The sequence below is a fragment of the Rhodococcus sp. 06-470-2 genome (assembly GCF_002258235.1).
Classification (GTDB): Bacteria; Actinomycetota; Actinomycetes; order Mycobacteriales; family Mycobacteriaceae; genus Rhodococcoides.
On record NZ_NOYB01000011.1, the window covers coordinates 226,551 to 274,390 of the forward strand.

General features: G+C 64.9%; 44 protein-coding genes and 2 tRNA genes (1 of these 46 only partly in view). 26 read left to right on the plus strand and 20 right to left on the minus strand.

The features are described 5' to 3' along the window. The 3 genes from CH276_RS08005 to CH276_RS08015 form a co-directional block, all read left to right on the plus strand. Window positions 1-1,152, plus strand: partial view of an ABC-F family ATP-binding cassette domain-containing protein gene (locus CH276_RS08005; protein WP_032395716.1) — the 3' portion only. The gene continues 645 nt to the left of window position 1, outside the view; the window shows 1,152 of its 1,797 coding nt (coding positions 646-1,797); its start codon lies off the left edge, out of view; its stop codon occupies window positions 1,150-1,152. Window positions 1,153-1,228: 76 nt separating this feature from the next. After that, window positions 1,229-1,912, plus strand: coding sequence for a DUF4166 domain-containing protein (locus CH276_RS08010; protein ID WP_094631245.1), 684 nt, complete (start codon window positions 1,229-1,231; stop codon window positions 1,910-1,912). Window positions 1,913-1,957: 45 nt separating this feature from the next. Then, complete coding sequence (locus CH276_RS08015) at window positions 1,958-2,956, plus strand: enoyl-CoA hydratase/isomerase family protein (protein ID WP_032395714.1); 999 nt, start codon at window positions 1,958-1,960, stop codon at window positions 2,954-2,956. Between the two features lie 10 nt (window positions 2,957-2,966). Here the strand turns inward: CH276_RS08015 and CH276_RS28915 are convergent, their stop codons facing one another. Further along, entirely contained in the window at window positions 2,967-3,314 is a 348-nt protein-coding gene (locus CH276_RS28915; RefSeq protein ID WP_230596808.1) for a hypothetical protein, read from the minus strand. A 70-nt stretch (window positions 3,315-3,384) separates the two neighbouring features. On the opposite strand from CH276_RS28915, the gene CH276_RS28920 reads away from it, so the two are divergent. After that, window positions 3,385-3,609: a hypothetical protein gene (locus tag CH276_RS28920; RefSeq protein WP_230596806.1), complete on the plus strand. Its 225-nt coding sequence runs from the start codon at window positions 3,385-3,387 to the stop codon at window positions 3,607-3,609. Window positions 3,610-3,772: 163 nt separating this feature from the next. Here CH276_RS28920 and pnuC read toward each other — a convergent pair whose 3' ends face one another. Together pnuC and CH276_RS08030 are read right to left on the minus strand one after the other, a co-directional pair. After that, window positions 3,773-4,426, minus strand: coding sequence for a nicotinamide riboside transporter PnuC (pnuC, locus tag CH276_RS08025; RefSeq protein ID WP_094631296.1), 654 nt, complete (start codon window positions 4,424-4,426; stop codon window positions 3,773-3,775). 7 nt (window positions 4,427-4,433) lie between these two features. Further along, window positions 4,434-6,089, minus strand: coding sequence for a peptide chain release factor 3 (locus tag CH276_RS08030; RefSeq protein ID WP_032396226.1), 1,656 nt, complete (start codon window positions 6,087-6,089; stop codon window positions 4,434-4,436). A 184-nt stretch (window positions 6,090-6,273) separates the two neighbouring features. On the opposite strand from CH276_RS08030, the gene CH276_RS08035 reads away from it, so the two are divergent. Continuing rightward, complete coding sequence (locus CH276_RS08035) at window positions 6,274-7,908, plus strand: fatty acyl-AMP ligase (protein ID WP_094631247.1); 1,635 nt, start codon at window positions 6,274-6,276, stop codon at window positions 7,906-7,908. Window positions 7,909-7,998: 90 nt separating this feature from the next. On the opposite strand, the gene pth is transcribed toward CH276_RS08035, so the two are convergent. The 3 genes from pth to CH276_RS08050 all read right to left on the minus strand — a co-directional run bounded on the left by pth (window position 7,999) and on the right by CH276_RS08050 (window position 10,124). Continuing rightward, on the minus strand, window positions 7,999-8,586 hold the full coding sequence (gene pth, locus CH276_RS08040; protein ID WP_230596804.1) for an aminoacyl-tRNA hydrolase: 588 nt from the start codon (window positions 8,584-8,586) through the stop codon (window positions 7,999-8,001). An 87-nt stretch (window positions 8,587-8,673) separates the two neighbouring features. Next, on the minus strand, window positions 8,674-9,336 hold the full coding sequence (locus tag CH276_RS08045) for a 50S ribosomal protein L25/general stress protein Ctc (RefSeq protein ID WP_094631248.1): 663 nt from the start codon (window positions 9,334-9,336) through the stop codon (window positions 8,674-8,676). Window positions 9,337-9,527: 191 nt separating this feature from the next. Beyond that, window positions 9,528-10,124, minus strand: a complete 597-nt coding sequence (locus CH276_RS08050; protein WP_045196400.1) for a TetR/AcrR family transcriptional regulator — start codon at window positions 10,122-10,124, stop codon at window positions 9,528-9,530. Window positions 10,125-10,197: 73 nt separating this feature from the next. On the opposite strand from CH276_RS08050, the gene CH276_RS08055 reads away from it, so the two are divergent. Then, complete coding sequence (locus CH276_RS08055) at window positions 10,198-11,178, plus strand: DMT family transporter (protein ID WP_094631249.1); 981 nt, start codon at window positions 10,198-10,200, stop codon at window positions 11,176-11,178. On the opposite strand, the gene CH276_RS08060 is transcribed toward CH276_RS08055, so the two are convergent. Further along, window positions 11,121-12,290 (minus strand): aminotransferase class V-fold PLP-dependent enzyme, encoded by a 1,170-nt coding sequence (locus CH276_RS08060; RefSeq protein WP_094631250.1) that lies wholly within the window; start codon window positions 12,288-12,290, stop codon window positions 11,121-11,123. The two genes, CH276_RS08055 and CH276_RS08060, sit on opposite strands and share 58 nt — an antisense overlap. A 147-nt stretch (window positions 12,291-12,437) precedes the next feature. On the opposite strand from CH276_RS08060, the gene egtA reads away from it, so the two are divergent. From egtA to egtD, 4 genes are read left to right on the plus strand one after another with little or no spacing between them, the layout of a single operon-like run. Then, window positions 12,438-13,694: an ergothioneine biosynthesis glutamate--cysteine ligase EgtA gene (egtA, locus tag CH276_RS08065; protein ID WP_094631251.1), complete on the plus strand. Its 1,257-nt coding sequence runs from the start codon at window positions 12,438-12,440 to the stop codon at window positions 13,692-13,694. Further along, window positions 13,691-14,995 (plus strand): ergothioneine biosynthesis protein EgtB, encoded by a 1,305-nt coding sequence (egtB, locus tag CH276_RS08070; RefSeq protein WP_176459158.1) that lies wholly within the window; start codon window positions 13,691-13,693, stop codon window positions 14,993-14,995. Before egtA ends, egtB begins: the two co-directional genes overlap by 4 nt. Continuing rightward, a complete protein-coding gene (egtC, locus tag CH276_RS08075; RefSeq protein ID WP_094631253.1) occupies window positions 14,996-15,745 on the plus strand; it encodes an ergothioneine biosynthesis protein EgtC in 750 nt (249 codons plus the stop codon). Then, a complete protein-coding gene (gene egtD / locus CH276_RS08080) occupies window positions 15,742-16,707 on the plus strand; it encodes an L-histidine N(alpha)-methyltransferase (RefSeq protein ID WP_094631254.1) in 966 nt (321 codons plus the stop codon). Before egtC ends, egtD begins: the two co-directional genes overlap by 4 nt. 12 nt (window positions 16,708-16,719) lie before the next feature. Here egtD and CH276_RS08085 read toward each other — a convergent pair whose 3' ends face one another. Beyond that, window positions 16,720-17,571: a helix-turn-helix transcriptional regulator gene (locus CH276_RS08085; protein WP_094631255.1), complete on the minus strand. Its 852-nt coding sequence runs from the start codon at window positions 17,569-17,571 to the stop codon at window positions 16,720-16,722. 102 nt (window positions 17,572-17,673) lie between these two features. Here CH276_RS08085 and CH276_RS08090 point away from each other — a divergent pair, with 102 nt between their 5' ends. Then, the gene (locus CH276_RS08090) at window positions 17,674-18,669 is read left to right on the plus strand and encodes an aldo/keto reductase (protein ID WP_094631297.1); all 996 of its coding nucleotides are present in this window, start codon (window positions 17,674-17,676) and stop codon (window positions 18,667-18,669) included. Between the two features lie 73 nt (window positions 18,670-18,742). Here the strand turns inward: CH276_RS08090 and CH276_RS08095 are convergent, their stop codons facing one another. The 8 genes from CH276_RS08095 to CH276_RS08130 form a co-directional block, all read right to left on the minus strand. Next, window positions 18,743-20,122, minus strand: coding sequence for an ABC transporter permease (locus CH276_RS08095; protein ID WP_094631256.1), 1,380 nt, complete (start codon window positions 20,120-20,122; stop codon window positions 18,743-18,745). Continuing rightward, window positions 20,119-20,871 (minus strand): ABC transporter ATP-binding protein, encoded by a 753-nt coding sequence (locus tag CH276_RS08100; protein WP_094631257.1) that lies wholly within the window; start codon window positions 20,869-20,871, stop codon window positions 20,119-20,121. Before CH276_RS08100 ends, CH276_RS08095 begins: the two co-directional genes overlap by 4 nt. A gap of 81 nt (window positions 20,872-20,952) precedes the next feature. Then, window positions 20,953-21,612 (minus strand): response regulator, encoded by a 660-nt coding sequence (locus CH276_RS08105; protein WP_094631258.1) that lies wholly within the window; start codon window positions 21,610-21,612, stop codon window positions 20,953-20,955. After that, entirely contained in the window at window positions 21,612-22,808 is a 1,197-nt protein-coding gene (locus CH276_RS08110) for a sensor histidine kinase (protein ID WP_094631259.1), read from the minus strand. The genes CH276_RS08105 and CH276_RS08110 overlap by 1 nt, the downstream gene beginning before the upstream one ends. 18 nt (window positions 22,809-22,826) lie before the next feature. Continuing rightward, window positions 22,827-23,456, minus strand: a complete 630-nt coding sequence (locus CH276_RS08115) for a hypothetical protein (RefSeq protein ID WP_254924305.1) — start codon at window positions 23,454-23,456, stop codon at window positions 22,827-22,829. A gap of 137 nt (window positions 23,457-23,593) precedes the next feature. Continuing rightward, entirely contained in the window at window positions 23,594-24,577 is a 984-nt protein-coding gene (locus tag CH276_RS08120) for a ribose-phosphate diphosphokinase (RefSeq protein ID WP_032395699.1), read from the minus strand. Further along, window positions 24,574-26,046 (minus strand): bifunctional UDP-N-acetylglucosamine diphosphorylase/glucosamine-1-phosphate N-acetyltransferase GlmU, encoded by a 1,473-nt coding sequence (gene glmU / locus CH276_RS08125; protein ID WP_032395698.1) that lies wholly within the window; start codon window positions 26,044-26,046, stop codon window positions 24,574-24,576. Before glmU ends, CH276_RS08120 begins: the two co-directional genes overlap by 4 nt. 53 nt (window positions 26,047-26,099) lie before the next feature. Next, a tRNA-Gln gene (locus tag CH276_RS08130) sits at window positions 26,100-26,170 on the minus strand. A 257-nt stretch (window positions 26,171-26,427) separates the two neighbouring features. Here CH276_RS08130 and CH276_RS08135 point away from each other — a divergent pair. The 4 genes from CH276_RS08135 (at window position 26,428) to CH276_RS08155 (ending at window position 32,757) form a co-directional block, all read left to right on the plus strand. Then, window positions 26,428-27,066, plus strand: coding sequence for a TetR/AcrR family transcriptional regulator (locus tag CH276_RS08135; RefSeq protein WP_082073772.1), 639 nt, complete (start codon window positions 26,428-26,430; stop codon window positions 27,064-27,066). A 189-nt stretch (window positions 27,067-27,255) separates the two neighbouring features. After that, the gene (locus CH276_RS08140) at window positions 27,256-27,900 is read left to right on the plus strand and encodes a ScbR family autoregulator-binding transcription factor (protein WP_032395696.1); all 645 of its coding nucleotides are present in this window, start codon (window positions 27,256-27,258) and stop codon (window positions 27,898-27,900) included. A gap of 361 nt (window positions 27,901-28,261) precedes the next feature. Then, window positions 28,262-31,840 carry a transcription-repair coupling factor gene (gene mfd / locus CH276_RS08150; protein ID WP_235387239.1) on the plus strand — a complete coding sequence of 1,193 codons (3,579 nt, stop codon included), beginning with the start codon at window positions 28,262-28,264 and terminating at the stop codon, window positions 31,838-31,840. A 2-nt stretch (window positions 31,841-31,842) separates the two neighbouring features. Then, on the plus strand, window positions 31,843-32,757 hold the full coding sequence (locus CH276_RS08155; protein ID WP_094631260.1) for a MazG family protein: 915 nt from the start codon (window positions 31,843-31,845) through the stop codon (window positions 32,755-32,757). 38 nt (window positions 32,758-32,795) lie between these two features. Here the strand turns inward: CH276_RS08155 and CH276_RS08160 are convergent, their stop codons facing one another. The 4 genes from CH276_RS08160 to efeU form a co-directional block, all read right to left on the minus strand. Further along, entirely contained in the window at window positions 32,796-33,437 is a 642-nt protein-coding gene (locus CH276_RS08160; protein ID WP_094631261.1) for a dihydrofolate reductase family protein, read from the minus strand. Window positions 33,438-33,645: 208 nt separating this feature from the next. Further along, on the minus strand, window positions 33,646-34,896 hold the full coding sequence (gene efeB / locus CH276_RS08165) for an iron uptake transporter deferrochelatase/peroxidase subunit (protein ID WP_094631262.1): 1,251 nt from the start codon (window positions 34,894-34,896) through the stop codon (window positions 33,646-33,648). After that, a complete protein-coding gene (gene efeO / locus CH276_RS08170) occupies window positions 34,877-36,016 on the minus strand; it encodes an iron uptake system protein EfeO (protein ID WP_094631263.1) in 1,140 nt (379 codons plus the stop codon). The genes efeB and efeO overlap by 20 nt, the downstream gene beginning before the upstream one ends. Window positions 36,017-36,030: 14 nt before the next feature. Next, window positions 36,031-36,864: an iron uptake transporter permease EfeU gene (gene efeU / locus CH276_RS08175; RefSeq protein WP_045200201.1), complete on the minus strand. Its 834-nt coding sequence runs from the start codon at window positions 36,862-36,864 to the stop codon at window positions 36,031-36,033. Window positions 36,865-37,104: 240 nt separating this feature from the next. Between efeU and CH276_RS08180 the strand changes: the two genes are divergently transcribed. The 11 genes from CH276_RS08180 to CH276_RS08230 all read left to right on the plus strand — a co-directional run bounded on the left by CH276_RS08180 (window position 37,105) and on the right by CH276_RS08230 (window position 47,764). Beyond that, window positions 37,105-37,815, plus strand: coding sequence for a lytic transglycosylase domain-containing protein (locus CH276_RS08180; RefSeq protein WP_373453938.1), 711 nt, complete (start codon window positions 37,105-37,107; stop codon window positions 37,813-37,815). Window positions 37,816-37,902: 87 nt separating this feature from the next. Then, window positions 37,903-39,189: a phosphopyruvate hydratase gene (gene eno / locus CH276_RS08185; protein WP_008718800.1), complete on the plus strand. Its 1,287-nt coding sequence runs from the start codon at window positions 37,903-37,905 to the stop codon at window positions 39,187-39,189. A 34-nt stretch (window positions 39,190-39,223) separates the two neighbouring features. Beyond that, on the plus strand, window positions 39,224-39,937 hold the full coding sequence (locus CH276_RS08190; protein ID WP_230596801.1) for an FtsB family cell division protein: 714 nt from the start codon (window positions 39,224-39,226) through the stop codon (window positions 39,935-39,937). Next, a complete protein-coding gene (locus CH276_RS08195; RefSeq protein WP_032395686.1) occupies window positions 39,934-40,464 on the plus strand; it encodes a DUF501 domain-containing protein in 531 nt (176 codons plus the stop codon). The genes CH276_RS08190 and CH276_RS08195 overlap by 4 nt, the downstream gene beginning before the upstream one ends. After that, window positions 40,461-41,405 (plus strand): Ppx/GppA phosphatase family protein, encoded by a 945-nt coding sequence (locus CH276_RS08200; RefSeq protein WP_094631264.1) that lies wholly within the window; start codon window positions 40,461-40,463, stop codon window positions 41,403-41,405. Before CH276_RS08195 ends, CH276_RS08200 begins: the two co-directional genes overlap by 4 nt. 116 nt (window positions 41,406-41,521) lie before the next feature. Then, window positions 41,522-42,973 (plus strand): short-chain fatty acid transporter, encoded by a 1,452-nt coding sequence (locus CH276_RS08205; RefSeq protein WP_094631265.1) that lies wholly within the window; start codon window positions 41,522-41,524, stop codon window positions 42,971-42,973. A 44-nt stretch (window positions 42,974-43,017) separates the two neighbouring features. After that, window positions 43,018-43,094 (plus strand) — tRNA-Leu (locus CH276_RS08210). Window positions 43,095-43,551: 457 nt separating this feature from the next. Beyond that, the gene (locus CH276_RS28925; protein ID WP_254925917.1) at window positions 43,552-44,790 is read left to right on the plus strand and encodes a hypothetical protein; all 1,239 of its coding nucleotides are present in this window, start codon (window positions 43,552-43,554) and stop codon (window positions 44,788-44,790) included. Between the two features lie 46 nt (window positions 44,791-44,836). Further along, window positions 44,837-46,063 (plus strand): DUF4041 domain-containing protein, encoded by a 1,227-nt coding sequence (locus CH276_RS08220; protein ID WP_037176239.1) that lies wholly within the window; start codon window positions 44,837-44,839, stop codon window positions 46,061-46,063. A gap of 278 nt (window positions 46,064-46,341) precedes the next feature. Next, window positions 46,342-47,055 (plus strand): hypothetical protein, encoded by a 714-nt coding sequence (locus tag CH276_RS08225; RefSeq protein WP_141214678.1) that lies wholly within the window; start codon window positions 46,342-46,344, stop codon window positions 47,053-47,055. Window positions 47,056-47,083: 28 nt separating this feature from the next. Beyond that, window positions 47,084-47,764, plus strand: coding sequence for a hypothetical protein (locus CH276_RS08230; RefSeq protein WP_141214679.1), 681 nt, complete (start codon window positions 47,084-47,086; stop codon window positions 47,762-47,764). The last annotated feature ends 76 nt before the right edge of the window (window positions 47,765-47,840 follow it).

Here is a 47,840-nt window from a genome sequence, read left to right on the forward strand (position 1 = left end):
TGGGTGTTCGCGCGCGCCGAGCGGTCCCGTCAGGCCGACGCGTCCGAGGAGCGTCGACGCAACCTCGCGCGCAAGGAGTTGGCGTGGCTGCGCCGCGGTGCCCCGGCTCGTACCTCCAAGCCGAAGTACCGCATCGAGGCGGCCGAGGCTCTGATCGCCGACGTTCCGGCTCCGCGCGACTCCGTCGCGTTGTCCTCGTTCGCTCAGCGTCGTCTCGGCAAGGTCGTCATCGAACTCGAGGACGCGCGCCTGGAGACTCCCGACGGCCGAGAACTGGTGAAGGACTTCACCTGGCGTCTGGCTCCCGGTGAGCGCGTCGGCCTGGTCGGCGTCAACGGTTCGGGCAAGACCACGATGCTCCGCACGCTCGCCGGTGAACTGCAGCCTGCTGCGGGTAAGCGCATCCAGGGCCAGACGGTCAAGATCGGTTGGCTCAAGCAGGAATTGGACGACCTACCCAAGAAGCTGCGTGTTCTCGATGCGGTCAAGGAAGTGGCCGAGCGGATCACGTTGGGTGACCGCGAGATCTCGGCCGGGCAGCTCGCGGAGCGGCTCGGCTTCACCCCGGCGCGTCAGCGCACCCCCGTCGGAGATCTCTCCGGCGGTGAGCGTCGTCGGCTCCAGCTCACGCGCGTGTTGATGGCCGAGCCGAACGTGCTGTTGCTCGACGAGCCCACCAACGATCTCGACATCGACACCCTGCAGCAGCTCGAGGACATCCTCGACGGCTGGGCGGGCACCCTCGTCGTCATCAGTCACGATCGGTACCTGATCGAGCGCATCTGTGATTCCACCTGGGCACTGTTCGGCGACGGCAAGCTCACCAATCTTCCCGGCGGTATCGACGAGTACCTGCGTCGCCGGTCGGTTCTCGCGGCCGAGGCAACTCCGGATTCGTTGACCACCGGCGCGGTGCCGAAGAAGGCGACCCGGGATGCGGCGTCCGAGCGCGCGGCCCGTAAGGAACTGAGCAAGCTCGAAAAGCTCGTCCTTCGGCTCTCCAAGCGTGAGGTCGAGTTGCATGCCGAACTCGTCGACGCGTCCACCGAGCAGGGCAAGCTCGTCGCCCTCGACACCGAGCTCAAGCAGGTCCTCGCGGACAAGGATGTCGCCGAGGAACGCTGGATGGAGTTGGCCGCCGAGCTGGAGTAGAGCCTGCGGCACGTGAACGGAAATTCGTAATCTGCTACGAAGTTTCGCTCACCTGCGCGCAGCGCATACTGGAGTCATGACATCGGTCGTCGCGGAAGTACTCGGTTCGGACTTCGCCCGTCTGCATCCCAAGGTTCAGTGGCGCTTCGGATTGCAGTCCTCGGACGATCTCGCCCAGTTCGGGGTGGGCGTGATGGAGGAGATGACGCACTCTCGGCTCGTGCCGCCGCCGTTGCTGTGGGCCGGACGCAAGCGTGGGCTCTTTCCTGCGGGTGTGGGCAAGGACGTGCCGTTCACCATCGCCAACTATGCGTATGTCGACGAACTGGGCCGCGAGACAATGTCTTTCGTGCGGCGTTTCGCTTTCGCCGGTCGCCCGCAGGGAATGAACTCGGTGATGGTGTCCTCCGCCGAGTCCGACGCGTATGCCTTGGACTACCTGGGTTTCTCGTCGGACATGGTGGTGCACACCAGGTGTGAGGTCGATGCCGATGGTGGACTGGTGCTCGAGAGCGAGGTGCCGCGATTCCTGCTCGGCCCTCTTGTGCCGAAGTTGCCGAAGCCGGCGTCGGCGGTGACGATCGGTCGCGAGTGGTGGGATGCGGCCGAGGAGCGGCATCGCATCGAGATCGAGGTGAAGAGCCCGGTGCTCGGGCAGCTGTTTCTCTATCGTGGATGGTTCACTGCCGAGGAGCGGCCGTGTCCTCCCGCCGACATTCCCGCTGACGCGCGTCCACGGTCGGTCGAGTCTCGCGAATAGCGCTACTGTTACGCGTCGAACGAGGTGCGTGTGAAGGAGTCAACAGTGGCCGTTGTCGAAGCCGAGACCGTGGGCGGAGTGGGGCATATCGTCCTGAACCGGCCGGAGGCTCTGAACTCGTTGAACGGTGCGATGATCGACGGGATCCGCGCCGCACTCGATGCGTGGCGAGACGACGATGAGGTCACTTCTGTTCTCGTGACGAGCAGTTCACCTCGGGCGTTCTGCGCCGGCGGTGACATCAAGGCGATTCGGCAGGCCGTCGTCGACGGTGACCACGAGGCGGGCCCGGCGTACTTCGCGGCGGAGTACGACCTCGACGAGGTGATTGCCGGCTACCCCAAGCCGTACGTCGCCGTCATCGAAGCGGCGGCTTTCGGTGGTGGCCTGGGAATTTCGATTCACGGCAGCGTCCGCATCGTCACCGAGAACGCCGTGTTGGCGATGCCGGAGACGGCGATCGGTTTCGTGCCGGATGTGGGGTCGAGCTACTTTCTCTCGCGCCTGCCGGGCCATGCCGGACGGTACCTGGCGCTGACGGGAACTCGTATCACCGGAACCGATGCGCTCGCACTGGGATTGGCGACGCATTTCTGCCCGAGCGAGGTCGTGTCCGATCTGAAGGCGGACATCCTCGCAGGCATGGATCTGGACGAGGTGTTGGACCGATACACCACTGCGCCGTCGACCACCGAACTGTCGTTCGACGCGGAGGCGGTGGCTGCAGTGTTCGAGAGGAGCTCACTCGTCGACATCATCGATGCGCTGGTGTGCGACACGCCCTGGTCGCGGACGACGAAGACTCAGTTGGCGACGCTGTCGCCCACGTCCCTGATGGCTACCGACGCGCTGATCACACGCGGGGCCGACAGCACGTTGCGTGAATGCCTCGATCGGGAGTTGCGGATGGCGACGTGGATCATCACCGAACCGGACTTCGCCGAGGGTGTTCGTGCAGTGCTGGTCGACAAGGACCGAGCGCCGCAATGGAAGCCTCTGGTACTCGAGATGGTGCGACCAGAGGCATTCCAGCAGCTGTTGTGACCGGTAGGGGTCAGCGGTAGCCCTTGGCGGGGTTCTGCAGGTCCAGCACGATGGTCTGGCCGTTGGAGCGAACGTGGATCTCGGGGTTCTGCAGGCCACCCGAGACGAGGTATTCGCCGAGGAGCTGGAGCAGCTCGTCGGGACCGACGGAGGTGTCGGGGGTGCGGATGTCGCCGGTGCGGCTGCCGAGCTCGTTCTGGGTCAGGCGGCCTGCGATGCGTACCGAGGCGACGCCCATGGCGGTACGACGGTCCGGTCCCTGGCCGCGACCGAGCGACGGCGAGGAGCTGGAGCCGTGAGACGTGGAGCGGCCGTTGGTGGGCAGGCCGTGTTCTGAGATCTGATCGCTTGTAGTCACTTCAACCTCGTTCGATTCCGTGGCGGGCTTCTCTGGACGACGTCGATCCGCGCGGGGGGTCGTTGAATCCGTGACGGACGACGTTGCTGGTGCAGGCGTTGTTGCGGACGCCTTATCGGTGGACGTGGCCACTGCCTCCGAATTCTCGGTGGTAGAGGTCTCGGCCGCCTTCTCGGCGGGCGCTGCCGCCGAAGAATCGGTGCGGCCACCGGCGGGTGAAGTGGAGTCGGACTTCGGCGGCGTCGCCAAACGATGCGCAGGAACGCCACCGACCTTGATCCCGGCCAATGGGTAGTTCGATCCCTTAGTCATGTCGTTTTCCACTTCATCGTGATCCCAGGTGGTTCCGCGCCGAGATGTCACGATCGGGCATCGATCAGGACGGGCTACTCGGCGTCGAGCACGCAGAAACGTACTCGAAGTTTGTTCGGACACGCTGAGAGTATCATCACGATTGTTTACGACGCCATTTTTTGACCGAAGTTCTTGTTCTGAACTCTGAACCACACGGCAAAACCCCAGGCCACGAACGCGGCATACACCAGGTAGAGAACCGCGGAGGGATAGAACCCGGCGACGATCAGCAGCGGAACGCCCACGATGTCCACCGCGATCCAGATCAGCCAGAACTCGGTGAGTCCACGCGCCATCCCGAAGGTCGCCAGCATGGATCCGGTGAAGATCCACGCGTCGGCCCACTTGCCGAACGAGCCGAGGTAGCCGAACAGTTGCGCGAACAGCACCGTGCCGACGATCGCGACGACGATCATCGCGGTCCGCTCCCGCGCCGTGCCCCACCGCGGTAGAACCGCTGCCCCCGACCGTTTGGAGTCCCGCAGCCAACGCATCAACCCGTAGACGCTCACCGCGATGAACATCAGTTGTCGCCCGGCCTGGCCGTACAGATCGAGAGCCTGCGGAGTGTGGAACACGCCGCCGAGGAAGACAGTGAACAGCAGCGCATTGCCGACGATCCCCACCGGCCACGCCCACACGACGCGCCGCATCCCGCCGATCGCCGAGAGCAAGCCGAAACCGTTGCCGACCACCTCACGCCACAGAATCGGGTGCCCCAGTACGGAGAACTCTGCGTCGAGCAGATCGATCAGCACGCCGGTGCTACTGATCACCCGCGGCGACGAGTGGTTCGAGAGTCAGCTCGGGCATCTCCTTCTGGATGTACTGCAGACGCCACTTGTCGCTCACCAGTGCCAGCAGCGCACCGTCGGTGCGGGTGAAGACCTCGACTCCGCGCTGGCGACCCAACTCGACGGCCGAGGCCGCGTCGGTGCGTCGGGCAAGGGAGTATCCGAGCGGTTCCATTCGGGCGTCGACGCCGAACTCGGTCTTCATTCGTGCGGTGACCACCTCGAACTGCATGGGTCCGACTGCGGCGAGCACGGGGGAGGCGTCGCCGCGAATGTCGTTGCGCAGCACCTGAACCACGCCTTCGGAGTCGAGTTGCTCGACGGCTCGGCGGAACTTCTTGTACTTGTCGGCGCTGTCGACGCGCAGTGCCGAGAAGTGCTCGGGCGCGAACGACGGGATGGGCGGGAACTCGACCTTCTTGTCGGTGTAGAGCGTGTGCCCGGGGGCGAGTGCGGTCGCGTTGACGAGGCCGACGATGTCTCCCGGATAGGCGTTCTCGACGGTCGTACGATCGCGACCGAACACCGTCAACGCGTACTTGGTGGTGAACGGCTTCTTGGTTTGCGAGTGGGTGACGACCATGCCGCGCTCGAACACTCCGGAGACCACGCGCATGAACGCCAGGCGGTCGCGGTGCGCGGTGTCCATGCCTGCCTGCACCTTGAACACGACGGCGCTGAACGGATCGGTGACCTCGCGTACCCCGCCCGAGACGTCGTCGCGTGCGCCGGGGGCGGGTGCCAGAGCGACGAGGGTGTCGAGAATCTGCCGGACGCCGAAGTTGAGCATCGCTGAGCCGAAGATCACCGGCGACGTCTGACCGGCCAGGAACATCTCCTGATCGTGCTGCTGACCGCTCGAGATCAGCAGATCACTTTCCTCGACGGCGGTGTCCCAGTCGACGCCCTCACGTTCGGCGGCGGCCTCGGCCGTCATGAATTCCTCGGGCGCGATGGTCGCACCACCGGCGGTACGGGTGAACCGGATGTAGCTGCCGTCCTGTACGTCGAGCAGGCCGCGGAAGTCGCCGGCGATTCCGACGGGCCAGTAGAGAGGCGTCGGAGTCAGGCCGATCCGCGACTCGATCTCGTCGAGCAGCTCGAGCGGCGACTGGCCCGGGCGGTCCCACTTGTTGATGACGGTGATGACCGGGATGCCGAACTGGCGGCACACCTGGAACAGCTTGAGGGTCTGCGGCTCCAGACCCTTGGCGGCGTCGATCAGCATCACGGCCGCGTCGACGGCGGTGAGCACGCGGTAGGTGTCCTCGGAGAAGTCGGCGTGGCCGGGGGTGTCGACGAGGTTGATGACGTTGGTGATCTCCGCGTCGGGGGAGGTCTGGTAATTGAACTGCAGCGCAGTCGAACTCACCGAGATGCCACGGGCCTTCTCCATCTCCATCCAGTCGGAGACGGTGGAGCGGCGGCCGGCTTTGCCGTGGATGGCTCCGGCCTCGGAGATGACGCGTGCATGCAGGGCGAGGGCCTCGGTGAGCGTCGACTTGCCGGCGTCGGGGTGCGAGATCACCGCGAATGTTCGACGCCTCGCGACCTCGGTCTCGAGCTCTTTGGCCCGGCTGCGGGTGGTTCCGGACTCGTCGAGCGCTGCCGGTCCGGACCCGTCGATCGTGGCGTCGACGTCGGGGGTACTGGACGGGGTGCTCACGAAAACCTCATTCTCCTAGCAAGGGCGGCACCGAATCGGGCGCCGGGGCAGAAATCAAGGATACGCGGCCTGTTGCACCCTTCGGTCGGGGCGGGACTGCCTACTGTGGACGGTGGGCCGGGATTCCCTCACGAGGAGACGCGCGTTGAGCAAGTTCACCGAAGAGATGTTCGAGACCGCGAGCACCAGCAAGCACGGTCTGATCACCGGCGAGCCCGACGAGGCATTGCGACAGTCCTGGGGTGAAATCCACGAGCAGGCGCGTCGGATGGCAGGTGCGTTGGCCGACGCAGGCGTCGAACACGGAGATGCGATCGGCATCCTGGCCGGTCAGCCGGTCGACATCGCTCCGGCGTGCCAGGCGACCTGGATGCGCGGGGGATCGGTGACGATGCTGCATCAGCCGACACCGCGGACCGACCTCGCCGTCTGGGGTGAGGACACCGAGACCGTCGTGCGGATGATCGAGGCCAAGGCCGTGATCCTCGGGGCTCCGTTCGACATCGCCGCACCCGTGCTCGAGGAGCGCGGCATCACCGTGCTGAAGATCGAGGACATGAAGACCGGTCGCGACATCGATCCGGTGCCCACGTCCGAGTCCGATATCGCGTTGCAGCAGCTCACCTCCGGATCGACCGGTTCGCCGAAGGCCGTACGGATCACGCACGAGAACTTCTACGTCAATGCCTACGCGATGATCGACCGCATCGAATTCGATGTCGAAACCGATGTGATGGTCAGTTGGCTGCCGCTGTTCCACGACATGGGCATGGTGGGCTTCCTGTCGGTGCCCATGCAGGTCGGTGCCGAGGTCGTCAGTATCACTCCGCTGGACTTCCTGCGCTCGCCGCTGTTGTGGGCCAAGCTGATCCACAAGTACCGCGGAACCGTCACGGCAGCACCCAATTTCGCCTACTCGCTGCTGGCGCGGCGGCTCGGTCAGGCGGAGGACGACCTGGATCTCGACCTGTCGACTCTGCGCTACGCCTGGAACGGAGCCGAGCCGGTCGATCCGGACACCATGATCGCGCTCGCCGAGGCCGGAGCCCGGTACAAGCTGAACCCCCTCGCACTGGCTCCGGTCTACGGAATGGCGGAAACGACTCTGGCCGTGTCGATTCCGAACCCCGATCAGGGGCAGGTGATCGACGTGGTCGACGCGGACCTGCTCGAGACCCTCGGTCGTGCCGTGCCCTCCACTCGCGGTAACACCCGCTCGCTGGCGACGCTCGGCAAATTCGTTCCCGGGTTGGAGGGCCGTGTCGTGGACAAGGAGGGGCAGGTGCTCACCGCACGGGGCGTCGGCATCATCGAGGTGCGAGGCAAGGCCGTCACGCCCGGATACATCACCGTCGACGGCCCGGTGTCGACGCTCGACGCGGACGGCTGGCTCGACACCGGCGACGTCGGCTACATCACCGAGGACGAACTGGTGGTCGTCTGCGGGCGAATCAAGGACGTCATCATCATGGGTGGTCGCAACATCTATCCCACCGACATCGAACGGGCCGCGGGCACCGTCGCCGGTGTGCGGCCGGGCAATGCCGTGGCCATTCGGCTCGATGCCGGTGACAAACGCGAAAGTTTCGCGGTGGCTGTGGAAACCAACGACATCGACAAGCCGGACGAGGTCAGGCGCATCGAACGTGAAGTGATCCATGCGGTGCATTCGGAGGTCGGTGTTCGGCCGCGAACCGTCGCGGTGTTGGGGCCGGGCAGCATCCCGAAGACGTCGAGCGGCAAACTGCGGCGGGCGAATTCGGCGTCGCTGCTGAACTGAACCTGCAGGAGACCTCACGCCGTTCTTGCGGGGTGCGCGCGTGCGTCAGGAAGCGAGAACAGGCGCGCACCTCAGAACAGGGGTGTGAGGTCAGCGCGGGTGCACCGTGTTCTGTGCGGCCTCGAGTCCGGCCGAGAGCAGGAGCTCGGCGGCGTCGGCTGCTTCCTCGACCACGACGCCGAGGTCCTTGCGCTCGGCAGCGGAGAACGGCTTGAGCACGAACGACGCCGGATCCATCCGTCCCGGTGGTCGCCCGACGCCGACGCGCACCCGCAGATAGTCCTTGGTGCTCAGGTGCTGCGAGATCGAGCGGAGGCCGTTGTGGCCGCCTTCGCCGCCGCCGAGTTTGAGTCGTAGAGCACCGAAGTCGATGTCCAACTCGTCGTGCACCACGACGATGTTCGCAGGTTCGATCGAGAAGAAGCGCGCCAACGCAGCCACTGGTTGGCCGGACAGATTCATGAAGGTGCGCGGCTTGGCGATGACCACCGAGCGACTGCCGAGACGGGCCTGCACGATGTCGGAGTTGGACTTCTTGTGCGAGGAGAACGCGGAACCGATGCGTCCGGCCAGGGCGTCGGCCACCATGAATCCCACGTTGTGACGGGTCTTTTCGTACTGCGGGCCGGGATTGCCGAGGCCGACGATCAGGGCCGGCGCTGCGGGATCAACACTCACGGTCGTCATTGTCTCATCAGGCCTTCGAAACGAACGACGCGCTGCTCCCGAGGGAAGCAGCGCGTCGTCGAGCGTGCAGGTGGAGAATCAGCTCTCGTCGGAGCTGTCCTCGTCCGAGGACTCGGCTTCTTCCTGAGTCTCGGCTTCGCCCTCTTCGGAGATGGGCTCGGTGCCTTCGCCGTCGGCCTCGAGGTCTTCCTCGGACGGAGCCTCGACAACGTTCACGAGCAGCATCTCGCCGTCGGACACCAGCGTGACGCCGGACGGAAGGTCGAGGTCGGCTGCGGTGATCTGAGTGCCGATCTGAGCCTCTTCGACGGAGACGACGAAGTTCTCCGGGATCTCCAGTGCGTCGGCCTCGATCTCGACCGCGGTCGAGTCGGTCGTGACCAGGGTGCCCGGTGCGGCGTCGCCCTCGACGATGATGTTGACCTCGACGGTGACGCGCTCGCCCTTCTTCAGGACGAGGAGGTCGGCGTGCTCGATGCTGCGACGGATCGGGTGCACGACGATCGACTTGGTCAGCGCCAGCTGCGACTTGCCGTCGATGTCGAGGGTCAGCACGGCGTTGGTGCCGTCGTTACGCAGCACGGCTGCGAACGCGCGAGCGTCCAGTGCGAGGTGCTGGGGGTCGGTGGCGTGTCCGTACAGAACGGCGGGAACGAGGCCGTCGCGACGGGTGCGACGGGCGGCTCCCTTGCCGAATTCGGTGCGGACCTGTGCGGTGAGGTTGTTTACCTTCGATGCCATGGTGCTGGATGCTCCTGATAACTGTGGTTCGTGCGGCGTACTTCGTCGGGCAGTCAAGCTCGTCGGGGCGGACACGAACGAGCGCGGCCAACGGGGCCGAGCCGCGTCGATAACGGTGGATCCTGAAATCGTGGATCTACCCTCGCCGAGACAACCTGGGAAACAATACACGATGCCGCGCAGTGGCTTGGCTATGCGCCCCCTGGGGCACCTGTCCGCACCACTGCCAGCGCAGCGAGCAGATCGAACGCGATGCCCCGCGCGACCACGATCGCGTCATCGCGAGCCCCCGCTGTGCCCATCACCACCGCGCCCTCGTGCAGTACCGACAGTCGGGTTCCGAGCTGCTCGGCATCGGGGTAACCGGCTTCGGTCGCCAATCGCGCGAACAACGATCTCGTCCATTCCTTCTCGGACTCGATGATCGCGAGCACCGGGCTGCCGGTACCGCCGAACTCCGCGAAGGCGTTGACGAATCCGCAGCCGCGATGGTTGTCGCGCATCCACAGATCGAGGGCGTCGTACACCCCGAGGATGCGCGCGTCGCCGGATTCGAGGGATTCGACGTACCGGGTCACGTGATCGCACCACAGGCCGTATCGGCGGGTGAGGTACCGCTGCACCAGGCCGTCCTTGGAGCCGAATCGGTCGTACAGCGTTTTCTTCGTGGTGCCGGCCTCCTCCGCGATGAGGTCGACTCCGACGGCGCGAATCCCGCGGGCGTAGAACAGGTCGCTGGCGACGGTCAGGATGCGTTCTCCGGCGGGGGTGAGCGGCTTGTCGAGCATGGTTGCCTTTCGAAAGCGCTGGTGAGCGGCGGGTGCACTGCAAGTATACAGACCTGTATGTTTACATCGCTCCATGAGATCGAGAGTCGACGTCATTGCAGGTACAGCACTGGTGGTGCTGTGGAGTTCGGGCTTCATCGGAGCAGAGCTCGGAACCGCCGAAGCGCCGGCCCACACGCTTCTGGCCTGGCGGTATCTCGCCGCGGCGGCGTTGCTGATCGCGTGGTGCCGGTTCCGGAAACTGACCCCCACCTGGCATGCCATCCGAATCCATGCCGTCCTGGGCCTGTTCTGCCAGTTCCTCTACCTCGGTGCGACCATCACCGGCATCGGGATGGGCGTGCCACCCGGCGTCGCCGCCTTGATCGCCGCGTTGCAGCCACTGGTGGTCGCGATGGCATCGAGCAGGATCTTCGGCGAACGTCTGGGACGACGGCAGATTCTGGGACTCGTCGTCGGGATCGCGGGTGTCTCGCTGGTGGTGGTCGGAGACCTGTCCGGTGCCGACCTCTTCTGGCCGGTCTACCTGCTACCGGCTGCCGGAATGCTGGCACTGTCGGTAGGCACGATCGGCCAACGCGTGCTGGCACCGAAGGAGCCGATCGCGCTGGCGATGGCGATTCAATGTTCCATCAGCGCAGTCGGATTCATGACGTGGAGTGCTCTGGCCGGGGACGTCGCGCCGCCGATGACGACCGGCTTTCTCGCCGCCGTGGCCTGGACGGTGGTGCTCTCCACCTTCGGGGCATACGGCGCGTACCTGTTCGTGGTGCGTCGCAGCGGTCCGACGCGCGCCAGCGTGCTGCTCTACCTGACACCGCCGACGACCATGCTGTGGGCCTTGCTGATGTTCGGCGACGAGATCACCTGGCTCGGGCTCGGCGGACTCGTGGTCTCCGCAATCGGCGTGGCTGCCTACCTCCGCGGAACCCATGTGAGCGACGGTTCGACGGGTCGTTCCGCCGGCTCCACTCCTGCCGACCCTGCTACGAAGTGTCACTCACCAGCGAGCGCAGCGAGCATGGTGTCCAGTTCGGCGAACGCGACGAAATAATGCGGAGATGCACGCACGACGGCGTCGAGTCCCCGGCCCGTCATGTCCAGACGCGTGGAACCGCGATGGCTGACGGTGACCGTCACGTTTCGTTCGGCCAGTCGGTCACGCACGGCCACGGGATCCTCGCCGTCGACGGTGAAGGATACGATGCCGCTCTTACGGTCGCCGAGGTCGCGCACGGTCACGCCGGGAACCTTCCGAAGCCCCGAGCGGAGGTAGTCGGCACGTTCGACGACGGCGTCTTCGACTCGGTCGATACCGAGTTCGAGCAGGTAGTCGACGGCCGCACCGAGCGCGAGCCTGGCCGCGACGTCGCATTCCCAGAATTCGAATCGCGTGGCGTCGTCTGCCATCCGGTATGTCCGTCCATCGGTCCACTCTGCGCTGTGCAGGTCCAGGGCCGGCGGATGCAGCGTCGACGCCAATCCCGGACGCAGGTAGAGGAAGCCCGTTCCGCGTGGGCCGCGTAACCATTTGCGGCCGGTGGCCGAGAGGGCGTCGACTCCCAACTCCTCGACGTCGACGCGCAGCTGCCCGATGGACTGGCAGGCGTCGAGCAGGACCAGTGCACCGTGCTGGTGGGCGAGATCGGCCACGGCACGGGCGGGATTGATCAGGCCGCTGTTCGTGGGGGCGTGCACCACCGAGATCAGTTTCACGCGGTCGTCGAGCATCGATTCCAGTGCGTCCAGGTCGATGCGTCCCGATGCGTCGCTCGGCATGACCTCGACGGTCGCTCCGGTGACTTCGGCGCGGTGGAGGGCGGAGATGGCATTGCTGGCGTACTCGGCCTGGCACAGCAGGATTCGGTCGCCGGCCGAGAGCGGCACCGAGTAGAAGAAGTCCGTCCAGGCCCGCGTCGCGGACTCGCTCAGTGCAATGCTCGACGCCTGCGCGCCGATCAATGTTGCAATCGAGGTCTTGACCGCGGCGAGGTCGTCGAGTCGTTCGTTCGCGGCCCGGTAGCCGCCGATCTCCGCTTCGCGGCGTAGATGCGCGATCGCGGTGTCGAGGACGACGGTCGGGGGCAACGAGGATCCGGCGCTGTCGAGAAACACGCGGCCCGACGCACCTGGGGTGTCGCGTCGAATGCGGTCGTGATCGAGCATCGGTCGTCCTTTCGGTTGCGAACTCTCGGGCACCAGAGTTCCACAATCGGTAGCCTCGACCGGACGAGGGATCGCGGCGTTTTCGATCCTCGCAGCTGGGTACGTTCTCCGAGCGGAGAACGTGTTGAGTGCGGAAAGAAGGAATGAGTGTCGTCCAACGAGAAGTCTCTCGGGCTGAGCTCGCGCCCGGCAGCAGAGGCATACGTGTCGAAGGTGTGTTTCAAGCTGGGGCCACCGGCACTCGTCGGTGCCGAACTCGAGTGGCTCACCGCCCTCGACGACGGAACCCGTCCGACCCTCTCGGCTCTGGCCGATGCGCTCGGTGTTCACTCCCCGCGCAGTATCGATCCCGAATCACCCGCCCTGTCGTTGCCGGGCGGAAGCATCGTCACCGTCGAACCCGGCGGTCAGGTCGAATTGTCCAGTTCGCCTTATGTATCCGTTTCTCGACTCGCACCGATGCTCGACGCCGATGCCCAGCGGCTGCGGAACATCCTCGGTGATGCCGGCATCGACATGGCGTCCGTTCCGGCCGATACCGCTCGGGCACCGGAACGCCTCCTCGTCCTCCCGCGGTACTGCGCGATGGAGAATCGGTTCACCACCATCGGCCCCTTCGGGAAGTTGATGATGTGCAACACCGCTGCGGCTCAGGTGAGCGTCGACGCCGGACGTGATCGCGCCGAGGTCGCCGCGCGCTGGCACATGCTCCACGTCATCGGTCCTGCCTTCGTGTCCGCGTTCGCCCGCTCTCCTGAACTCGCCGGAGCACCTGCCGGGGACTGGGCATCGCAGCGGATGCGAACCTGGCTCGAACTCGACTCCAGCAGAACCGATTCCAGCAGAACTGCGGTTCCGAACACCGGTGACCCGATTGCCGACTACGCACGCTGGGCACTCGACGTTCCATTGCTCTGCATCCAGGGCGTCACGCAGAACTGGGAAGCACCTGCCGGCACCACGTTCGCTCAGTGGATGGACGATCCCGGCAGCGTCGGACGCGCGCCGACCTACAGTGACCTCGATTATCACCTGACCACCCTGTTCCCCAAGGTGCGCGCCTGTGGGCACTTCGAGATTCGCTATCTCGACGCGCAGCCGGACGGTCAGTGGGTGGTTCCGGCCGCGGCGTTCGAGGCGCTGCTGTCCACGCCCGAACTGGTGGCCCGCGCCACCGAGATCGGCGGCGGAACGGCGGGACGGTGGCTCGACGCGGCCCGGCTCGGGTTGGCCGACGACGACCTCCGCGCGGCGGCAACCGAATTGCTCCAACTCGCCGCGGAGGTCGGAGGCGAGTACTCCGAGTTGCTGTCGGCGGCATCTCGCCGGTGCGGTGCGGGCGAGCCCCCCAGTGAATTCGACACGGCGACACGGGAATTTCGGACTCGAAAGGAATCGGTGTGAGCGCCGAACAACTCAGGAACAGAATCGAAACGGTCCTCACTCGCAGTCGTGCCCGCAGCGGCGCACTCACCGACTGTGTGGACGAGACCGAACTGATGGCGCAGCATTCGCCGTTGATGAGCCCGCTGGTGTGGGATCTCGCGCACATCGGTAGTCAAGAGGAGCTCTGGCTCGTACGCGACGTCGGTGGCCGCGATCCCGTCCGTCCGGACATCGACGAGCTGTACGACGCGTTCAAGCACTCGCGGTCTTCGCGTACGTCGCTTCCCTTGCTCACCCCGGACGAGGCGCGCGTCTACGTCCGGACCGTGCGCGACAAGGCCTGGGATGTGCTCGATCACAGCACTTTCGAGGGTCGACCGGTCGAGAAGCACGGTTTCGCGTTCGGCATGATCGCCCAGCACGAACAGCAGCACGACGAGACCATGCTCGCGACCCATCAATTGCGTTCGGGGCCCGCGGTTCTCATGGCTCCTGCGCCACCGGCCTCGGTGGTGCCGGTGTCGGGTGAGGCCGTCATCGCGGGTGGCCCGTTCTCGATGGGGACCTCGCTCGACCCGTGGGCTCTGGACAACGAGCGACCGGCTCATTCGGTGCACGTACCCACCTTCGCCATCGACCGGGCACCGATCACCAACGCGCAGTTCATGGACTTCATCGCCGACGGCGGTTACCGACGCCGCGAATTGTGGACCGAGAAGGGTTGGCAGCATCGCGTCGACGCGAACCTGACCGCGCCACAGTTCTGGGAGTCCGACTCCGACGGAACGTGGTGGCGTCGCAGTTTCGGGGTGTCCAAGAAGGTTCGCCCGCAGCAGCCCGTGGTGCACGTGTGCTGGTTCGAGGCCGACGCCTACGCCCGCTGGGCAGGCAAGCGACTGCCGACGGAGGCCGAGTGGGAGAAGGCCGCGCGTTTCGACGCCGACACTCGCACCAGTAACGCGTACCCGTGGGGCGATGCCGAACCCACTGCAGCACATGCCAATCTGAATCAGCGGCATCTGGAACCGGCGGACGTCGGCGCCTATCCCGACGGTGCCTCCTCGGCAGGTGTGCATCACCTCATCGGTGACGTATGGGAGTGGACTTCCTCGGATTTCGAGCCGTACCCCGGATTCGAGGCGTTTCCGTACGCCGAGTACTCCGAGGTGTTTCTTCGTGGCGACTACAAGGTGTTGCGCGGCGGCTCGTTCGGCACCGACGAGGTGGCATGTCGGGGCACGTTCCGCAACTGGGATCACCCGATCCGACGCCAGATCTTCAGCGGATTCCGGTTGGCCCGCGACGTCGAGCCCAGCTGAATGTGCCGACATCTCGGGTATCTCGGCCCTCTCACGTCGGTCGGGGGAGTGCTCACCGGCGGCGATCACAGTTTGCGGGTGCAGTCGTATGCCCCCGACGACATGCGCGGCGGGGGCACCATCAATGCCGACGGCTTCGGGGTCGCATGGTGGCAGGCCGGTTCGGTTCGCAGCTACCGCAACGCCATGCCGATCTGGACCGACCCCGCGGTCGACGATGTTCTGCCGCAGCTCGATTCGACGTCGGTGATCGCCGCCGTGCGATCGGCAACGGTGGGAATGCCGGTGGAGCGATCGGCCTGCGCACCGTTCACCGACGGCCGTTGGGCATTCAGTCACAACGGAGTGGTCCGCGGCTGGCCCCACTCACTGACCGACCTGTGGTCCGAGGTGCCGCCCGAAGATGCACTCACGTTGCCGGCTCCGACCGACGCGGCCGCAGTCTGGATCGTTCTGCGGCAGTTGCTCGCAACCCTCGAACCGCCGGCAGCGCTTGCCGCATTGGTTCGGCGTATCGAGGCGCGCGCACCGGGGTCCAGGCTCAACTTTCTCCTCGGCGACGGGGAGAATTTGTACGCCACCGCAGTGCATCACGCACTGTCCGTCCGCAGTTCCGGTGACGCCGTCACGATCGCGTCCGAACCCACCGACGACAATTCCGACTGGACGCCCGTCGACGACCGCAGTCTCGTCGTTGCCTCGGCGTCCGAGTTGACCGTTTCCCGTCTCGACGAAGAGGAGCACACATGAGCACTGTCGAGGTACACCTCGCCGACACGGCACTGGTGGACGAATTGCGTAAGGACGTGCGAGACGGGTTGACGTCCACGCCGAAGTGGCTCTCGCCCAAATACTTCTACGACGCCGTGGGCAGCGAGCTGTTCGAGCGGATCACCGAGCTGCCCGAGTACTTTCCGACCCGCACCGAACGTGCCCTGCTCGAAGAGCATGCCCTCGACATCGCCGAGGCGACCGAATCCACCATGTTGATCGAGCTCGGGTCGGGCTCGTCGGAGAAGACGAAGATCCTGCTCGCTGCAGGGGCCAAGCACGGTTCGTTGAAGACCTATGTGCCGCAGGATGTGTCGGTCACGGCGCTCGAGGGAGCCATCGAGCAGATCGCCCAGGAGTTTCCCGCTCTCGAGGTGCACGGCATCGTCAGCGACTTCACCGATACTCTGCACAATCTGCCCGGTGGGGGCGCGCGCACCATCGCGTTTCTCGGTGGCACCCTGGGCAACCTCATCCCCGAGGAGCGCGAGGACTTTCTGAAGGCGATCGCAGGCGCGCTCGATCCAGGGGAGCACTTGCTCCTCGGCGTCGGACTGGTCATCGACCCGGACGTGCTGGTTCCGGCGTACGACGACGCGGCGGGGGTGACGGCGCAGTTCAATCGAAACGTGCTGTCGGTGATCAACTCTCGCCTGGGTGGCACTTTCGATCCCGATGCGTTCGAGCACGTCGCGCTGTGGAACGCCGAGCAGGAGTGGATCGAGATGCGACTGCGGGCCACATCGACGCAGGAGGTGTATGTCGCCGATCTCGATCTGCACGTGCATTTCGAGGCGGGCGAGGAATTGCGCACCGAGATCTCGGCGAAGTTCCGACCGGACGGCATCACCGCAGAACTGGCTGCAGCGGGATTCGGCGTCGAGCATCTGTGGTCCGACTCCGAATCCCGGTTCGCGCTCATTCTGGCGGGTCGAGTGTGAACGAGCCCTCGACTACTCGGAGGCAGTGACGCCCAGGTGCTGAGTACCGATGACCCCGAGCAGATTCAATTTCTCGCGGGCGTCGGTTCCCGGCTGCGGCGAATAGACCAGGAGATGCTGGCCCTCTCGCTGGGTCACGAGGGTCTCGCAATGAACGGCGATCACGCCGAGTTCGGGATGCACGAAGCGTTTGGACGCCGACGTCTTGTATGCGACTCGGTGCTCGCTCCAAATCGTCTCGAACTCGGAGCTGGCGGCGCGTAGACGCTCGACCAGTACAGCGACCTCGGGATCGCCCGCTCGCCTGGCCGACACTGCTCGGAGATCGGCTACGTGTTTGTGGCCCATCCGATCCCAGTCCTCGCGGACGAAGTTGCGGCGCGTGCCGGGATCGGTGAACCACCGCCACACCACGTACCTGTCGAGCCCGGTGTACTTGCGCGGGTCCTCGGCCAGCGCGAGGTACATCGCGTTGTGCGCCAGGATCTCGCCGAGGTCTGTCACGACGCAGGCCGGCGTGTCGTCGAGCTTGGTCAGCAGGTGCATCAGGCCGGGCCCGACGTGCTTGTCCGCGCCGACACGGGTGGGCGGTGCCTGGCCGGCGAGGATGTAGAGATGGTCGCGCTCGTCGTCGTCCAATCTCAGCGCGCGGGCGAGCGAACCGAGAATCTGCGTGGACGGATGCGGCCCACGACGCTGTTCGAGGCGGGTGTAGTAATCGGTGGACATCCCGGCCAGCAGTGCCACTTCGTCGCGGCGCAGCCCCGGCGTGCGGCGGCGCGGTCCGGGTGACACACCGACGTCCTCGGGCGTCAGCAGCGCCCGTCGTCGTCGGAGAAAGTCGGCCAGTTCGTCACGTTCCACTCGCTCAGTGTCCACCGAATCGTCGAGCCGAACCAGGGACGGGCAGTCCCCTGACAACCGCTCTCTGGCGCGACAATCGCCACAGAGCACACAGTGGACGGCATGAACAGAACACGATTGGGAAATACCGGACCCACGGTGTCGCGCATCGGTCTCGGTGCCATGGGTATGTCCGGCGCATACGGCGATTCCAGCGACGGCGAATCGATCCGCACCATCCACGCTGCGCTCGACGCCGGCGTCGACCTGGTCGACACAGGCGACTTCTACGGTGCCGGCCACAACGAGATGCTCATCGGTCGGGCACTGAGCGAGCGCAACCGCGACGAGGTCGTGCTGTCGGTGAAGTTCGGGGCACTACGTGGACCCGACGGAAGCTGGCTCGGATTCGACGGCAGGCCGAACGCCGTCAAGAGCGCGCTGGGCTACACACTCGCACGGCTCGGCGTCGATCACATCGACATCTACCGACCCGCCCGACTGGATCCGCAGGTGCCGATCGAAGACACCGTCGGTGCCATAGCCGAGATGGTGGACGCGGGATACGTGCGACACATCGGCTTGTCCGAGATCGGGAGTGCGACGCTGCGTCGTGCCGCGGCGGTACACCCGATCTGCGACCTGCAGATCGAATACTCCATCGTCTCGCGTGGAATCGAGGACGACATTCTCGACACGGCCCGCGAGCTCGGTGTCGGTACCACCGCGTACGGCGTGCTTTCACGTGGGTTGCTGAGCGACACGTTCCGCACGTCTACTGTGTTGGCCGACAACGACTTCCGTGCACACAGCCCCCGATTCCAAGGGGAGAACCTGACGAGGAATCGCGAACTCGTGGAGTTGCTGGCCGAGCTCGCGGACGAGCGCAACGTCTCGGTCGCGCAACTGGCCATTGCCTGGGTCCTCTCCCGGGGTGACGACATCGTGCCCGTCGTCGGCGCACGAACCGTCGAGCGTTTGGCGGAAACCATTGCTGCATCGGAGATCTCGTTGACCTCCGAGGAGGTGTCGCGGATCGAGAGTACCGTGCCGAAAGATGCGGTAGCGGGCGAGCGCTACGCCGAGGCGCAGATGGCGCAACTCGACAGCGAAGCCTGAGCAGAGGCGTCGGCCGGCACGATGGTCTGTACCGCCGGGCCCTGGCAATCGCCGAGCGGTACAGACCTCGAGGTCAGACGTCCGCCAATGCAAGCACCGGTGAGATCTGATTGGCACGTCGCGCCGGAGTCAGTGACGCACCGAGGGCGAGGAGTCCACCGCACAGCACGGTTCCGGCGATGACGACCCACGGCAGCGTGGGGGCGGTGAGTCCGCGCGAATCCAGCGAGCCCAGCAGCGATTGTGCTGCGGCCCAGCCGTAACCGATGCCGAGAATCAGACCGAAACCCATCGACGCGACCACCATCTGACTGCTCTCCGAGACGATCATCGTCCGAATCTGCTTGCGGGTGAATCCGAGTGCCCGCAGCAGACCGATCTCTCGGGTGCGCTGCAGAATGCTCAGCAGCAGATTGTTCACCATCCCGACTGCCGCGATCACAGCCGAGAACCCGATCAGTCCGGTCATGATTCCCACCGTCACGGTGAGTACCTGGTCGACGGAGGCCTCGTCGTATTCGTCGACGAGCATCGACCGGTAGCTGTACATCGCGACGGCGAACGTGGTCACCAGCGTCACGCCGATCAGCAGTCCCACAGCGGTACGGGTACTGCGATCCGGGTAGCGAATTGCGTTGGCCGCAGCCAGTCTTGCCGCGGGCCCCCGGCCGAACAGTCTTCCGACCAGCCTCAGCGTCGCGGGCAGTATTCGATAGGCACCGACCATGATTCCGGTGAACGACGCAACACCGCCGAGGAACGCCACCAGAACACCGGCCGGGTTCACCATCCCGACCAGGATCCCCAGCCCCAGCAGCGCCACTCCGCCTGCGATCAGCACGATCGACAGTGCCGTCCTGATACGGCGCGACCGCGGAGCCTCCACTCCCGTGTCGACGGCACCGCCGGTCGCCTGAACGGGTGTCACATCCAGCACCTTTCGTGACCCGACATACGACGCGAGGGTCGTCGTCAGTACCACGATGACCACCGGCAGGATCACCAGCGGTTGAACGGACGTGTACTCCACATCGGGCAGCTGACCGGCCGAGACGGCGACCGCACGGGCCAGATGGCTGGCACCGACTCCGAGAACCGAACCGACCGCACCACCGAACAATCCGACGAGGAAGCCTTCCCTGGCCACCGATCGACGTAGGTCACGGGCCCGGGCACCCAGGAGTCGCAGAAGAGCAATGGTGCGCGTGCGTCCCGCGACGATCGTTGCGAACGTGTTCGAGGTGACCACCGCCGCGACATACAGCGCGAGACCGATGAACACCAGCGCCACGCTGTAGAGCGCCGTGACGGCGGCACCTTCCATGTCCCCGAAGATATCGACCAGGAACGCCGTCGCCTGAATCAACACCACACCGAAGAACGACGCCAGCGACGTCACCAGAAGACTGGCGCCGTGCTCCTTCGACGCCCGAGCAGAAGTCACACCGTTCATGATGCGTGCTCCATTCCCAGCATGTAGCTCGAGATCTGCTCCGGCGTCGAACGTGGCAGTTCGTCGGCGATGCGGCCGTCGGCGAGGAAGACGATGCGATCGGCGTAGCTGGCCGCGATGGGGTCGTGGGTGACCATGACGATCGACTGACCGTACTCGCGCACCGCTGCGGCGAGTAGGCCGAGAACCTCACGGCCGGTTCGGGAATCGAGGTTGCCGGTGGGTTCGTCGGCGAAGATGAGGTGCGGCCGCGTACCGAGTGCGCGGGCGATCGCGACGCGCTGCTGCTGTCCACCCGAGAGCTGATGCGGGCGGTGGTTCACTCGCCCTCGCAATCCCAGAGTGTCGATGAGCTGCTCTGTCCATGCCGCCTCTTCGGCGGTGGGGGCGCGGCCGTCGAGCTCGAACGGCAGCAGGATGTTGCCCCGAACATCGAGGGTGGGAACGAGATTGAACGACTGGAAGATGAACCCGACCTGCGTGCGGCGCAACGTCGTCAGTGCGTCGTCGTTCGCCTCGGTGATGTCGGCACCGGCCAACATCAGATGTCCGGTGCTGGCGTTGTCCAAGCCCGCCATCACATGCATCAGAGTCGACTTGCCGGAACCGGACGGTCCCATGATGGCGGTGAACTGGCCGCCGTGAATGTCGAGAGAGACGTTGTCGAGGGCGCTGACCGGGTTGGACGAGTCACCGAAATACTTGCTGACCTGGAATGCCCGGGCGACCGGGGGGAGTGTTGTTGTCATGCCCACAACGCTATGAAGTGGGCGGACAGGAGTAATCAGGCGCGAGTCTTCGCCTCGTACATCGAGAGGATGACTTCGGTGTCAGTCTCCGGTGAGTCCGTGCTCGAATGCGTAGACCACCAACTGCACTCGGTCGCGCAACGCGAGTTTGGCGAAGATTCGACTGATGTGTGTCTTCACCGTCGCCTCGCTCAAGAATTCCATCGCGGCGATCTCGGAATTGCTCAGCCCACGGGCGGTGAGTCGAAACAGGTCCTTCTCCCGTGCGGTGAGGGTGGCGAACTCGGCGGGAACCTTCGGTACCTCGGGCGTAGGTGTGAAGTGCGCCAGCAGCCCCGTCGTGGCCGACGCGGCGATCACAGAGTTACCCGCATGGACCGTCCGGATCGCGGCGAGCAGAAATTCCGGGTCGGCGTCCTTGAGCACGAAACCGCTTGCTCCGGAGCGGATCGCTCGCGCGGCGCTCTCATCGAGATCGAAAGTGGTGAGCACCAGAATCCGCGGTGGAGTATCGGACGCGGCCACGATCTGCTCGGTGGCGGCGATACCGTCGAGCACCGGCATCCGGACGTCCATGAGCATCACATCGGGCTTCGCCGACGCGGCGAGCTCCACGGCCTCTCGCCCGTTGCCCGCTTCCCCGACGAACTCCAGGTCCGGCTGCGAGGAGATGAGCATACGAATACCTGCTCGGAACAGCTGCTGGTCGTCGACCAGAGCCACCTCGATTCGATCTGCCATCAGTCGATTCCCTTCGTGGACGAGCCGGCAGCAGGAAGCCAGGCAGTCACGGTCCACGACGAGCCGTCGCCGGACGCGGTGCACATGCCGCCGGCGAGGCTGGCGCGTTCCTTCATACCGGCGATTCCGTGCCCGCCCGATTCCGATGCCGAACGCACCGAACGCACGGTGTTGCGCACCGTCAATTCGATGCCCGCCGAGTCGGATTCGATCGTGACGCTGACGGGCTTGTCGGGATCACCGTGACGTAGGGCATTGGTCAGCGATTCCTGCGCGATGCGATAGAGCGCGAGGTGCGCACCGGCACCCAACGACACCGACGTGGTGTCGATCGAGGAGTCGATGGTCAGTCCGGTCGCGCGCACCTGGTCGAAGAGACGCTCGAGATCGTCGGGTGTCGGGTTCGGTAGATCGCCCTGACTGTGCCGAAGCTGTCCGAGCAACACCCGGACGTCGGTCAGTGCATCGCGCGCGGTGTCGGAGATGGTCGTCAGCGCAGTGTCGACGGCTGCGGGATCGATGGCGCGTACGTAGCGTGCACCGTCGGCCTGCGCGATCACCACGGCGAGCGAATGCGCCACGATGTCGTGCATGTCGCGAGCAATTCTGTTGCGCTCCTGCTCGATTGCCACTTCGTGTTCGGCGCGGGCCTGATGTACCTCGGCGAGCTCGCGGGCGTGTGCGGATTCGATGGCTGTGCGCCGGGCGTAGGCGAGACGGCCCAGTGCCCAGGACAATCCGAGCATGGCCCACAGGCCGGCGAGGAGCAGGGCGAACTGCGCGATTCGGGGTTCCTGGTAGCCCTCCTCCGTGGGCGGGCCGAAGGGATTGCCGTCCACGTACGCCAGGTACAGCGCGGCGATCACTCCGCCGCCGACGGCCGACGCGAGCCCGAAGCGTCGAACGACGCTGTCGCCGTACGCGGCCGAGCAGTACAGAATCGCGAAGATTGCGGTGTCCGCGGAGAGGGGGAGCACCCCGCCGACCATCTGCACGACGGCCAGCACCCAGGCCAGTGCCAACGACAATCGCGGTGAGCGGCGCCTGATGGCCAGCGCTACGCCGAAACCGACCAGCACACCCGCGCCGGAAGAACCGTACGGTCCGCTCAGCGTCGACGGCAGCAGGAGCAGAACGAAGACGACGGCGTAGGTGGCATCGAGCACCTGCCGTGAGATCGAACGCTTGCGCAGCACTCGATCAGACTACGTGGATCAGTTGGTGCGGCGACGAGCCTTCTCGAGCGCGGCCAGCGTCGACAGGACTGTGGTGCGTTGCCGTTCGAGATCCTTCATGCGTGCACGTGCCGGCAGGCCCTGCACGCCGTCGAGTGCGCTGATCTGCTCGTCGACGGAGGTGAGCTGGCCGAGCAGCTTCTGCACACGTGACTGCAGTTCGATCGCATCGATTCCGGTGACACCGGCCTGCGACTTCTTCGTCGGTGCCTTCGCAGGCGCTCCGGACGTCGTCGAGGCCGGTGAGTTTCCCGCAGCAGCGGCCCTGGGACGCAACGCTTTGCGGACGGCAGCCGGATCGGGCAGCTTCTCGAGCCGAATACGGTTGAGCACCTCACGCGCATCCCGAGCCGTGACGCGGTACTCGCGCTCCTCCTCGTCCTCGGACGCCAGCGTGCCGCCCAGGGGCCGCAGACCGTACATCCCGATGAAGTGCTTGGCCTCGTCGATGACCGCTTCCTTCTCGCGGCACAGCCCGCAGCGCGGCTCGTTTCGGAAGTCCTCGACGCTGTCGGTACTACCGCACCAGACGCACCCGCCCGGCGTCCATCGGGCAATTCTGACCGTAGTAGTTCCAGCCGGGCCGTGGGGAGAGTCTGCGTCGATCACGACGAGTCATCTTAGGTGACAACGAAACCCGCCCCGCACACCCCCGCCTCGCGAGCTGCATGTTCCGGTCACGGACGTGACGTAGTTCATGCGACGCGGACGGAGAGTGGGCGGGGCGGGGTGAAACAGACTGACTGTTATGCGCTGCCGTTGAAAAGGCTGGTGACGGAACCGTTTTCGAAGACCTCGCGAATGGTGCGGGCCAGCAGCGGCGCGATCGAGAGCTCGGTCAGCGTTGCGAAGCGCTTCTCGTCGCTGATCGGCAGCGTGTTGGTGACGACCACTTCCTTGGCACCGCAGTTCGCGAGGCGCTCGGCGGCGGGGTTGGACAGAACGCCGTGGGTGGCGGCGATGACGACGTCACCGGCTCCGGCCTCCTTGAGCACCTTCACGGCGCCGGCGATGGTGCCGCCGGTGTCGATCATGTCGTCGATGAGGATGCAGGTGCGGCCTTCGACGTCACCGACGACGCGATTGGACTTGACCTGGTTGGGCACCAACGGGTCACGCGTCTTGTGGATGAACGCCAGCGGCGCGCCGTCGAACGAGTCGGCCCACTTCTCGGCGACGCGTACACGGCCGGAGTCGGGGGAGACCACGGTGATGTGCTCGAGGCTGTAGGTCGCCCGAATGTGGTCGGCGAGCTGGCTGTGTGCGTGCATGTGATCGACGGGCCCGTCGAAGAAGCCCTGGATCTGATCGGTGTGCAGGTCGACGGTGATGATGCGGTCGGCACCGGCGGTCTTGAGCAGATCCGCGACCAGACGAGCGGAGATGGGCTCGCGTCCCCGGTGCTTCTTGTCCTGGCGGGCGTACGGGTAGAACGGCAGGATCGCGGTGATGCGCTTGGCCGATCCGCGCTTGAGCGCGTCGATCATGATGAGCTGTTCCATCAGCCACGTGTTGAGCGGGAACGGATGCGACTGCAGCACGAAGGCGTCCGACCCGCGGACCGACTCCTCGAAGCGCACGAAGATCTCGCCGTTGGCGAAGTCACGCGCGGTCTGCGGGGTGACGTCGATTCCGAGTTCCTTGGCGACCTGCTCGGCCAACTCCGGATGTGCTCGACCAGAAAACAACATCAGGTTCTTCTGGTTGTCGATCCAATTAGGGGTGGTCACTGCTCTTCGCCGTCCTTTTGTTCTTGCCGATCACGATCTGCGAGCGCCGCTGCTTTCGCAGCTTCGGTTCCGGGCCTGTTGTCCATGACCCAGCCTTCGATATTGCGTTGCTTACCACCGGAGACGGCCAATGCGCCGGGAGGAACATCGTCCCGAACCACTGTTCCTGCACCGGTGTAAGCGCCGTCGCCCACATGTACGGGAGCGACGAACGTCGAGTCGGAACCGGTCCGTACGTGGGATCCGATTTCCGTGCGGCTCTTGTTGACGCCGTCGTAGTTGGCGAAGACGTTGGAGCAACCGATGTTGCTGTGGTCACCGATCGTGGCATCGCCGACGTAGGTGAGGTGCGGGACCTTGGTGTTGCGGCCGATCGTCGCGTTCTTGGTCTCGACGTAGGCACCGAGTTTGCCGCCTGCGCCCAGCACCGTGCCCGGACGCAGATAGGTGAACGGTCCGACGGTGGCATCCGGTCCGATCACGGCCTGCTCGGCGTGGGTCCGCACGACCGACGCGCGCTCGCCGATCTCGACGTCACGCAGCGTCGAGTCGGGCCCGACGATGGCGTCGTCGGCGATGTGGGTCTTGCCGTGGAGTTGGACGCCGGGTTCGATGCGGACGTCCGCGCCGAGGGTGACGTCGATGTCGATCCAGGTGGTCGACGGGTCCACGACGGTGACGCCGGCCCGCATGTGCCGTTCGATGATGTGGCGGTTGAGCACGGACGTGACGTGCGCCAGCTGGACGCGGTCGTTGACGCCCACCACCAGATCGGGATCGGCGAGCTGAGTGCCGTACACGGCTTTGCCGTCCGCCTTGCTGATCTTGACGACGTCGGTCAGGTACAGCTCGTGCTGAGCGTTGGCGGTGCTGAGCTTGCCCAGGGCGGTACGAAGCGCAACGGCGTCGAACGCGTAGACGCCGGAGTTGACCTCACCGATGAGGACCTGAGCGGGCGTGGCGTCGGCGTGCTCGACGATCTCGGCCACCTCGCCGTCGTCGGTGCGGACGATGCGGCCGTATCCGTTGGCGTCGTCGGGCAGGAATGTCAGAACCGTGGCCGCGGCGGGCCGGGGGGCGCTCAGATGCTCGTCGAGCAGAGCTTTGAGAGTGTGGCCGTCGAGCAGCGGGACGTCGGCTGCGGTGACGAGGATCGTGCCCTCGAAGTCGTCCGGGAGTGCAGCGAGGCCGCACTGGACGGCGTGCCCGGTGCCGAGCTGGCGATCCTGGACGGCAGTGTGAATCGTGCGACCGAAGGTGGCTGCGAGGTCCTGGACGGCGTCCGTGACTCGTTCGCGATCGTGTCCGACGACCGTCACCAAATGGTCGGGGCCCAGGTCGGCGGCTGCGTGGAGGGCGTGCGCAAGCATGGTGCGACCGGCCAGGGGGTGCAGAACTTTCGGAGTCTTCGATCGCATTCGGGTACCTGCACCCGCAGCGAGAACGACCACGGCGGTCTGCACAGGCATTGAGCTCCTCAGGCGGTAACGCGAATGACGGCATGCGTGAATGATGTTGCTCGCTCCGCCGCCAGGACTCGAACCTGAACTATCTGAACCAAAATCAGAGGTGCTGCCATTACACCACGGCGGATAAACGGCCAGCGGTTTCATCAGTGGCCGACGAATCGAACGACGCCTTCGTCTGCCGCTGCGCTCCCACTGAGCGCAACGATCCTCGCACGCGAGGTAGTGGTGAGTCGAACCGCGGCGCACATGAGACCGTTCGAGTTGGTCTTGTCCCTGCACTCGCGACGTTCGAAACCGGATGGTTCGGACATGGTTAGGGTGAGGGAGACGTCGAGGGTGGCGTCTGACAATGCACACGGTCGGTGACGGAAGCGGTTTTCCATGACAGGCGCAGCCTCCGAGCAGGAACGCTCACCTCGGGTCCGGATGACGGGGACGCAACGGCGCGAGCAGTTGATCGAGGTGGGTCGGACGCTGTTCGCCGAACGCGGGTACGAGGCCGCGTCCGTCGAGGAGATCGCGGGACGCGCGAACGTGTCCAAGCCGGTCGTCTACGAGCACTTCGGCGGTAAGGAAGGTCTCTACGCCGTCATCGTCGACCGCGAGATGTCGACTCTGCTGGGAATGATCACCAGTTCCCTCGATCTCAACAGGTCGCGGATCCGTGTCGAGCGGGTTGCGCTGGCGCTGCTCACCTATATCGAGGACCGCACCGACGGCTTCCGCATCCTCGTTCGTGACTCTCCGGTCTCCGCCGAGGACGGCAAGTACTCGTCGCTGCTCAACGAGGCCGTCGGTCGCGTCGGGCACATGCTGGCCGGAGATTTCTCGCGCCGAGGTCTCGATCCCGAGTTCGCGCCGATGTACGCCCAGGCCCTCGTCGGAATGGTGTCGATGACCGCGCAATGGTGGCTCGATGTGCGTACCCCGTCGAAGGAAGTGGTGGCGGCGCACGTGGTCAACCTGTGCTGGAACGGGCTGACGAATCTGGAAGCGGACCCTCGATTGACCGAGGAATGAGTACACGGTTCGGTCTCTCCGCGGCGTATGAGGGGGTATCGTCCCCTTTGTCGGCCATGAGAGCTGTGTCACCTACGGCACAGTGCTTCAATCGGACCGATGCATGTTGGCACGAGACGTAAAGCCACTCAGTGGTACCGTTCGGGCGTAATTTGCGCAGTGGCAGTTCTTATTGCGAAGGCGGATCCCATGGTCAGGCAGGCCCGCGCTGAAATCACTCGCGACACCGTGCTGGCTGGCGCAGCGAACGTATTTCTGCGCCTCGGGTACGCGAACGCGAGCCTCAGCGAGATCATTTCTCAGTCCCAGGTCACCAAGGGCGCTCTGTACTTCCATTTCGGCTCCAAGGAAGAACTGGCACGTGCGGTCATCGACGAGGGCAACGCTCGTCTGACGACGGCCTGCTCGCAGTTCAACGACGGTCGAATCCCCGCACTCGAAGCGGCGATCGGTATTTCCTACATCGTCGTCGACCTCTCGGTCAGCGACCCCATGGTCTCGGCCATGCTTCGGCTGAGCCATCAGATCGGCGATTACCGCGGCACCGAGGGCAACGTCATGGCCGGGTGGAGCGAGTCGTTCGACAGGCTCGCCGCCAAGGCCATCGCGCAGGGGGACATCGACCCCAACTCGGATTCGCGCACCATCGGATCTCTGGTCCTGGAAATCCTCACCGGCGTACACATGGTGGCAGTTGCCACCTCCACCACCGAGGAATTGCCGTCGCGCATGGAGCGCCTCTGGTACTACCTTCTCCCGGCGCTGGTTCCCGCCAACAAGCTCGACTACTTCCGCGAATTCGCAGCGCGTCGCGTCATCCGCTTCGGCCCGTAACTAGCGATGCCGGGCCACGAAGTCGGCGATGTCGTCGCGAAGCCGTTCCGGATACTCGCCGTTGACGGCATGTGAGGCGTCCGGATAGAGCCGGACGGTCCCGTCGGGCAGTGCTGCCGAGTCTCTCTCGACGATGCTCTGACGTAGCCCGTCGTCTCCCGCTCGCCGGGCTGTCGGCGTGCTCCCATAGACTCGGTCGTGACTGTGTGTGAGCAGCCATCGCCTCGACTCGCTTGTAGGAGCATTGCTGTTGTCTTCCGATTCTCTGCCTGCCATTTCTTCATCCGGGCCGGCCCCGATCGTTCCCGACGCGGCGCTGCAACTCTCGGGTCTGGCCAGCGTCGCGCTGACCGATTCGGCCATGGTGGCCGTCGCCGACGCGATCGGAACCGCCGAACACACACTCATCGGACCGCACTCGGTTCGCCCGTTCGTCGCCGCCGCGATCGCGCAGCACACGCAACTGTTGATCGTCACCGCCACCGGGCGTGAAGCGGACGATCTCACCGACGAACTCCGCCAGATCCTCGGCGGCGGTGTGGTCATGTTCCCGTCGTGGGAGACGCTTCCGCACGAGCGACTCTCGCCGAGCGCCGATACCGTCGGTAAGCGGCTCGACGTGCTCCGACGGCTCGCTCGCCCCGGCGACACCGATTACGGCGATCCTCTGCGCGTCATCGTCACCACCGTCCGCTCGCTGGTGCAACCGATGGCACCCGGTCTCGGCGAAATCGAACCCGTGACCCTCAAGGTCGGCCTCGACATCGACTTCGACGGCTTGATCCACCGACTCGTCGAGTTCGGCTACCTGCGCGTGGACATGGTCGGCAAGCGCGGCGAGTTCGCCGTCCGCGGCGGCATCCTCGACCTCTTCTCGCCGACGGCAGATCACCCGGTCCGCGTGGAATTCTGGGGCGACGAGATCACCGAGCTCCGCGCGTTCGCGGTCTCCGATCAGCGTTCGTTGCCCGATCACGAGGTCGATCTCGTCATCGCTCCGCCGTGCCGCGAACTGCTGCTCACCCAGGAGGTCCGTGACCGCGCCGCGGTCCTCGCAGCCGACAACGCCGGCGACACCGCGTTGGTGGAGATGCTCGACAAGCTGTCCGCAGGCGTCCCGGTGGAGGGCATGGAGGCGCTGCTGCCGCTGCTGCAACCGGGTGAGTTGCAGTTGCTCGCGGACACCCTCCCCGCGGGAACACACGTATTGCTCTGCGATCCCGAGCGAATCCGAACGCGCGCAACAGATCTGGTCCGCACCGGGCAGGAGTTCCTCGAAGCATCCTGGACGGCGGCGTCGATCGGAGGAGCTGCGCCGCTCGATACCTCCACTCTCGATACGTCCAGCCTCGAAGGTGCGTCTCTCGATCTCGGTGCCTCGGCCTACCGTTCACTTCGACAAGTTCGCGAATCGGCGCAGGTGCACGGTCGTCCGTGGTGGACCATCAGTCCGTTGGCATCCGGCAACGGTGAAGAAGTCGAACTCGCCGTCGATTCGGTCCCGGAGGTGCGGGGATCCGAGGAGGCGCTGACGGCCCTGTTCGCAACGTTGCGGGCGCACATCGCCACCGGTGGTCGTGCGGTCATCTCCGTCGCGGGTGCAGGTACCGCCTCCCGCATCATCGAACGCCTCGCCGAGGCCGAAGTGCCTGCGGCACATCTCGATTCCGGTGCGGTCCCCGTCGCCGACGTCGTGAATGTCCTGTGCGGATCGTTGCACGACGGCCTGGTCTTTCCCGATGCGAAACTCGTGGTCGTCACCGAGAGCGATCTGACCGGCAACCGCGTGGCCGCAGCGGGCGAGGGGCGCAAGCTCCCGGCGAAGCGTCGCAACCAGGTCGATCCGCTCGCCCTCGTCGCCGGCGACAGCGTCGTGCACGATCAGCACGGCATCGGTCGATTCGTCGAGATGGTCGAACGCACCATCGGCGGCGCCCGACGCGAATACCTCGTGGTCGAATATGCACCGAGCAAGCGGGGCCATCCAGGCGACCGACTCTTCGTCCCGATGGACTCGCTCGATCAGCTCTCGCGTTACGTCGGCGGCGAGCTGCCGGCTCTGAGCAAGCTCGGCGGGTCCGATTGGGCCAACACCAAACGCAAGGCGCGCAAGGCAGTTCGCGAGATCGCCGGCGAACTCGTGCAGCTGTACGCCGCTCGTCAGGCAGCGCCCGGGCACGCTTTCGGGCCCGACACCCCGTGGCAGCTCGAAATGGAAGATGCGTTCGGGTTCACCGAGACCGTCGACCAGATGACCGCCATTACCGACGTCAAGGCCGACATGGAGAAGGCGGTGCCGATGGACCGCGTCATCCTCGGTGACGTCGGCTACGGCAAGACCGAGATCGCGGTTCGCGCCGCGTTCAAGGCGGTGCAGGACGGCAAGCAGGTGGCCGTGCTGGTTCCGACAACGCTTCTGGCACAACAACATCTGCAGACCTTCACCGCTCGGATGGCGTCGTTCCCGGTGACGGTGAAGGGGCTCTCCCGCTTCACTCACGGCTCCGAATCCAAAGAGGTCATGGCCGGGCTGGCCGACGGAACGGTCGACATCGTCGTCGGTACGCACCGCTTGCTGCAGACCGGTGTGGCCTGGAAGGACCTCGGTCTGGTCATCGTCGACGAGGAGCAGCGCTTCGGCGTCGAGCACAAGGAGCACATCAAGTCGCTCCGGACCCACGTAGACGTGCTGACGATGTCTGCGACGCCGATTCCGCGAACACTCGAGATGAGCCTGGCCGGAATCCGGGAGATGTCGACCATCCTCACACCGCCGGAGGAGCGGCACCCGGTGCTCACGTACGTGGGTGCGTACAACGACAAGCAGGTGGCCGCGGCCATCAGGCGCGAGCTGCTGCGCGACGGCCAGGTGTTCTTCGTGCACAACCGAGTCAGCTCGATCGACAAGGCGGCCAAGAAGATTCGTGATCTGGTGCCCGAGGCGCGGGTGGCGACGGCGCACGGTCAGATGAACGAGGAAACACTCGAACGCACCGTGCAGGGCTTCTGGCAGCGCGAGACCGACGTGCTGGTGTGTACCACCATCATCGAGACCGGTCTCGACATCTCCAATGCCAACACGCTGATCGTCGAGCGATCCGATTCGCTGGGCCTCTCTCAGTTGCACCAGCTGCGAGGCCGAGTGGGCCGTAGTCGCGAGCGCGGTTACGCATATTTCCTGTATCCGCCGGAGAAGCCGCTCACCGAGACCGCATACGACCGGCTGGCGACCATCTCGCAGAACTCCGATCTCGGTGCCGGTATGGCCGTGGCGATGAAGGACCTCGAAATCCGTGGTGCCGGAAACGTTCTGGGCGCGGAGCAGTCCGGTCACGTCGCAGGCGTCGGATTCGACCTGTACGTGCGGCTCGTCGGTGAAGCGGTAGAGGCGTACCGCGCGGCCGCCGACGGTAAGCCCATCACCACCGACGAGGCACCCAAGGAAGTGCGCATCGACCTGCCCGTCGACGCCAACATCCCACCCGACTACGTCACCAGCGATCGATTGCGGCTCGAGGGCTATCGAAAGCTCGCTGCGGCAGCCGATTCCGAGGGCATCGACGCCGTCATCGACGAACTCGTCGACCGGTACGGTCCGCTGCCCGAGGAGGTCGGCCGCCTGGTCTCCATCGCCAAGCTGCGCCTGATCGCCAAGGAATACGGCCTGACCGACGTCAACGTCGCCGGAACGCAGGTGAAGCTGGCCCCCATGGATCTGCCCGATTCGAAGCAGATCCGCCTCAAGCGGCTGTACCCGAGTGCTGCGTACCGGGCCACCACCGGTGTGGTGCAGCTGCCGCTGCCGCGCGTCGAGGGCGGCGGCGTGGGGGCGGCGCGCGTACGCGACGTCGAATTGGTCCAGTTCATCGCCGATCTCATCCTATCCTTGGACGGGAAACCATCTCGGTCGGTGTTGCTGGAGCAAACAGTGGGGGTGTAGCGGTGACGGTAGTTCTGCTCGACCCGGTCCGTCCCACGCAGGTCCCGGTGGACGCCGTCGAATTTCTGGGCGAGCCCGTGCAATTCACCGAAGAAGTGCCGGTGCGAGTGCGGTGGCTGTTCTCCGGAACCGCTGCGCCCGACGCCGTCGACGCTGTTCTGGTGAGCACCGACCCGGCCAACCCCGACGTTCAGGAACGGATCGGGCTCGGCGAACGCATCATCGCCGCCGAGAAGCTCCCCGGTGACGACCTGATCGCGGCGGTCCGATTGATGGATCGGCTGCGCACACTCGGCGGCTGGGAAGCGCAGCAGACCCACGAGTCGTTGCGCGGGTACCTGCTGGAAGAAACGTACGAGCTGCTCGACGCCATCGCAGCGGGCAACTTGGTGGACCTGCGCGAAGAACTTGGAGACCTGTTGCTGCAGGTGCTCTTTCATTCCAGGATTGCTCAGGATGCTGCCGAGAACGCATTCGACGTCGACGACGTCGCTGCGGGACTCGTCGCCAAGCTCACCCACCGCAGTCCGCACCTCGGTCGAACGGGCAACGGCCCCATCGACATCGCCGAGCAGGAGCGAGCCTGGGAAGAGCAGAAGGCTTCGGAGAAGGCACGCGGATCCTGCGTCGACGGAATCGCCCTGTCTCAGCCGTCACTGGCACTGGCACAGAAGGTGATCGGCCGCGCCACCAAGGCAGGCCTGCCCGACGAACTGATTCCCGACGGCCTTCGCGTCGTAAACATCGGAGTCGATCACTCGCACGGCGGAGACAGTGCCGAGGACCTGCTTCGGCGTCGGGTATTGGATTTTGCATCCCTGATCCGCAACGCCGAAGCCTCGGCCCGCAACGCCGGCATCGCGCCCGGGGAGATGTCTGCACTCGACTGGATCGAGCACTGGGGTCTGCGGGGCTGAGGGTTCCCATCCACCCCTCGTACCTCGATCCGGACCTGCTACCTGCGCCAGAACAGATGGTGGTTGACGCCGCTGCTGCTGGGGATCACCTCGTGTTCGAATCTGTCGTTCAGTTCGTCGGGGGAGTCCCACAGCTTCAGGCCCGAGCCGAATTCGATGGGCGAGACGGCGATGTGCAGGGTGTCGACGAGGTCGGCGTCGAGGAATTCTCGGATGCTGGTGACGCCACCGCCGAGTCGCACGTCCTTACCGCCCGCGGCCTCCTTTGCCTGTGTCAATACCTCGGCGGGCTCGCCATCGACGAAGTGGAACGTGGTGTCGGACAGTGTGATCGATGGTCGCGCGTGGTGGGTGAGGACGAAGACGGGGGTGTGGAACGGCGGTTCGTCACCCCACCAGCCCTGCCATTCGTGGTCGGTCCACGGTCCGCGTTGGGGTCCGAACTTGTTCCGGCCCATGATCTCGGCACCGATGTTGTTGGAGAAGTCGCGGGCGAGGTAATCGTCGAGTCCGCGACTGCCGCCCGAACCGGCGTTTCCAGGAAAGCTGGCGGTGGCGAAGTACCACCTCATCAGTGCCAGATGGTCGAGACCGAACGGGTTCTCGAAGCTTTGGTCCGGCCCCGCAGCAATTCCGTCGCTCGAGATGGTGAAGTTCTGTACCCGAACCAGCTGTCCCATGTGTGCTCCCGAAGTCGATGATGATGATGATGTACGACGTATGGACCGAGCCGACCGTACTAACTCACCGCCCGCCTGTGTCAATGGACCCTTGCAGCGGTCAGACGTGTGCAATGCGCCATCGACGCAGGCCGGGGTCGTGCGTGAATGGACCATTGCAGCGGCCAGACGCATGCAAGGGTCCATTGACGCCGACGCGGGGACCGGTCTACTCGAACAGCGTCGAACCCCAGTAGTCCGATTCTCCGACGCCGGGAGGGCAGGCGAATACCGCCGATCCCATGTGTTGGATGTATTCGTTCAATGCGTCCTTGCGGGAGAGGGCCAGTTGCATCGGGACGAATTGGGTCAGTGGGTCGCGGCAGTAGGCGATGAAGAACAGTCCGGCGTCGAGGTGGCCGAAGCCGTCGGAACCGTCGGTGAAGTTGTATCCCCGACGCAGGAGCTGGACGCCGCCGAGGTTTTCCTTGGACGCCAGGCGCACGTGGGCGGTCTTGTCGATGAAGGTGCCCTCGGGCCCTTGGGATTCGAAGTCGAGTGCGTCGAATTCGTCCTTCTGACCCAGCGGCGCACCGGTTCCTTTGCTGCGCCCGATCACTCGTTCTTGTTCCTTGAGCGTGGTGCGGTCCCAGGATTCGATGAGCATGCGGATGCGTCGGGCCACGAGGTAGGAGCCGCCTGCCATCCATTCCTGATCGTCCTCGGGGGCAACCCACACGTTCTCGTCGAGCAGCGTCGGGTCCTCGGCCTTGAGGTTGGCGGTTCCGTCCTTGAAGCCGAACAGGTTTCGCGGCGTTGCCTGGGTGGTCGAGGTGGAAGAGGTTCGCCCGAAGCCGAGTTGCGACCACTTCACCGACACCGTGCCGAAGCCGACGCGGGCGAGGTTGCGGATTGCGTGGACGGCCACCTGCGGGTCGTCGGCGCAGGCCTGGATGCACAGGTCACCGCCGGAGCGGCGGGGGTCGAGATTGTCGGCCGGAAAATGTTGCAGATCGGCAAGTGACGCAGGTCTTTTCGAGGCCAGGTCGAATCGGTCGAACAGAGAAGGCCCGAATCCGATCGTCAACGTCAGCGATGACGCGTTCAGGCCGAGGGCCTCGCCTGTATCCGCGGGAGGGTTGTACTGGCCACCGTCGACAGCACCGCCGTCGAAGGTTTCCTCGCCCTTGGTGAGGCGTTCGGCCATCAGGGTCCACTTCTTCAGCAGCGCAACGAAGTCGTCGCGGGAGTCGGTGGTGATGTCGAACGCGACGAAGTGCATGCGATCCTGCGCCGGGGTGACGATTCCGGCCTGGTGGTCTCCACGAAACTCGACGACATCCGACGCGGGCACCTCGGCTCCGGAGGCCGTCGCATGTCCGGCGATTGCGCCGACTCCGACGAGCGCAGCACCGGTCCCGACGGCACCGAAGAGGCGCCGTCGGGAGAATTGCCCAGTCTTATTGTCCGGCAACGACACCCTGCACCTGGCTCACTTCGGCGGACAATGCGTCGATCTTGTTGGACAGTTCCTGACGCTGCGGTTCGGTCACGGTGTCGTAGAAGACGAAACCGTCGCCGCTGCGGTACTTGGCGAGTTCGGCATCGAGTTCGGCGAAGCGCGCGTCGATGGCAGTGCCCAGTTCGGCGTTGCGCTCGTCGAGGATCGGACGAACGGCGGCGATGGCGGCCTGCGAGCCGTCGACGTTGGCCTGGAAGTCCCACAGGTCGGTGTGCGAGAAGAAGTCCTCTTCACCGCTGATCTTGGTCTTGGCGACCTCGTCGAGCAATCCCTGCGCGCCGCCTGCCACCTGGATGGGGTCGATGGTGAAGTCGTCGGCCTTGATCTTGTCGGCGAGCTCGGTGATGTCGGCCTCGAGCTGATCGGCCATCGCGTTCGTGTCGGGCTGCAGGCCCTGCGTCCACAGATCCTTTTCGATGCGGTGGAAGCCGGTCCATTCGGCTCCGGGCTCCACGTCGGGCTCACGCAGGTCGATACGCGGGTCGAGATCGTCGGGGAAGCTCTCGGCGACGGGCTCGATGCGCTCGTAATAGCTACGCGCAATGGGGAACTGCGCCTTGGCCGCGGCCACATCTCCGCTCTTGACGGCGGTGACGAACGAGGTGGTGGTGTCCTGCAGTGCGTCGATCTGGCTGACGACGTAGCGCTTGTAGCCCGCCGCGGCCTCGGCGAGCAGCCCGTCCTCGCCCGCCGAGCGGACCGACTCGCCGGTCACCACGAAGTCCGCGCGCACGCCGTCGCCCACCATGCCTGCCTTGCAGGCGGTTTGGTACGTGCCCGGGTCGGGAAGGGCGACGATGAGCTGACGCGTCAGGCCGGGTCCGATGTTCTCCACCTCACCCATGACGCGGTCACCCTCGCCGTAGACGTAGAACTCGGTGACCTTGCTGCCGTTGTTGGTGATCTGGAAGGTCGAGTTGCCGGTGGTGCCCTCGGATGCGCTCACATCGCAGGAGGAGTCCGTCGCGGTGACGGCGATATCGCCCGATGCGGCCTCGGTGGAGGACTTTTCGGTGCATCCGGCCAATGCCATCGGCAGAACCGCGACTGCGGCCAGGGCGAAGGTGGAACGACGCATGGTGGTGGTGCCTTTCAGGAGTTCTGAAGTACAGGCTCGGGAGCCGCGGGAACGCGGACCGGGCGGAGGAAGAGGAACAACACGATCACGATGTAGAGCACCCACGCGATCGCCTGGAAAACAGTGGGCTCGGGACGGAAGTTGAAGATGCCGCCGAGCACGGTGCCGTACCAGCTCGAGGCGTCGAAGTGAGCGCTGATGTCGAAGGCGACTGCGCTGCCGCCGGGCAAAATGCCGCCGATCTGCAGCGCGCGGATGCCGTAGGCGAGGATTCCGGCGGCGACCACGATCAGGAAGATGCCGGTGTACTTGAAGAACACGGCGAAGTTGATGCGGACGGCACCGAAGTACAGGAACACCGTCAGCACGGCGGCGACAACGATGCCGAGCAGGAGTCCGAGCAGTGGCCACAGGCTGCCGTTGGTGTTCTCGGCATAGCCGACCATGAGCAATGCGGTTTCGACGCCTTCGCGCCCGACGGCGAAGAAGGACAGCGTGAGTACTGCGGCGGGGCCGACGGTGAGTGCTTTCTCCATGTTCGCCCGCAGTTCGCCGGAGATGTTCTTGGCGGCGGTGCGCATCCACAGCACCATCGCGGTCACGATGACGACGGCCACGAGCGAGGCGGCTCCGGCGATTATTTCGGCGGTCAGTCCGGTGACGGTGGAGGTGCCGTAGTGGATCACGAAGAAGATGGCGGCGACCATGGCGACGGCCAGGCCGACTCCGAGCCAGACCCACTTGAGCGCGTCGCGTCGTTCGGCTTTGACGAGGAACGCGACGAGGATCATCACGACGATGCCGGTCTCGAGCCCTTCGCGCAGGCCGATCAAGCCACTACCGAACATCTGGGTGGCGATCGACGGCGCTGAACCGGCGGCGAGAACGACTGTGGACACGGGTGATGCTCCTGTGATGCGTCGAACATTGGTACGCCTTCCCTCTCAAAGGGTAGGCGACCCTCATGAATGAAGGCTGCCCAGAACATACACCCTGCAACCCAACCCGAACACGCGTTGACCAGGGGTTATCTCGGCCTTTAGCTTTCTATTACCTTGCGTGTGCAGGATGGAGTGGTGATCTCCCGTATCTGCGTGCTCGCCACAGCGTCGCTCCTTCTTGCATTGACGGCGTGCGGCACCGGCGAACCGAAACGCGAGATTCCCGAGGGCATCCCGCCCGGACCCGGCACGGAAGTACCGGCCATCGACTTCAACGCGCCCGGACGCACGGCCGACTTGTTGCTCGCGTGGGCCGAACCCCAGACCGACGCGTTGGGCATCTCGGTGACCGCCCTGGCGTCGTACGGGCACGCTGCGGCGATCATGACCGAGACGGACGCCGACTGCGGAATCGCGTGGACGACACTCGCCGGCATCGGCTACATCGAGAGTCGCCACGGCACGTACCAGGGCTCGTCGGTGGCACCCGACGGTCTCGTCGCACCGCCGATTCGCGGAATCCCGCTCGACGGCGGACCGGGCGTCGCCGAGATTCCGGACACCGACGGTGGCGTCATGGACGGCGACACCGAGTTCGATCGGGCCATGGGCCCCATGCAGTTCATTCCCGAGACCTGGAAGAAGTGGGGCGTCGATGCCAACGGTGACGGCGTCGCCGATCCGGACAACATCGACGACGCCGCGCTGACGGCGGCGCGTTACCTCTGCGCCCGCGGCGGTGATCTGCGGACGGCGCAGGGCTGGGAGAGCGCGCTGATGGCGTACAACCTGTCGGGTCAGTATCTGCGGGACGTGCGCGATCGAGCGGCCGCGTACTCGGTGGGCACCAGGCCGTAGATCTCCGTGCATCGCGGGAGGCACCGGGAAGCGGCTAGTCTTGCACCCGGCACAGTCCGCCGGTCCCCGTTACTAGGAGAAGCATTCGTGGCCATCATTGAGCAGGTCGGAGCTCGCGAGATCCTCGATTCCCGTGGCAACCCCACGGTTGAGGTCGAGGTCGCATTGGACGACGGGACGTTGACCCGTGCAGCCGTTCCCTCCGGCGCATCCACCGGTGAGCACGAGGCCGTCGAGCTTCGTGACGGCGGAGACCGCTACGGCGGCAAGGGCGTCGAGAAGGCAGTCAACGCGGTCCTCGACGAGATCGCACCGGCGGTCATCGGCCTCGACGCCATCGAGCAGCGCACCGTCGACCAGGCTCTGCTCGATCTGGACGGCACGCCCGACAAGTCTCGCCTCGGCGCGAACTCCCTGCTGGGTGTTTCGCTCGCCGTCGCCAAGGCCGCGGCCGAGTCCACCGGCCTCGAGCTCTTCCGCTACCTCGGCGGCCCGAACGCCCACATCCTGCCGGTCCCGATGATGAACATCATCAACGGTGGCGCACACGCAGACAGTGGCGTCGACGTGCAGGAATTCATGATCGCGCCGATCGGTGCACCCACGTTCAAGGAATCGCTGCGCTGGGGTGCCGAGGTCTACCACGCCCTCAAGTCCGTACTCAAGGCCAAGGGTCTGTCCACCGGCCTCGGTGACGAGGGTGGCTTCGCTCCCGACCTCGCCGGCACCAAGGCTGCCCTCGACCTGATCCTCGAGGCCATCGGCAAGACCGGCCTCAAGCCCGGACAGGACGTCGCCCTCGCGCTCGACGTTGCGGCCACCGAGTTCTACACCGCGGGCACCGGCTACGCCTTCGAGCGCGAGACCAAGTCCGCCGAGCAGATGTCGGCCTTCTACGGTGAGCTCGTCGACGCCTACCCGCTGGTCTCCATCGAGGATCCGCTCGACGAGAACGACTGGGACGGCTGGGTTGCCCTCACCGAGTCGATCGGCGACAAGGTTCAGCTCGTCGGCGACGATCTGTTCGTCACCAACCCCGAGCGTCTCGAAGACGGCATCGTCAAGGGTGCGGCCAACGCGCTGCTGGTCAAGGTCAACCAGATCGGCACGCTCACCGAGACCCTCGACGCCGTCGATCTCGCGCACCGCAACGGCTACAAGACGATGATGAGCCACCGGTCGGGTGAGACCGAGGACACCACCATCGCTGACCTGGCAGTTGCTGTCGGCAGCGGCCAGATCAAGACCGGTGCTCCGGCTCGAAGCGAGCGCGTGGCCAAGTACAACCAGTTGCTGCGTATAGAAGAAGCTCTGGGCGACGCGGCGCGTTACGCCGGCGAGTTGTCTTTCCCCCGGTTCAATTACGAGGGATAGCGAACAGGCACGTATGGCACGAAGTGGAGAGTGAATGATGGCACGGCGCGGCAGGTCCGGGACCAGTCCAGGTGGACGTGATCCCCGACCCCGCGGCCGGTCCTCCACATCGAGTCGGTCCAAGGCCGGGGGCGTCTCTCGCGAGGAGAATGCCTCCGGCCGGCAGGCCACCCCACCGGAACCCTCGGATCAGGCGCGCGACGCCGTGGTCGGCGGCAAGGCCGCGCCCCGGCGCGTCGGTGTTCGTCGACCCAAGATGCCCGAGCGGACGTTCTTCGGACTGTCCACCGGCCGAGCCGTCATCCTCGGTGTCGTGGTGTGCGCGCTGGCGTTGACGCTGGCCGTGCCGCTGCGTACGTATTTCTCGCAACGCAGTGAGCTCGAGTCCGTCTTGGCCGAGCGTCAGACCCTGCAGGACGAGGTGGACGCGCTCCAGACCCAGAAGTCGCAGCTCGACGAGCCGTCGCGCATTGCGGCCGACGCTCGCGAACGGCTGCGTTTCGTCATGCCGGGGGAGACGCCGTATCAGGTGCAGTTGCCCGGCGATTACTCGCCGAGCTCCGCGGACCTCGCCGTGGACAACACGCCGACGGGACCGTGGTTCACCGAACTGTGGAACACCGCCGTCCAGCCGCAGGGATCGAACGAACCCCCGGAGCCGACGTCCGCACCCATGCCACTCGTACAGCCAGAACCCGCACCGGCCGCGCCGGCGGTGCCAGAACCAGAAGGAGGACCGGTCGGGTGAATTCCTCGGCAGTCTCGCAGGAAGATCTCGATGCGGTCGCAGCGCAGCTCGGACGTGAACCGCGTGGCGTACTCGAGATCGCATACCGATCTCCGGACGGCAGGCCGGGTGTGGTGAAAACCGCCCCGAAGCTGCCCGACGGCACGCCTTTTCCCACTCTGTTCTATCTGACGGATCCGCGGCTGACGGCCGAGGCCAGTCGACAGGAATCGGCCGGGGTGATGCGGGAGATGACCGAGCGTCTCGGTACCGATCCCGAACTGGCCGCGGCATACTTGCGCGCACATCAGTCGTATCTGGCAGAGCGTGACGAGATCGAATCTCTCGGAACGGATTTCACCGGCGGCGGTATGCCCGATCGCGTCAAGTGCCTGCACGTGCTCATCGCGCATTCGTTGGCCAAGGGTCCGGGCGTCAACCCGCTGGGTGACGAGTCGGTTGCGTTGGCAGCGGAGAACTCGTTGCGCGGCAAGGCAATTCCGGCCGATTGGCCGACCATCGAAGAACTACGTGCGGAGAAGCAATGACCAGGGTTGCAGCAATCGATTGCGGCACCAACTCGATCCGCCTGCTCGTCGCAGACAACAACGGTAAGTCGCTCGCCGACGTCGCTCGCGAGATGCGAGTGGTACGGCTCGGGCAAGGCGTCGACGCTACCGGAGCATTCGTGCCCGAAGCGATCGAGCGCACCCGCGTGGCATTGGTCGAGTACGCGGAGATCATTCGCAAGACCGGGGCCACAGCAGTGCGGATGGTCGCCACCTCGGCCACTCGGGATGCGTCCAATCGAGAGGACTTCTTCTCGATGGTGCGTGAGGTGCTCGGCAAGGTCATCTCCGGTGCCGAGGCCGAAGTGATCACCGGCGACGAGGAAGCACGACTGTCGTTCGCCGGTGCAGTCGGTGAACTCGACTCTGCCGCAGGGCCTTTCCTGGTGGTCGATCTGGGTGGTGGTTCCACCGAGCTCGTGCTGGGCGACGCCAAGGGCGTCAAGTCCGCGTTCTCGGCCAACATCGGCTGCGTACGCCTCACCGAACGGTTCCTGCACAGTGACCCACCCACTGTCGACGAGATCAACGGTGCGCGTGAGTACGCCCGCGAGAAGTTGGCGGAGGCGTTCGAGGAAGTGTCGATCGGTGACGCGTCGAGCTGGGTGGGGGTGGCCGGCACGATGACCACCATCGCGGCCATCGCCAAGGAACTACCCGAGTACGACGCGGACGCCGTGCATCTTTCGCGAGTGCCGTTCGATCAGCTCTTCGAGGTGTGCGAGCGACTGATCGGCATGACGCATACGCAGCGAAGCGCGTTGGGCCCCATGCACCCCGGACGGGTCGACGTCATCGGCGGCGGTGCAATTGTGTGCAGCGTATTGGCCGAGGAGTTCGAGCGACGCGGTGCCGTGAGCTCGTTGACGGTCAGTGAGCACGACATTCTCGACGGCATCGCGATGTCCATCAAGATCTGATCTGCATTTCTGCAGAGGCGGTCTGCGGCGATGTCGGTTGCATCGCTGCGTCATTCGGTGAAGCCTTACAGGTGCTGTGGCCCACGTCACGGCTCCCTTCGAGGTGAGGACCACCGATGACGTCACCCGCCGAACAGGCTGCGGCCGACCAGGCACCGGCCGAGAAAGGGCTGGCCCGCGTAGCGCAAGCGCTCGCCAAGGGGACCGAGAAGTGGTTTCCCGACGCGTACATCTTCGCTCTGGTCGGTGTGGTGGTCGTGGCTGTCGCTGCGTTCGCGAACGGGTCGTCTCCGCAGAATGTGGTCGACGCGTTCGGAAACGGCTTCTGGGACCTGACCGCCTTCACCCTGCAGATGGCGATGGTCGTTCTCACCGGCTACGTCGTGGCCACCTCTCCACCGGTCGCCAGATTGATCACACGGTTGGCGCAGGTGCCCAAGAGTTCAAGCAGCGCAGTCAGTTTCGTGGCACTGCTGTCCTGCTCGGTGTCGTTCCTGAACTGGGGTCTGAGCTTGGTGTTCGCCGGTCTGCTCGCCCGAGCCATCGCGCGGCGGGACGACCTGAGGACGGACTACCGAGCACTGGGGGCTGCGGCGTTCATGGGACTCGGGGCCGTGTGGGCGCTGGGAATGTCGTCCTCGGCCGCGCAGTTGCAGGCGACGGCAAGTTCGCTTCCGGCGACGCTGCTTTCGGTCACCGGTGTACTCGACTTCGGAACCACCATCTTCACGTGGCAGTCGTTGCTGATGTGCGTGATCATCATCGTTCTGACGGTCGTCATCGCGCACGTGTCCGCCCCCAAGGGTGCCGCGATCAAGACTGCCGCAGACATGAAGGTCGATCTCGACGACACCGTCGCCGAGCCTGCTCCGCGCAGCAGGCCGGGTGAGTGGCTCGAGTACAGTCGCATTCTTCCCCTCTTCGTCGGCGCAATGACCCTGGGATGGCTTGTCTCCCAACTGTTGACGCTGCCGGTGCTGTCGGTGGTCAGCAGTCTCAACGGCTATCTCTTGGTGTTCCTGATGCTCGGGCTCGTGCTGCACGGCACCCCGCGCCGCTTCCTCGATTCGGTGAGCAAGGCTGTCCCTGCGACCGCAGGCATCCTGGTGCAGTTCCCGCTGTACGCCGCGATGGCCGCCATGTTGACCAAGGCGGAGGGCCGGGGAAGCGTCACGATCTCCGAGCATCTGGCTACCTTCTTCACCGAGATCGGGTCCGGTGGAGGTTTCGCGGTGGTCATCGCGATCTATACCGTCGTACTCGGGCTCTTCGTCCCCTCGGGTGGCGGCAAGTGGCTGGTCGAAGCGCCGTACGTGATGCAGTCGGCGACGGATGTGCAGATGAACCTCGGTTGGACCGTCCAGATCTACAACGTCGCCGAGGCGTTGCCGAATCTGATCAACCCGTTCTTCATGCTGCCGCTGTTGGCCGTCCTGGGCCTGCGAGCGCGAGATCTGATCGGATTCACGTTCCTGCAGTTCATCTTCCACTTCCCTGTGGTCCTGCTGCTCGTGTGGCTCCTCGGTATGACCTTCGACTTCGTGCCGCCGGTCATCCCGGCCCAATAGCAGCCCGATATGATCGTCACCGCTGGAGCGAGAGTTCAGCGGTGGCCCCTATAGCCCAATTGGCAGAGGCAGCGGACTTAAAATCCGCACAGTGTCGGTTCGAGTCCGACTGGGGGCACCAGAGTCCATGTGGATCCGTTCTCGATTGCAGCACAACGTATTTCGAGAGTGTCGATGTACTGGGTGGACGCTAGCGGATGTGTACGGACCCCGAGGAGCAGCGGATTCTGCTCGTTGTCACAGAAATCGTGCGTTCGGCCGAGTTTGTGCTGCTCAGAGCGCTTTCGCAGGAGTGGGTATTGCCTCGAGTGTCATGGCTCGGTGTCACAGAATGTCACAAGTCATCACGAACTGGACGCGTGCGGCATTAGTCCGATCTGGCAAAAGGCTGCGCCGGTGACTCGATCTGTCGCGGCGCGGCAACGTCATCCGGAAGTGTCATTCGAGTAGATGAAGGGGCCGCTGGCCGAAGTCGAAGGGCACCGGATTTGTCTGGATGGGTCGCTACAGTGCAGGAACTCGCAACGATCAGAACAGAGGTGTCACGGGTGGCGAAGCGTCGAGGTTTTTTCGCGGAGATGCAGCACCAGAACCGGCTACGCGAACAACGTGACCGCCAGCAAGCACGGGCCCACGCTCAGGCGACTGCTCGAGCGGTGCGGTTGTCGGAAAAGGCGAGGCGCGATTGGGAGCGCGCGTGCGCCTCCGCCGACCGCGCGGCGAATCAAGCTTCGGCAGCCGCGGTCAAAGAACGCGCCCGCTTGCACGTGGAGGCGCAACTGGCAGAGGTCGAGGCGCGCAACGCCACCTTGGCAGAGAAGTACGAGGCGATCGACGGCATCCTGGCGGCCACACTGGACGTGGACGATTACGTCGACCTGAACGCTTTACGACAGAAGATCGAGCATCCGCCGTTCGATCGACCGGATCTGACTACACCGACACTTCCGCCTCCACCCCTACTGCTCCCACCGGAGCCGGTCTACGTCGAACCAGCTGCACCCGAGGGTCTCGGCTCCCTATTGGGGGGACGAAAACGCCATGTAGCAGCTGTGGAGCAAGCGCAGGCGATGTACTGGCAGCAGCGACAGGGATGGGAACATGCTGTCGCTCAACGCAATCACGCCCAGGAGGCCAACGAGCGCGCACACGGTGTCACCGAAGCGAACCGGCTACGGGCCCTTTCTGTCGCTCAGTCCGAGTACGAGGCGGAGTGTGCTGAACGCCGCAAACAGGTGATGCAGGCGAATGTCCAGTTGGAACGGCTGATGGTAGGGCTGCAGGAGGGTGAACCGAATGCGCTCGAAGAGTATGTTTCCATCGTGCTCGGGAATTCGGTGTACCCGGAATGTTTCGAGGTCCAACATGACTTCTTTTTTCACGGCCAGGATCGAGAACTCGAACTGACCGTTTCAGTACCCATTCCCTCGGATCTACCGACCGAGAAGTCGTTCAAGTACACCAAAGCAAGTGACACGATCACCAGCACGCCACTACCGCTGAAGGCGCGCAAGGATCGATATGCCACCGCAGTGGCCGAGGTCGCAGTCCGCACCGCACACGAAATTTTCGAGGCGGACCGTGACGGTGTGGTCAGCACGTTGTCGATGACAGTCGGGGTCGACACCGTGGACCCCGCCACTGGCCACCCCACTCGAATCACACTGGTTGAACTGGCGACAGACCGAACTGTCTTCGAGCGGCTCAATCTATCGGGCGTTCAGGCGGCCGCTACGCTCAAGCACTTGAATGCCGGTGTATCGAAGAATCCACATGACCTGATACCCGTGGGCAACACACGGGGAGTTCGCGGGTGAGTACCTATCAGAAAGACCCTGTCTGTGATCACACGTCTAGGACGCGATGACAGGCCCAGACGACACTATCCGGGCTCTTCGAACCACTCTGGTAGCCAAAGAGCGCGAGCTCAACGATCTGTTGGATCGGCTCAAAGTGGTCGAGCAAGAACGCGACGAGGCGCGATTGCACGCTGCGCGATGGGGCTCCTCACCAGAGCCAGCTTCGGGGCCCGCGCCTACTGGCGTGGTGGAGACCGACGACCGGATCGTGTTGCAGGAGGTGGGCATCTACACCTACCAGCACCCCCTGGAGAACGCCGAGCAATTCCGTGAACGATTGGCCACGGTTCGTGACGAGATCAAGGCTGCGGTCGTCGGCGGAGGGGCCATAGTCGCGTCGGACATGTTCAGCTTCAACAACTCTCTCGTCAAAGGCCGCAAGATGACTTCGGATCTGTCGAAGCTCATGCTGCGCGCCTACAACGCCGAGGCCGACATTTGTGTTCGTACCATCCGGGCGGGAAACCTCGCGACGGCCGTGAACCGTCTGGAGAAGGCTGCCGCGACGATCGCCAAGCTCGGAGACATGATGCAGATGCATGTCGCCGAGACCTATCACAGGCTTCGGGTAGAAGAACTCGAGCTCACAGCCGACTACATGATGAAAGTACAGGAAGAAAAACTCGCTCAACGTGAAGAGCGCGAGCGTCTCCGAGAGGAACGCAAGGTCGAGCAGGAACTGGCGGCGCAGCGGGAAAAGCTCGACAAGGAACGAGCGCACTATCAGAACGTGCTCGACTCCCTCGCCGGCCGCACCGATGCGGAGTCTCAGCGTATTCGAGACAAGTTGGGCGAACTCGACCAGGCCATCGCACAGAACGACTATCGTCGTGCCAACATTCGCGCTGGCTATGTTTACGTGATCAGCAACCGCGGTGCATTCGGACCGGATGTGGTCAAGATCGGTATGACGCGGCGGCTCGAACCGATGGACCGGGTCCGCGAGTTGGGGAGCGCCTCGGTACCGTTTCCATTCGATGTGCACGCGTTGTACTTCTCCGACGATGCCGTTGCCCTGGAGGGAGCGCTCCACGCTGCTTTCACGACTCGTAGACTGAACCACGCAAACCTCAGGCGAGAATTCTTCTTCGCCGAACCCGGCCAAGTGCGAGAGGTGTTGGCTCAGAAAGTGGGGAACCTGTTGGAGTACACGGAGGAACCCGAAGCGACGCAGTACTTTCAGAGTCGTGGTTCCTGGCCGACCAGCGTGCTGTCGCGGCCGGAAGTGTGATCAAGGCTTGGTTGGTGTCCGGTGAAACCGGCGCCAATAACGCTGTCCTGGTGCGCCCTTAGTACATGACGTTTCGTTCGTCGAGGCTGCACATGCATTGCTTTTCGTTGTGCTCGGAAGTCCGGGCGTGTTTACTGGTGTCTGGTGATCTCGCGCCCGTCGGCTTCGTTCGGCGGTTTCCCTAGTGCGCGGGCTTTCATATGTGGTTGCAGGAAGTCGAGGGTCGAACCCTCGAACAATTCGTGTACGACGGCGGGTCAGTGGCCGGTGCAGATTCGATGCGGCGATTACCGCCGTTCCATCGAGATCTGTTCGACGACTTTGTCTTCACCGCGTCGGCGGTAGCGGTGGGGGAGAGCGACTGGAGTAGATTCCCTATCGCGTGTATGGGCTATCTGTCGGCTGTCCACGGTGATCTTGCGTTGGTGCCGCCGCTGATCCCACCCGATACCGCGGCTGTGGTGGCGGGGGTGCTTTCCCGATTCACAAGGTTCAGATCCGGTGACAAGCGCGTCGCGGACGGGTCTCGCATCAACGAGGAACAGTATCGACTTGCCGAGGAGTTGTTCTTCGGTCTCGGTGCTGATCGTGGAGACGGCGTATGCGCGGCGGGGGCGCGTGCGCACAGCCGGATGTTGTCGGCGCGCATCGCGGACGGGTTCGTCCACCCGGCGATTGGGGCTCACCTGTGGAGTGATGTCCCCGCCGCACCGATGGCGCACCCGAACAGCGGTCCCGAGATCACCGTGCTCGAATCCGTGCAGACATTCGTCGCGACGTGGCGCGACTTCCCGGCCGAACGACCAGGCACCGAACGCGACATACTCACCGCCGCAAGGTGTGTGGGTTGGGCGGGCGTTGTGGCACCGATGGCTGCCGGTGACTCCAGCGGGTGGTTCGTACGCTCACCCGAGGGTGCTGGGACCGTCGGGGCTGAGGGCACTGTCGTTGGTGACCATGCCTCGGTCGATGCGGGCGATGACCCGGAATGAGGCCGGCGTCGTACTCAGTGATCGTGCAGTGACGGCAAACCGTCTCGGCTCCGGTACCGGCCGGGGAGGCTTCATCGCTCTTGTCGGTCAACTCGTCGATGCGATCGACCGGCAGGATCGGTGGGCAGTGGCGCGCCGCGCGACAGGTCGTTTGCTCGACGAGTTGTTGTCCGGGCAGTACGACGAATACTTCGGGGTGCCTACCACTTCGGCGGAGTGCCTCGGTCTCGACAATGCGCCGGTTGTGCTCGTCGACGACGGTCTGGCTATCGTCACTGCGCCTGTGATGCGCCGACACGTCGGTGTGGTGGGTGCCGTGTCGGCGCTTCTGGTGCAGGCCGAGGGTCGTGATGGCCCGTGGTTGGTGGCGTCGTTGACGCAGGACACGCTGTTGGACAGTGCGTTTCGGGGGCGGGTTCAGCACGAGGCGTTCGAGATCGACGCTGACCTCGAGATCATCGCTGCCCATGGTCCTCTCGATGCTCGCGCATCATCTATCGACTGGGTCGACGGCTCGGTGCTCCTGCGGCAGAGCGACACCGGTGTGACGACCGTTGCCGATGCGCGCGCCGAGGCCGCGACGTGGCCGCGGGAGAGTCGGCACTGGCTCGCCGACGACGGTCTCACGTTCGCGGGGTTGTATTTGCGTAGGTGCCACCCGGAACTGGTGCGTGAGTTCCCGCACCTATCGGTGTACACCCTCACGTGATGGTCCCCGTACAACCTCATATGTAGGTGCTCGGCGAGTCCTGTCGTAACTCGCCCACGACAAGGGCCACCCTTCG

Bases quoted from the DNA above. Each gene is read 5' to 3' on its own strand.
- CH276_RS08010 (WP_094631245.1), top strand. From the start codon at position 1,229: ATGACATCGGTCGTCGCGGAAGTACTCGGTTCGGACTTCGCCCGTCTG.
- CH276_RS08045 (WP_094631248.1), bottom strand. From the start codon at position 9,336: ATGGCATCGAAGGTAAACAACCTCACCGCACAGGTCCGCACCGAATTC.
- CH276_RS08050 (WP_045196400.1), bottom strand. From the start codon at position 10,124: ATGCTCGACAAGCCGCTCACCCCCGCCGGAGAACGCATCCTGACCGTC.
- CH276_RS08055 (WP_094631249.1), top strand. From the start codon at position 10,198: ATGAGATCGAGAGTCGACGTCATTGCAGGTACAGCACTGGTGGTGCTG.
- CH276_RS08060 (WP_094631250.1), bottom strand. From the start codon at position 12,290: ATGCTCGATCACGACCGCATTCGACGCGACACCCCAGGTGCGTCGGGC.
- egtC (WP_094631253.1), top strand. From the start codon at position 14,996: ATGTGCCGACATCTCGGGTATCTCGGCCCTCTCACGTCGGTCGGGGGA.
- egtD (WP_094631254.1), top strand. From the start codon at position 15,742: ATGAGCACTGTCGAGGTACACCTCGCCGACACGGCACTGGTGGACGAA.
- CH276_RS08090 (WP_094631297.1), top strand. From the start codon at position 17,674: ATGAACAGAACACGATTGGGAAATACCGGACCCACGGTGTCGCGCATC.
- CH276_RS08095 (WP_094631256.1), bottom strand. From the start codon at position 20,122: ATGAACGGTGTGACTTCTGCTCGGGCGTCGAAGGAGCACGGCGCCAGT.
- CH276_RS08100 (WP_094631257.1), bottom strand. From the start codon at position 20,871: ATGACAACAACACTCCCCCCGGTCGCCCGGGCATTCCAGGTCAGCAAG.
- CH276_RS08105 (WP_094631258.1), bottom strand. From the start codon at position 21,612: ATGGCAGATCGAATCGAGGTGGCTCTGGTCGACGACCAGCAGCTGTTC.
- glmU (WP_032395698.1), bottom strand. From the start codon at position 26,046: ATGCCTGTGCAGACCGCCGTGGTCGTTCTCGCTGCGGGTGCAGGTACC.
- CH276_RS08135 (WP_082073772.1), top strand. From the start codon at position 26,428: ATGACAGGCGCAGCCTCCGAGCAGGAACGCTCACCTCGGGTCCGGATG.
- CH276_RS08140 (WP_032395696.1), top strand. From the start codon at position 27,256: ATGGTCAGGCAGGCCCGCGCTGAAATCACTCGCGACACCGTGCTGGCT.
- mfd (WP_235387239.1), top strand. From the start codon at position 28,262: ATGGTGGCCGTCGCCGACGCGATCGGAACCGCCGAACACACACTCATC.
- CH276_RS08160 (WP_094631261.1), bottom strand. From the start codon at position 33,437: ATGGGACAGCTGGTTCGGGTACAGAACTTCACCATCTCGAGCGACGGA.
- efeO (WP_094631263.1), bottom strand. From the start codon at position 36,016: ATGCGTCGTTCCACCTTCGCCCTGGCCGCAGTCGCGGTTCTGCCGATG.
- efeU (WP_045200201.1), bottom strand. From the start codon at position 36,864: ATGTTCGGTAGTGGCTTGATCGGCCTGCGCGAAGGGCTCGAGACCGGC.
- CH276_RS08190 (WP_230596801.1), top strand. From the start codon at position 39,224: ATGATGGCACGGCGCGGCAGGTCCGGGACCAGTCCAGGTGGACGTGAT.
- CH276_RS08200 (WP_094631264.1), top strand. From the start codon at position 40,461: ATGACCAGGGTTGCAGCAATCGATTGCGGCACCAACTCGATCCGCCTG.
- CH276_RS08205 (WP_094631265.1), top strand. From the start codon at position 41,522: ATGACGTCACCCGCCGAACAGGCTGCGGCCGACCAGGCACCGGCCGAG.
- CH276_RS28925 (WP_254925917.1), top strand. From the start codon at position 43,552: ATGCAGCACCAGAACCGGCTACGCGAACAACGTGACCGCCAGCAAGCA.
- CH276_RS08220 (WP_037176239.1), top strand. From the start codon at position 44,837: ATGACAGGCCCAGACGACACTATCCGGGCTCTTCGAACCACTCTGGTA.
- CH276_RS08225 (WP_141214678.1), top strand. From the start codon at position 46,342: ATGCGGCGATTACCGCCGTTCCATCGAGATCTGTTCGACGACTTTGTC.